General features: G+C 68.1%; 55 protein-coding genes and 1 pseudogene (2 of these 56 cut by a window edge). 23 read left to right on the top strand and 33 right to left on the bottom strand.

Features of this window, described 5'->3' with window-relative positions; translation table 11 throughout:
- The 3 genes from mreD to HWX09_RS10805 form a co-directional block, all read right to left on the bottom strand.
- A protein-coding gene (gene mreD / locus HWX09_RS10815) for a rod shape-determining protein MreD (RefSeq protein WP_027785749.1) crosses the window boundary here: on the bottom strand, positions 1-165 show its 5' portion. It extends 348 nt beyond the left edge of the window; 165 of the gene's 513 nt are visible here — the first part of the coding sequence; it begins with the start codon at positions 163-165; the stop codon falls past the left edge of the window.
- Positions 162-1,202, bottom strand: a complete 1,041-nt coding sequence (gene mreC / locus HWX09_RS10810; RefSeq protein ID WP_027785748.1) for a rod shape-determining protein MreC — start codon at positions 1,200-1,202, stop codon at positions 162-164. Before mreC ends, mreD begins: the two co-directional genes overlap by 4 nt.
- 127 nt (positions 1,203-1,329) lie before the next feature.
- Positions 1,330-2,373: a rod shape-determining protein gene (locus HWX09_RS10805; RefSeq protein WP_004189550.1), complete on the bottom strand. Its 1,044-nt coding sequence runs from the start codon at positions 2,371-2,373 to the stop codon at positions 1,330-1,332.
- Positions 2,374-2,742: 369 nt separating this feature from the next.
- Here HWX09_RS10805 and gatC point away from each other — a divergent pair, with 369 nt between their 5' ends.
- From gatC to HWX09_RS10780, 5 genes are all read left to right on the top strand, one after another.
- Positions 2,743-3,042 (top strand): Asp-tRNA(Asn)/Glu-tRNA(Gln) amidotransferase subunit GatC, encoded by a 300-nt coding sequence (gatC, locus tag HWX09_RS10800; protein WP_027785747.1) that lies wholly within the window; start codon positions 2,743-2,745, stop codon positions 3,040-3,042.
- 69 nt (positions 3,043-3,111) lie between these two features.
- Positions 3,112-4,602: an Asp-tRNA(Asn)/Glu-tRNA(Gln) amidotransferase subunit GatA gene (gene gatA / locus HWX09_RS10795; protein ID WP_027785746.1), complete on the top strand. Its 1,491-nt coding sequence runs from the start codon at positions 3,112-3,114 to the stop codon at positions 4,600-4,602.
- Positions 4,603-4,607: 5 nt separating this feature from the next.
- Positions 4,608-6,080 (top strand): Asp-tRNA(Asn)/Glu-tRNA(Gln) amidotransferase subunit GatB, encoded by a 1,473-nt coding sequence (gene gatB / locus HWX09_RS10790; RefSeq protein WP_027785745.1) that lies wholly within the window; start codon positions 4,608-4,610, stop codon positions 6,078-6,080.
- 117 nt (positions 6,081-6,197) lie between these two features.
- A complete protein-coding gene (locus tag HWX09_RS10785) occupies positions 6,198-7,037 on the top strand; it encodes a polyphosphate kinase 2 family protein (RefSeq protein ID WP_027785744.1) in 840 nt (279 codons plus the stop codon).
- 41 nt (positions 7,038-7,078) lie between these two features.
- On the top strand, positions 7,079-7,852 hold the full coding sequence (locus HWX09_RS10780; protein WP_027785743.1) for an exodeoxyribonuclease III: 774 nt from the start codon (positions 7,079-7,081) through the stop codon (positions 7,850-7,852).
- An 83-nt stretch (positions 7,853-7,935) separates the two neighbouring features.
- Here HWX09_RS10780 and HWX09_RS10775 read toward each other — a convergent pair whose 3' ends face one another.
- Positions 7,936-8,988, bottom strand: a complete 1,053-nt coding sequence (locus tag HWX09_RS10775) for an NAD(P)-dependent alcohol dehydrogenase (RefSeq protein ID WP_027785742.1) — start codon at positions 8,986-8,988, stop codon at positions 7,936-7,938.
- A gap of 226 nt (positions 8,989-9,214) precedes the next feature.
- On the opposite strand from HWX09_RS10775, the gene HWX09_RS10770 reads away from it, so the two are divergent.
- Entirely contained in the window at positions 9,215-10,183 is a 969-nt protein-coding gene (locus tag HWX09_RS10770; protein ID WP_027785741.1) for an AraC family transcriptional regulator, read from the top strand.
- A 22-nt stretch (positions 10,184-10,205) separates the two neighbouring features.
- Here the strand turns inward: HWX09_RS10770 and HWX09_RS10765 are convergent, their stop codons facing one another.
- The 7 genes from HWX09_RS10765 to argB all read right to left on the bottom strand — a co-directional run bounded on the left by HWX09_RS10765 (position 10,206) and on the right by argB (position 17,130).
- On the bottom strand, positions 10,206-11,267 hold the full coding sequence (locus HWX09_RS10765; protein ID WP_027785740.1) for a M48 family metallopeptidase: 1,062 nt from the start codon (positions 11,265-11,267) through the stop codon (positions 10,206-10,208).
- Positions 11,257-12,678, bottom strand: a complete 1,422-nt coding sequence (locus HWX09_RS10760) for an AmpG family muropeptide MFS transporter (protein ID WP_027785739.1) — start codon at positions 12,676-12,678, stop codon at positions 11,257-11,259. Before HWX09_RS10760 ends, HWX09_RS10765 begins: the two co-directional genes overlap by 11 nt.
- A 117-nt stretch (positions 12,679-12,795) precedes the next feature.
- The gene (gene metW / locus HWX09_RS10755; RefSeq protein ID WP_021156285.1) at positions 12,796-13,404 is read right to left on the bottom strand and encodes a methionine biosynthesis protein MetW; all 609 of its coding nucleotides are present in this window, start codon (positions 13,402-13,404) and stop codon (positions 12,796-12,798) included.
- Entirely contained in the window at positions 13,401-14,546 is a 1,146-nt protein-coding gene (locus HWX09_RS10750; RefSeq protein WP_027785738.1) for a homoserine O-acetyltransferase, read from the bottom strand. The genes metW and HWX09_RS10750 overlap by 4 nt, the downstream gene beginning before the upstream one ends.
- A 267-nt stretch (positions 14,547-14,813) precedes the next feature.
- Entirely contained in the window at positions 14,814-15,476 is a 663-nt protein-coding gene (gene slmA / locus HWX09_RS10745; protein WP_027785737.1) for a nucleoid occlusion factor SlmA, read from the bottom strand.
- Positions 15,443-16,234 carry an HAD-IA family hydrolase gene (locus HWX09_RS10740; RefSeq protein WP_027785736.1) on the bottom strand — a complete coding sequence of 264 codons (792 nt, stop codon included), beginning with the start codon at positions 16,232-16,234 and terminating at the stop codon, positions 15,443-15,445. Before HWX09_RS10740 ends, slmA begins: the two co-directional genes overlap by 34 nt.
- Positions 16,231-17,130 carry an acetylglutamate kinase gene (gene argB, locus HWX09_RS10735; protein ID WP_027785735.1) on the bottom strand — a complete coding sequence of 300 codons (900 nt, stop codon included), beginning with the start codon at positions 17,128-17,130 and terminating at the stop codon, positions 16,231-16,233. The genes HWX09_RS10740 and argB overlap by 4 nt, the downstream gene beginning before the upstream one ends.
- 293 nt (positions 17,131-17,423) lie before the next feature.
- Here argB and HWX09_RS10730 point away from each other — a divergent pair, with 293 nt between their 5' ends.
- From HWX09_RS10730 to HWX09_RS10720, 3 genes are all read left to right on the top strand, one after another.
- Entirely contained in the window at positions 17,424-17,648 is a 225-nt protein-coding gene (locus tag HWX09_RS10730; RefSeq protein WP_027785734.1) for a cysteine-rich CWC family protein, read from the top strand.
- 103 nt (positions 17,649-17,751) lie between these two features.
- Positions 17,752-19,173 (top strand): ATP-binding protein, encoded by a 1,422-nt coding sequence (locus HWX09_RS10725; protein WP_027785733.1) that lies wholly within the window; start codon positions 17,752-17,754, stop codon positions 19,171-19,173.
- A gap of 13 nt (positions 19,174-19,186) precedes the next feature.
- Positions 19,187-19,729, top strand: a complete 543-nt coding sequence (locus tag HWX09_RS10720; RefSeq protein WP_021156278.1) for a response regulator transcription factor — start codon at positions 19,187-19,189, stop codon at positions 19,727-19,729.
- Positions 19,730-19,799: 70 nt separating this feature from the next.
- On the opposite strand, the gene hslU is transcribed toward HWX09_RS10720, so the two are convergent.
- The 8 genes from hslU to dapF all read right to left on the bottom strand — a co-directional run bounded on the left by hslU (position 19,800) and on the right by dapF (position 27,994).
- On the bottom strand, positions 19,800-21,143 hold the full coding sequence (hslU, locus tag HWX09_RS10715; RefSeq protein ID WP_027785732.1) for an ATP-dependent protease ATPase subunit HslU: 1,344 nt from the start codon (positions 21,141-21,143) through the stop codon (positions 19,800-19,802).
- A 10-nt stretch (positions 21,144-21,153) separates the two neighbouring features.
- Positions 21,154-21,690 carry an ATP-dependent protease subunit HslV gene (gene hslV, locus HWX09_RS10710; protein WP_006483683.1) on the bottom strand — a complete coding sequence of 179 codons (537 nt, stop codon included), beginning with the start codon at positions 21,688-21,690 and terminating at the stop codon, positions 21,154-21,156.
- Positions 21,691-21,927: 237 nt separating this feature from the next.
- Positions 21,928-22,344, bottom strand: coding sequence for an RNA polymerase-binding protein DksA (dksA, locus tag HWX09_RS10705; RefSeq protein ID WP_006477498.1), 417 nt, complete (start codon positions 22,342-22,344; stop codon positions 21,928-21,930).
- A 497-nt stretch (positions 22,345-22,841) separates the two neighbouring features.
- Positions 22,842-23,945: a GTP-binding protein gene (locus tag HWX09_RS10700; RefSeq protein ID WP_027785731.1), complete on the bottom strand. Its 1,104-nt coding sequence runs from the start codon at positions 23,943-23,945 to the stop codon at positions 22,842-22,844.
- Between the two features lie 191 nt (positions 23,946-24,136).
- Entirely contained in the window at positions 24,137-25,351 is a 1,215-nt protein-coding gene (locus HWX09_RS10695; protein ID WP_027785730.1) for a class I SAM-dependent rRNA methyltransferase, read from the bottom strand.
- A gap of 76 nt (positions 25,352-25,427) precedes the next feature.
- Positions 25,428-26,348 (bottom strand): tyrosine recombinase XerC, encoded by a 921-nt coding sequence (gene xerC, locus HWX09_RS10690; protein WP_027785729.1) that lies wholly within the window; start codon positions 26,346-26,348, stop codon positions 25,428-25,430.
- Positions 26,349-26,361: 13 nt separating this feature from the next.
- Positions 26,362-27,087: a DUF484 family protein gene (locus HWX09_RS10685; RefSeq protein WP_027785728.1), complete on the bottom strand. Its 726-nt coding sequence runs from the start codon at positions 27,085-27,087 to the stop codon at positions 26,362-26,364.
- 37 nt (positions 27,088-27,124) lie between these two features.
- On the bottom strand, positions 27,125-27,994 hold the full coding sequence (gene dapF / locus HWX09_RS10680) for a diaminopimelate epimerase (protein WP_027785727.1): 870 nt from the start codon (positions 27,992-27,994) through the stop codon (positions 27,125-27,127).
- Between the two features lie 417 nt (positions 27,995-28,411).
- Here dapF and HWX09_RS10675 point away from each other — a divergent pair.
- A pseudogene (locus HWX09_RS10675) lies at positions 28,412-28,687 on the top strand (type II toxin-antitoxin system RelE/ParE family toxin); the annotation flags it as partial.
- A gap of 16 nt (positions 28,688-28,703) precedes the next feature.
- Complete coding sequence (locus tag HWX09_RS10670) at positions 28,704-29,012, top strand: HigA family addiction module antitoxin (RefSeq protein ID WP_027785726.1); 309 nt, start codon at positions 28,704-28,706, stop codon at positions 29,010-29,012.
- A gap of 28 nt (positions 29,013-29,040) precedes the next feature.
- On the opposite strand, the gene lpxL is transcribed toward HWX09_RS10670, so the two are convergent.
- Positions 29,041-29,925 carry a lauroyl acyltransferase LpxL gene (gene lpxL / locus HWX09_RS10665; protein WP_027785725.1) on the bottom strand — a complete coding sequence of 295 codons (885 nt, stop codon included), beginning with the start codon at positions 29,923-29,925 and terminating at the stop codon, positions 29,041-29,043.
- A gap of 265 nt (positions 29,926-30,190) precedes the next feature.
- Between lpxL and metK the strand changes: the two genes are divergently transcribed.
- Positions 30,191-31,378 carry a methionine adenosyltransferase gene (metK, locus tag HWX09_RS10660; RefSeq protein ID WP_006482984.1) on the top strand — a complete coding sequence of 396 codons (1,188 nt, stop codon included), beginning with the start codon at positions 30,191-30,193 and terminating at the stop codon, positions 31,376-31,378.
- A gap of 110 nt (positions 31,379-31,488) precedes the next feature.
- Here metK and HWX09_RS10655 read toward each other — a convergent pair whose 3' ends face one another.
- Positions 31,489-31,830, bottom strand: coding sequence for a hypothetical protein (locus tag HWX09_RS10655; protein ID WP_027785724.1), 342 nt, complete (start codon positions 31,828-31,830; stop codon positions 31,489-31,491).
- Between the two features lie 352 nt (positions 31,831-32,182).
- On the opposite strand from HWX09_RS10655, the gene HWX09_RS10650 reads away from it, so the two are divergent.
- On the top strand, positions 32,183-32,956 hold the full coding sequence (locus tag HWX09_RS10650) for a phytanoyl-CoA dioxygenase family protein (protein WP_027785723.1): 774 nt from the start codon (positions 32,183-32,185) through the stop codon (positions 32,954-32,956).
- A gap of 161 nt (positions 32,957-33,117) precedes the next feature.
- Here HWX09_RS10650 and HWX09_RS10645 read toward each other — a convergent pair whose 3' ends face one another.
- On the bottom strand, positions 33,118-33,324 hold the full coding sequence (locus HWX09_RS10645; protein ID WP_027785722.1) for a DUF3185 family protein: 207 nt from the start codon (positions 33,322-33,324) through the stop codon (positions 33,118-33,120).
- A 193-nt stretch (positions 33,325-33,517) separates the two neighbouring features.
- On the opposite strand from HWX09_RS10645, the gene mgrA reads away from it, so the two are divergent.
- A complete protein-coding gene (gene mgrA, locus HWX09_RS10640) occupies positions 33,518-34,561 on the top strand; it encodes an L-glyceraldehyde 3-phosphate reductase (protein ID WP_027785721.1) in 1,044 nt (347 codons plus the stop codon).
- Positions 34,562-34,668: 107 nt separating this feature from the next.
- On the opposite strand, the gene HWX09_RS10635 is transcribed toward mgrA, so the two are convergent.
- Both HWX09_RS10635 and HWX09_RS10630 read right to left on the bottom strand, forming a co-directional pair.
- Positions 34,669-34,854 carry a hypothetical protein gene (locus HWX09_RS10635; protein WP_006482800.1) on the bottom strand — a complete coding sequence of 62 codons (186 nt, stop codon included), beginning with the start codon at positions 34,852-34,854 and terminating at the stop codon, positions 34,669-34,671.
- Positions 34,855-35,207: 353 nt separating this feature from the next.
- Complete coding sequence (locus tag HWX09_RS10630) at positions 35,208-36,098, bottom strand: DMT family transporter (RefSeq protein WP_027785720.1); 891 nt, start codon at positions 36,096-36,098, stop codon at positions 35,208-35,210.
- A gap of 819 nt (positions 36,099-36,917) precedes the next feature.
- Here HWX09_RS10630 and HWX09_RS10625 point away from each other — a divergent pair.
- Both HWX09_RS10625 and HWX09_RS10620 read left to right on the top strand, forming a co-directional pair.
- A complete protein-coding gene (locus HWX09_RS10625) occupies positions 36,918-37,130 on the top strand; it encodes a hypothetical protein (RefSeq protein ID WP_027785719.1) in 213 nt (70 codons plus the stop codon).
- A 56-nt stretch (positions 37,131-37,186) separates the two neighbouring features.
- Positions 37,187-38,209, top strand: a complete 1,023-nt coding sequence (locus tag HWX09_RS10620; RefSeq protein WP_027785718.1) for a serine/threonine protein kinase — start codon at positions 37,187-37,189, stop codon at positions 38,207-38,209.
- A 75-nt stretch (positions 38,210-38,284) separates the two neighbouring features.
- Here the strand turns inward: HWX09_RS10620 and HWX09_RS10615 are convergent, their stop codons facing one another.
- Positions 38,285-39,727 (bottom strand): coniferyl aldehyde dehydrogenase, encoded by a 1,443-nt coding sequence (locus HWX09_RS10615; RefSeq protein WP_027785717.1) that lies wholly within the window; start codon positions 39,725-39,727, stop codon positions 38,285-38,287.
- A 725-nt stretch (positions 39,728-40,452) separates the two neighbouring features.
- Between HWX09_RS10615 and HWX09_RS10610 the strand changes: the two genes are divergently transcribed.
- Positions 40,453-42,093, top strand: coding sequence for a GMC family oxidoreductase N-terminal domain-containing protein (locus HWX09_RS10610; RefSeq protein ID WP_027785715.1), 1,641 nt, complete (start codon positions 40,453-40,455; stop codon positions 42,091-42,093).
- A gap of 27 nt (positions 42,094-42,120) precedes the next feature.
- Here the strand turns inward: HWX09_RS10610 and HWX09_RS10605 are convergent, their stop codons facing one another.
- Genes HWX09_RS10605 through fliF form a run of 6 tightly spaced genes read right to left on the bottom strand, consistent with a single transcriptional unit; the run spans position 42,121 to position 48,943 of the window.
- The gene (locus HWX09_RS10605; RefSeq protein WP_027785714.1) at positions 42,121-43,491 is read right to left on the bottom strand and encodes a flagellar hook-length control protein FliK; all 1,371 of its coding nucleotides are present in this window, start codon (positions 43,489-43,491) and stop codon (positions 42,121-42,123) included.
- 31 nt (positions 43,492-43,522) lie between these two features.
- Positions 43,523-43,981, bottom strand: coding sequence for a flagellar export protein FliJ (fliJ, locus tag HWX09_RS10600; RefSeq protein ID WP_011546447.1), 459 nt, complete (start codon positions 43,979-43,981; stop codon positions 43,523-43,525).
- A gap of 5 nt (positions 43,982-43,986) precedes the next feature.
- The gene (fliI, locus tag HWX09_RS10595) at positions 43,987-45,525 is read right to left on the bottom strand and encodes a flagellar protein export ATPase FliI (protein ID WP_027785713.1); all 1,539 of its coding nucleotides are present in this window, start codon (positions 45,523-45,525) and stop codon (positions 43,987-43,989) included.
- A complete protein-coding gene (gene fliH, locus HWX09_RS10590) occupies positions 45,519-46,202 on the bottom strand; it encodes a flagellar assembly protein FliH (protein ID WP_027785712.1) in 684 nt (227 codons plus the stop codon). Before fliH ends, fliI begins: the two co-directional genes overlap by 7 nt.
- A complete protein-coding gene (fliG, locus tag HWX09_RS10585) occupies positions 46,195-47,190 on the bottom strand; it encodes a flagellar motor switch protein FliG (protein ID WP_027785711.1) in 996 nt (331 codons plus the stop codon). Before fliG ends, fliH begins: the two co-directional genes overlap by 8 nt.
- Complete coding sequence (gene fliF / locus HWX09_RS10580) at positions 47,180-48,943, bottom strand: flagellar basal-body MS-ring/collar protein FliF (RefSeq protein WP_027785710.1); 1,764 nt, start codon at positions 48,941-48,943, stop codon at positions 47,180-47,182. Before fliF ends, fliG begins: the two co-directional genes overlap by 11 nt.
- Before the next feature lie 248 nt (positions 48,944-49,191).
- Between fliF and fliE the strand changes: the two genes are divergently transcribed.
- From fliE to HWX09_RS10550, 6 genes are all read left to right on the top strand, one after another.
- On the top strand, positions 49,192-49,536 hold the full coding sequence (gene fliE / locus HWX09_RS10575) for a flagellar hook-basal body complex protein FliE (protein WP_006486991.1): 345 nt from the start codon (positions 49,192-49,194) through the stop codon (positions 49,534-49,536).
- Positions 49,537-49,808: 272 nt separating this feature from the next.
- A complete protein-coding gene (gene fliS / locus HWX09_RS10570) occupies positions 49,809-50,243 on the top strand; it encodes a flagellar export chaperone FliS (protein ID WP_006486995.1) in 435 nt (144 codons plus the stop codon).
- On the top strand, positions 50,240-50,572 hold the full coding sequence (locus tag HWX09_RS10565) for a flagellar protein FliT (RefSeq protein WP_027785709.1): 333 nt from the start codon (positions 50,240-50,242) through the stop codon (positions 50,570-50,572). Before fliS ends, HWX09_RS10565 begins: the two co-directional genes overlap by 4 nt.
- Positions 50,573-50,734: 162 nt before the next feature.
- Positions 50,735-52,087 (top strand): flagellar hook-length control protein FliK, encoded by a 1,353-nt coding sequence (locus tag HWX09_RS10560; protein WP_027785708.1) that lies wholly within the window; start codon positions 50,735-50,737, stop codon positions 52,085-52,087.
- A complete protein-coding gene (locus HWX09_RS10555; protein ID WP_027785707.1) occupies positions 52,084-52,401 on the top strand; it encodes an EscU/YscU/HrcU family type III secretion system export apparatus switch protein in 318 nt (105 codons plus the stop codon). The genes HWX09_RS10560 and HWX09_RS10555 overlap by 4 nt, the downstream gene beginning before the upstream one ends.
- Before the next feature lie 270 nt (positions 52,402-52,671).
- Entirely contained in the window at positions 52,672-53,406 is a 735-nt protein-coding gene (locus tag HWX09_RS10550) for a PepSY-associated TM helix domain-containing protein (protein WP_027785706.1), read from the top strand.
- 69 nt (positions 53,407-53,475) lie between these two features.
- Here the strand turns inward: HWX09_RS10550 and HWX09_RS10545 are convergent, their stop codons facing one another.
- Together HWX09_RS10545 and HWX09_RS10540 are read right to left on the bottom strand one after the other, a co-directional pair.
- Positions 53,476-54,501 (bottom strand): XdhC family protein, encoded by a 1,026-nt coding sequence (locus HWX09_RS10545; RefSeq protein ID WP_027785705.1) that lies wholly within the window; start codon positions 54,499-54,501, stop codon positions 53,476-53,478.
- Positions 54,502-54,755: 254 nt separating this feature from the next.
- A protein-coding gene (locus HWX09_RS10540) for an amino acid permease (RefSeq protein WP_027785704.1) crosses the window boundary here: on the bottom strand, positions 54,756-54,784 show its 3' end. Its footprint extends 1,378 nt past the window's final position; only the last 29 of its 1,407 coding nucleotides appear in the window; its start codon lies beyond the right edge, outside the window; it ends in the stop codon at positions 54,756-54,758.

Below are 54,784 nucleotides of genomic sequence, written 5' to 3'. Positions count from 1 at the left end.
CTTGCGCGGCTGGTGGATGTTCCAGAACAGCAGCACGAGCGCGACGAAGTCGGGCACGCCGGGCAGGCGGCCCCACGGCATCAGGTTCAGCAGGAATGCGGCGGCGAGGCTGAAGACGATGAAGTACGGATTGACCGGCTGCAGGATGTATTGCGGGCGGTTCATCGCTGGGCTCCTGATTGCCCGGCGACGGGCTTGGCCGGCGCGGCGGGGGCAGCCGGCGCCGGCTTCGCAGCGGCGGGCTGGGTCGCGGCGGCCGGTTTCGCGTTCGCGTCGGCTTTCTCGGCCTTCGCGGCGGCTTTCGCGCCCTTCTTGCCCTTCGCGTTCTTGTCGGCGGCGGGATCGGGCTCGGCCGGGCGCGGCGGGATGTCGTTCCGGTAATGCAGCACGAGCATCTGGCGCGCGCCGCGCACGGCCGCGACCGGTGCGCAGGTCACGCGGGCGAATGCGGTATCGGCGAGCTTGTCGACGCGCACGACCTTCGCGACCGGCAGGCCGGGCGGATAGACGCCGTCGAGGCCGCTCGTGATGAGCTCGTCGCCGGCGACGAGATCCGCGCTCGTCGGCACGAAGCGCAGGTCGAGCGAATCGCCCTTCGGCGTGCCGTAGATCACGCTGCGCAGGCCGGTGCGCAGCACCTGCACGGGAATCGCGAGATCGCGGTCGGTGACCAGCGTGACTTCGGATTGCAGCGGGAACACGCGCGTGACCTGGCCGATCACGCCGTCCTCGCTGACGACGGGCGAGCCGTCCTGGATGCCTTGCTGCGAGCCTTGCCCGACCACGATCTTCTGCGTGAACGGATCGCTCGTGTCGTACTGGATCTCGACCGGCGTCGATTGCGTTGCGATGTGCTGGCGCAGCTCGAGCACCGCGCGCAGGTGCGCGTTTTCCTGTGTGAGCACGGCGGCCTGGTTGGCCTGCGTGGACAGCTGCAGGTTGCGCTTGCGCAGGTCGTCGTTCTCGTGGCGCAGCGACGCGCCGGTGACGGCGATGTCGGCCGCGCCCATGAACAGGTCGCGCGGGACGAGCGCCGCGCGTTGCAGCGGGTAGAGCACGGTGCCGAGCACGCCGCGCACGATTTCGAGCGTGCTGAAGCGCGCGTCCGACACGAGGAGCGCGATGGCGAGGGCGACGAAGAAGATGAGCCGCGCGAGCGCGGGCGGACCTTGCTTGAAGAGGGGCGGCGGACTGTATTCCATGGTCGGCGCCGGGCGCGTGTGATCGGTTAAATAATGCTCAGACGCGCAAACGGCGCGGCGGTTCGTTCTGAACGAGCGATCCGGCCACGCCGCGGGTGCGTCATATCAAACGGGACTGCTTAGGCGATCACTCGTACGAGAAGATGCTGCCCAGCTTGTCCATGCGCTCGAGCGCCATGCCCGAACCGCGCACGACACAGGTCAGCGGATCTTCCGCGACGAGCACCGGCAGGCCGGTTTCTTCCGCGAGCAGGCGGTCGAGGTCGCGCAGCAGCGCGCCGCCGCCCGTCAGCATCATCCCGCGTTCGGCGATGTCGGCGCCGAGTTCCGGCGGCGTCTGTTCGAGCGCGATCTTCACCGACGACACGATCTGGTTCAGCGGATCGGTCAGCGCTTCGAGAATTTCGTTGCTGGAGATCGTGAAGCTGCGCGGGATGCCTTCCGACAGGTTGCGGCCCTTGACTTCCATTTCCTTGACTTCGGAGCCCGGGAACGCGGAGCCGATTTCCTTCTTGATCGCCTCGGCGGTTTGCTCGCCGATCAGCATCCCGTAGTTGCGGCGGATGTAGTTGACGATCGCCTCGTCGAACTTGTCGCCGCCGACGCGCACCGAGCCTTTGTAGACGATGCCGCCGAGCGAGATCACGCCGACTTCGGTCGTGCCGCCGCCGATGTCGACGACCATCGAGCCGGTGGCTTCCGACACCGGCAGCCCCGCGCCGATCGCGGCCGCCATCGGCTCCTCGATCAGGTAGACCTGCGACGCGCCGGCGCCATGCGCCGCTTCCTTGATCGCGCGGCGCTCGACCTGGGTCGAGCCGCACGGCACGCAGATGATGATGCGCGGCGACGGCGAGAACATGCGCGACTCGTGGGCCGTCTTGATGAACTGCTTGATCATCTGCTCGGTGACGGTGAAGTCGGCGATCACGCCGTCCTTCATCGGGCGGATCGCCTCGATGTTGCCCGGCACCTTGCCGAGCATCTGCTTGGCTTCCTTGCCGACCGCCTGGATCGTCTTCTTGCCGTTGGGGCCGCCTTCCTGGCGGATCGACACGACGGACGGCTCATCGAGCACGATGCCCTTGCCGCGCATGTAGATCAGGGTGTTTGCGGTGCCGAGGTCGATCGCGAGATCGTTGGAGAAGTAGCTGCGCAAAAAACCGAACATTCAGAATCCTGTTTCGCTCTGAGCCGGCCCTGTGTAGCGAGGAGCGCTGAGGGCGGCAGCGGAAAAAATAACAGCCTCGGGAAGCGTGGCGGAAGCGGCCGCCGCGGCGCACGAAGCTGCGAGTGATGTCTACCGGGGATCGCACGAAGCACGCACGGCTTGCCGAAGTGGGCGAAACGGTGCGGGAAAAGGCTGCCGGGTTTGGGTCGAACGCGTAATGATACCTTATAATTTCACGGTATTTGAATCGAAACGGGCGGTATTTTTGCCGCTTCGGCCCCGATTTTTGAGGGTGGGATCGCACCCTCCAACCCCCCGCCGCAGTGCTGCTTTCGATGCACTGCGCAGCCTTGTTTTTCCGGTGATCGCATGGCCCTGACCCTGACCGATGTGAAACGCATCGCGCACCTCGCGCGACTCGAAATGGCCGACGCCGACGCCGAGCACATGCTCGGCCAGCTCAATGAATTCTTCGGCCTCGTCGAACGGATGCAGGCGGTCGACACCGCCGGCATCGCGCCGCTTGCCCACCCGATCGAACAGATCCAGGAAGTCGCGCAGCGCCTGCGCGACGACGCCGTGACGGAAGTCGTCGATCGCGACGACAACCAGCGTCCGGCGCCGGCCGTCCAGGACGGCCTCTATCTCGTGCCGAAGGTGATCGAGTAAGCGTTCGATGAAAAGCGCGCCGGCCGGCCAGCGCCGCGCGCCACCCAGAATTCCCAGGAAAACCACTCAATGCACGCAAAAAGCCTGACCGAACTGCGCGCCGCGCTCGCCGCCAAGGAATGCTCGGCCGTCGAGCTCGCGCAGCTCTATCTGAAACGGATCGACGCCGCGCGCGACCTGAACGCGTTCGTCCATGTCGACGCCGACCTCACCCTCGCGCAGGCGAAAGCCGCCGACGCCGATCTCGCGCGCGGCGCGGGCGGCGCGTTGACCGGCCTGCCGATCGCGCACAAGGATGTGTTCGTCACGCGCGGCTGGCGCTCGACCGCCGGCTCGAAGATGCTCGCGAATTACGAGAGCCCGTTCGACGCGACCGTGGTCGCCCGCCTGCAGGCGGCCGGCATGGTCACGCTCGGCAAGACCAACATGGACGAGTTCGCGATGGGCTCGTCGAACGAGAATTCCGCGTTCGGCGCGGTGAAGAACCCGTGGGACACGAACGCGGTGCCGGGCGGCAGCTCGGGCGGCAGCTCGGCCGCCGTCGCCGCGCGCCTCGCGCCGGCCGCGACCGGCACCGACACCGGCGGCTCGATCCGCCAGCCCGCGTCGTTCGCGGGCGTGACCGGCATCAAGCCGACCTACGGCCGCGTGTCGCGCTACGGGATGATCGCGTTCGCGTCGTCGCTCGACCAGGGCGGCCCGATGGCGCAGAGCGCGTCCGACTGCGCGCTGCTGCTGAACGCGATGGCCGGTTTCGACGAGCGCGACTCGACGAGCCTCGAGCGCGACGACGAGGATTTCACGCGCCACCTCGGCCAGCCGTGGGCGGCCGGCAACGATGCGGCCAAGCCGCTCGCCGGCCTGCGCATCGGCTTGCCGAACGAGTATTTCGGCGAGGGCCTCGCAGACGACGTGCGCGCGACGATCGACGCGGCGCTCAAGCAATACGAAGCGCTCGGCGCGACCCTCGTGCCCGTGTCGCTGCCGAAGACGGAACTGTCGATCCCCGTGTACTACGTGATCGCGCCGGCCGAGGCATCGTCGAACCTGTCGCGTTTCGACGGCGTGCGCTTCGGCCACCGCGCCGCGCAGTACGGCGATCTGCTCGACATGTACAAGAAGTCGCGCGCCGAAGGCTTCGGCCCCGAGGTGAAGCGCCGGATTCTGGTCGGCGCGTACGTGCTGTCGCACGGCTACTACGACGCGTATTACCTGCAGGCGCAGAAGATCCGCCGCATCATCGCCAACGATTTCCAGGAAGCGTTCAAGTCCTGCGACGTGATCATGGGCCCGGCATCGCCGACGGTCGCATGGGATCTCGGCGCGAAGGGCGACGATCCGGTGCAGATGTATCTCGCGGATATCTACACGCTGTCGGTGAGCCTCGCCGGTCTGCCCGGCATGAGCGTGCCGTGCGGCTTCGGCGCGGGCGCGAACGCGAAGCGCCCGGTCGGTCTGCAGATCATCGGCAACTATTTCAACGAAGCCCGGATGCTGCAGGTCGCCGACGCGTTCCAGCGCGCGACCGACTGGCACAAGCAAGTACCGGCAGGAGTGTAAGCACCATGACTCAATGGGAAGTCGTTATCGGTCTCGAAACGCACGCGCAACTGTCGACCGTCTCGAAGATTTTCTCGGGCGCATCGACGCAGTTCGGCGCCGACCCGAACACGCAGGCGTGCCCGGTCGACCTGGCGCTGCCGGGCGTGCTGCCGGTGCTGAACCGCGGCGCGGTCGAGCGGGCGATCCGCTTCGGCCTCGCGATCGGCTCGACCATCGCGCCGCGCAGCATCTTCGCGCGCAAGAATTATTTCTACCCCGATCTGCCGAAGGGCTATCAGATCAGCCAGTACGAGATTCCGGTCGTGCAGGGCGGCCGGATCACGATCCAGGTGCCCGCCAACGAGAAGGCCGGCAAGGCCGCGTACGAGAAGACGGTCAACCTCACCCGTGCGCACCTCGAGGAAGACGCGGGCAAGTCGCTGCATGAAGACTTCGCCGGGATGACCGGGATCGACCTGAACCGCGCGGGCACGCCGCTGCTCGAGATCGTCACCGAGCCGGAAATGCGCAGCGCGGCCGAGGCCGTCGCATACGCGAAGGCGCTGCACGGGCTCGTCGTGTGGCTCGGCATCTGCGACGGCAACATGCAGGAAGGCTCGTTCCGCTGCGATGCGAACGTGTCGGTGCGCCCGGTCGGCCAGGAGAAGTTCGGCACGCGCGCGGAAATCAAGAACCTGAACTCGTTCAGGTTCCTCGAGGAAGCGATCAACTACGAAGTGCGCCGCCAGATCGAACTGATCGAGGACGGCGGCGAAGTCGTGCAGGAAACGCGCCTGTACGATCCGGACAAGCGCGAGACGCGTTCGATGCGCAGCAAGGAAGACGCGCACGATTACCGCTACTTCCCCGATCCCGACCTGATGCCGCTCGTGATCGGCCGGGACTGGGTCGAGCGCGTGCAGTCCGGCATGCCGGAGCTGCCGGCGGCGATGCAGCAGCGCTTCGTCGACGAGTACGGCGTGTCCGCGTACGACGCGGGCGTGCTGACGTCGAGTAAGGCGATGGCCGCGTACTTCGAAGCGGTGGTCGCGAAGGCCGGCGCGGCGAACGCGAAGATCGTCGCGAACTGGCTGATGGGCGACGTGTCGTCGCAACTGAACCGCGACGGCATCGAGATCGATGCGATTCCGGTGTCGGCCGCGCAGCTCGCGCTGTTGCTGCAGCGCATCGCCGACGGCACGATCTCGAACAAGATCGCGAAGGAAATCTTCGCCACGATCTGGGACGAGAAGGCGGACGACGAAGCCGCGGCCGACCGCATCATCGACGCGAAGGGGCTCAAGCAGATCTCCGACACCGGCGCGCTGGAAGCGATCATCGACGAGGTGCTCGCGGCGAACGCGAAGTCGGTCGAGGAGTTCCGCGCGGGCAAGGAAAAGGCGTTCAACGCGCTGATCGGCCAGGCGATGAAGGCGACGAAGGGCAAGGCCAATCCGCAGCAGGTCAACGAACTGCTGAAGAAGAAGCTCGGCTGAGCATGCGCGCGCGCCTGAACCGCGCTTGACGACGGGCCGCTCCGAACCAGTTCGGGGCGGCCCGTTGCGTTTGGTGGATGCGGTATCGTATGCACCACACCGCCCAAGGAGGAACGAATGGCGAAACAACCGTCGCTCGACGATTTCCGCGTGCCCTACAGCACGCGCGAGAAGGAAGCCGCCGCATTCAAGCTCGATGCGTTCGACCCGGCCGCGAAGCCGTTTTCGTCCGGCTCGAAGGAGGCCGACCGCGAACGGCTGTCGGTCGTCTCGACCGAGCTCGACGTGCAGCAGGAGCGCCTGCACACGCAGCAGAAGAAGCGCGTGCTGCTCGTGCTGCAGGGGATGGACACGAGCGGCAAGGACGGCACCGTGCGCGCGGTGTTTCGCGAGGTCGATCCGCTCGGCCTGCGCATCGTGCCGTTCAAGGCGCCGACGCCGATCGAGGCCGCGCACGACTTTCTGTGGCGCGTGCATGCGCAGGTGCCGGCGGCGGGCGAACTCGCGATCTTTAACCGCAGCCACTACGAAGACGTCCTCGTGCCGCGCGTGCTCGGCGCGATCGGCGACAAGGAGTGCGAGCGCCGCTACCGGCAGATCCGCGATTTCGAGACGATGCTGTTCGAGAACGGCACGACCATCGTCAAGTGCTTCCTGCACATCTCGAAGGACGAGCAGCGCGCGCGGCTGCAGGCGCGCATCGACGACCCGACCAAGCACTGGAAATTCGACATCTCCGATCTCGACGCGCGCAAGCACTGGGATGCCTACCAGTCCGCGTACCGCGAAGCGCTCGCCGCGACGTCGGCCGAGCACGCGCCGTGGTACGTGATCCCGGCGAATTCGAAGACGCACCGCAACGTGATGATCGCCGAGCTGCTGCTGCGCACGATGACCGACATGAAGCTGGAATTCCCGCCGCCGAAGCCCGAGCTCGAAGGCGTGAAGATCCGCTAAGCTGCCACCCTGTAAAAACATCGAACTGAACGGAACCCGACATGATGCGAGTGATCACCGCCAACCTGAACGGCATCCGCTCCGCCGCGAAGAAGGGCTTCTTCGACTGGCTCGGCGAGCAGAACGCCGATTGCGTGTGCGTGCAGGAAATCAAGGTATCGGCCGACGACCTGCCGGCCGAATTCGTCGAGCCGCACGGCTTCAAGAGCTATTTCCACCACGCCGAGAAGAAGGGTTACAGCGGCGCGGGCGTGTACAGCCGCCGCGAGCCCGATGACGTGATTATCGGCTTCGGCAGCAGCGAATTCGATGCCGAAGGGCGCTACGTCGAGGCGCGCTACGGCAAGCTGTCGGTCGTGTCGGTGTACGTGCCGTCCGGATCGAGCGGCGAAGAGCGCCAGCAGGCGAAGTACCGCTTCATGGCCGAATTCATGCCGCACCTCGCCGCGCTGAAGAAGAAGCGAGAGGTGATCCTGTGCGGCGACGTGAACATCGTCCACAAGGAAATCGACATCAAGAACTGGAAGAGCAACCAGAAGAACTCGGGCTGCCTGCCGGAAGAGCGCGAGTGGCTCACGAAGCTGTTCGACGACGTCGGCTACGTCGACGTGTTCCGCACGCTCGACCCGCGCCCCGAGCAGTACACGTGGTGGAGCAACCGCGGCCAGGCGTACGCGAAGAACGTCGGGTGGCGGATCGATTACCAGATCGCGACCCCGGGTGTGGCCGGCACCGCGAAAAGCACGTCGATCTTCAAGGACATCAAGTTCAGCGATCACGCGCCGCTGACGATCGACTACGACTACCAGAAGTGATTCCTGGGCTACGCGGTGCGCGTAGCCGCCGAATGCAGAACGGGCCGCATGTCGAACATGCGGCCCGTTGCGTTTGACGCGGCTTACTGCTTGATCGACGCCATGTCGATCACGAACCGGTACTTAACGTCGCTCTTCAGCATCCGCTCGTAGGCCGTGTTGATCTGCTGCATCGGAATCGTCTCGATATCGGAGGTGATCCCGTGCTCCGCGCAGAAGTCGAGCATTTCCTGCGTTTCCGCGATCCCGCCGATCAGCGAACCCGCGAGGCGGCGGCGCTTGAAGATCAGGTTGAACACCTGCGGCGACGGATGATCGTGCTCCGGCGCACCGACGAGCGTCATCGTCCCGTCGCGCTTCAGCAGGTTCAGGAACGGATTCAGGTCGTGCTGCGCGGCGACCGTGTTCAGGATGAAGTCGAAGCTGTTCAGGTGCGCGTTCATCTGCGCTTCGTCCTTCGAGATCACCACTTCGTGCGCGCCGAGCCGCTTGCCGTCCTCGATCTTCGACGGCGACGTCGTGAACAGCACGACGTGCGCGCCCATCGCGCGCGCGAGCTTCACGCCCATGTGGCCGAGGCCGCCGAGGCCGACGATCCCGACCTTCTTGCCCGGGCCGACGTTCCACTGGCGCAGCGGCGAATAGGTCGTGATCCCCGCGCACAGCAGAGGCGCGGCGCCGGCCGGGTCGAGCGTGTCCGGCACGCGCAGCACGAACGCCTCGTCGACGACGAGCTGCGTCGAATAGCCGCCGTACGTGATGTCGCCGGTCACGCGATCCTGACCGTTGTAGGTGCCGACGAAGCCGTTCTCGCAATACTGTTCGAGACCTTCCGCGCAGCTCGCGCAGGTGCGGCACGAATCGACGAGGCAGCCGACGCCGACCAGCTCGCCGACCTTGAAGCGCGACACTTGCGGGCCGGTCGCGGTCACGCGGCCGACGATTTCATGGCCGGGCACGACCGGATAGATCGTGTTGCGCCATTCGTTGCGCGCCTGGTGAAGATCCGAGTGGCAGACGCCGCAGTAGAGGACGTCGATCTGGACGTCGAGGTCGCGCAGCGCGCGACGCTGGAATTCGAACGGGGCGAGCGGCGACTGCGAATCGGTCGCTGCGTAGGCATAGGTTGTGCTCATGCAATGGCTCCTTGTCCGGAAAACATCCGGCGAAACAGACTGCCGCCGCACCATGTGGCGATGCGGCGAGACAGGTGCCTATCGTAAGGAGCGCACCGCCGCGGCGAAATACCCGAAGGTCTGGAAGATTTGCCTATTCCTCTCGAATTGCCCGCGAACAGCCGTCAAAATACGTTCACGGTGCTACATTGCGAGCCAGATTCTCTTGCCGGACAGGACCATGCCGATGAGCTTCCAGCCCCTTTTGGCCGACGCGGCCGAGCGCGTGCGGCGCCGCATGATCGAACTGCATACGCGCCTCGCGCCGAACGAGGGCGACACGCTCGCGGCGCTCGACGGCGTGCGCTTCATCCGCGTGACTCATCCCGCGCCGCGCATGCCCGTTCTGTACGAGCCGAGCATCATCGTCGTGTGCCAGGGGCGCAAGCTCGGCTATCTGGGCGATCGTTCGTTCGTGTACGACGCGCAGCAATACCTGGTGCTGTCGGTGCCGCTGCCGTTCGAGTGCGAGACGTTCGCGAGCATGGAGGAGCCGTTTCTCGCGATCTCGATCCGCGTCGATCTCGCGGTGATCGCCGAACTCGCGATCCTGCTCGACGAGACGCTCGGCGCGGCCGTCAGCGAGCCGCTCGGCATCTATTCGACCCCGCTCGACGCGCCGCTGGCCGACGCGGTCGTGCGGCTGCTCGAGGCGCTCGCCTCGCCGCACGACACGCGCGTGCTGGGGCCGGCGATCATGCGCGAGATCGCGTATCGCGTGCTGACCGGCGAGCAGGGCGACGCGATGCGCGCGGCGCTCGTGCAGCAGCATCATTTCGGTCGCATCGCGAAGGCGTTGCGGCGCATTCATGCGGAGCTGAAGGCCGATCTCGACGTCGAGACGCTCGCGCGCGAAGCCGGGATGAGCCTCGCGGTGTTCCACGCGCAGTTCAAGCACGTGACGGCGACGTCGCCGATGCAGTACGTGAAGACCGCGCGGCTGCATCAGGCGCGGCTGATGATGGTGCGCGACGGAGTGGGTGCCGGCACGGCGGCCGCGCGGGTCGGCTATGCGAGCGCGTCGCAGTTCAGCCGCGAATTCAAGCGGCTGTTCGGCCGCAGCCCGGGTGACGAACTGCGCTGGATGCGCGAGAGCGGCAGCCGTGCGGCGGGCGCGGCGTCGGCCAAGCCGGCCGCGGCCAACGCCGGCGCATGAAACGATCGGCTTCGCGGGCCGCTCAGCGCCGCACGATCTTGCGTCGCTGCGCGCTGATGCCCGCGTAGTCGGGCAGCGATTCGACGCGTTTGCCCGTCGCCTTCGCGTACAGCGGCATCAGGTCCGGCAGCCGGTTCAGCAGATCCTGGCGCCGCGCCGTGCTGTACGGGTGCGTGTAGATGAAGCCCGTCGTCTTGTTCGCGCGTGTCGCGACCGCGAGCTTGTCCCACAGCGTGATCGCCGCGCGCGGATCGAAGCCCGCGCGTGCGGCGATGTCGCCGCCGATCACGTCGGCTTCGGTCTCGTCGGTCGGATCGTAGTGGAGCGTCTGCAGGCGCTCGCCGAGGTTCAGTGCCTGCGGCAGCGGATCGCCGACGCCGAACAGCGGCGGCAGCGTGGCCGCGCGCAGCGACGTCTGCGAGGCTGCGCCGAAGTTGCTGCGCGCGTGTTCGCGCAGCGCGTGCGCGATGCCGTGCGCGAGCAGCACGCCGAGCTCGTCGTCGTTCAGGCGGATGTGGTCGAGCAGGCCGCCGTACACGAGCACCTTGCCGCCCGGCAGGCAGGTCAGGCGGATGTCGCGCGAGCGGATCGCGTTGACGTCCCATGCCCAGTTCTTTACGCGATCGTTCCACTTCACCGAATACGGCGCGAGCTTCGCGACGATCGCGCGCAGGCGCTTCACGCGCGGCTGGTTCGCGGCCAGCAGGCGGTTGCCGTCGGCGGCCGCCTGCACGATCTGCGCGTACTCGCTCGCGGTGAGCTGCTCGAGCAGCGGCGACGGAAGCAGCGTGCGGAACGCGATCTCGTTGCCGTAGCGGACCTGCTGCGGCGTCGGCGTATACGTCTTCGTCGACACGGCGCCGCCGGTCGGCTGCGCGGCTTCGGCGGCGGACGGCGCGGCGGGCGCGGCGGGCGCGGCGGAAGTCGCCGGTGTGGATGGCGTTGCCTGCGCCGCGGCCGGCGCGGAGCCCGCCGCGGCCGAGCCGGTGTCGGCCGCGTGCGCGAACCCCGCGGCGAGTGCCGCGGCGCCGACGCTCAGCGAAGCCGCAACGCGCGCGACGCGATGCAGGCGCTTACTGAGCACGGCTGGCCTCGCCGTTGCGGGCGGCACCGTTCCACGGCGCGATCCTGAACAGCAGCAGCATGCCGGGAATCGCGAGCGCGGTGCACACGATGAAGTAGTCGTACCAGCCGATCTTCGCGACGACGAAGCCGCTCGCGGCCGACGCGAGCGTGCGCGGCACCGACGCGAGGCTCGTGAACAGCGCGAACTGCGTGGCCGTGTAGCGCGGGTCGGTCGTGCTCGCGATATACGCGACGAACGCGGCCATCGTCAGGCCGGTCGTGAAGGTTTCGAAGCCGTAGACGATTGCGAGCGCGACCGTCATCGGGCTGAATTGCGGCGCGACGGCAATGCCGAACACCGACAGCGCCGAAGCGATCGCATGGCTCGTCGAAACGGTGAAGTCGTAGAGCACCGCGAGCACGGGCGAGCCGGGGCCGAGCTGCGCGAGCCACGCGAAGCCGAGCGTCGACACCATCTGCAGCGCGCCGAAGATCCACAGCCCGCGGCCGATGCCGATCTTCACGAGCCAGATGCCGCCGATGATGCCGCCGGCGACGCTCGCGACGAGCGCGGTGGTCTTCGCGACGATGCCGATCTCGGTGCGCGTGAAGCCGATGTCGAGGAAGAACGACGTCGACAGCGTGGTGGCCATCGTGTCGCCGATCTTGAACAGGAAGATGAACGCGATGACGAGCAGCGCGCCGGCCCAGCCGTCGCGCTGGATGAATTCACGGAACGGCAGCACGATCGCGTCGCGCAGGTTGCGCGGCGGCGTGCCGACCACTTCCGGCTCGCGCACGACGAGCGTCATCAGGATGCCCGGCAGCATGAACGCGCCGGTGATCGCGAATACCGCGTCCCACGGCAGGTGGTCGGACAGGATCAGCGCCAGCGAGCCGGGGATCAGCGCGGCGAGCTTGTACGCGTTCACGTGCACCGCGTTGCCGAGCCCCTGCTCGGTGTCGCGCAGCAGCTCGCGGCGATACGCGTCGATCACGATGTCGGCGCTCGCGCCGAAGAACGCGACGAGCGTCGTGAGCGCGGCGACCGTCCAGATCGAGTCGCGCGGCGACACGAAGCCGAGCGCGGCGATCGCGCCCGCGACCAGCAACTGCGTGAGCAGCAGCCAGCCGCGCCGGCGGCCCGGCCGCCAGCCGGGCAGGCGCGGGATGTAGCGGTCCATCAGCGGCGCCCACAGGAACTTCCACGTATACGGGAACTGGATCAGCGCGAACAGGCCGATTTCCTTCAGGTTCACGCCTTCGGAGCGCAGCCATGCCTGCACGAGGTAGACGAGCGTGAAGAGGGGCAGCCCGGACGTGAAGCCCAGAAACACGCAGATCAGCATGTGCGTGTTCAGATAGGCGCGCCAGCCGGGGTGATCCTCGTGAGCGGTGAGTGCGGGCGCCTCGTGTGGCGTTTTCGACATGGAGTGGAACTGGGTAGCGTTGACTGACGGCGGCGGTAGCGCAGGCGGCGCGGACGGGCGCAGGAGGGGCGGCCGCGCGCGTGGGCGGGCCGGATCTTCCGTCAACGGCTCCCCGGCTCAGCTGCGCTTGACGCGATAGACAGCAAGACTACCACGCCAGTTCGCTCCCCATCGAATCGGCTGGCCTTCGTGCAGCACGACGCGGTCGAGGATCGTGACACCGACCTCCGGCGCGAGCGCCTCGAAATCCTTGATCGTCAGCACCCGCACGTTCGGCGTGTTGTGCCACTGGTACGGCAGCGATTTCGATACCGGCATGCGGCCGTGCAGCACCGACAGCCGGTGCGACCAGTAGCCGAAGTTCGGGAACGACACGATGCACTCGCGCCCGACGCGCGCCGTTTCGCGCAGGATCGCGGCCGTCTGGTGGATCGTCTGCAAAGTTTGCGACAGGATCGCGATGTCGAAGCTGTGATCCTCGAACAGGCGCAGGCCGTCCTCGAGGTTCTGCTGGATCACGTTGATGCCGTTTTTCGCGCTCGCGAGCACGCCCGCGTCGTTCAGCTCGATCCCGTAGCCGGTGACGTCCAGCTCCTCCATCAGCAGCGCGAGCAGCGAGCCGTCGCCGCAGCCGAGGTCGAGCACGGTCGAGCGCGGCTCGACCCAGCGGGCGATCGTGCGGAAGTCCGCGCGCGCGGACAGGGAATTCAGCGCTTGCTGGTTCATGCTCCCACCTCGATGGCGATTCGTTCGTAATACGCGCGGATCAGGTTGTGATAGCGCGCGTCGTCGAGCAGGAACGCGTCGTGGCCGTGCGGCGCATCGATTTCCGCGTAGCTGACCGTGCGCTTGTTGTCGAGCAGCGCCTTCACGATCTCGCGCGAGCGCGCCGGCGCGAAGCGCCAGTCGGTCGAGAAGCTCGCGATCAGGTATTTCGCTTGCGTCTGTGCGAGCGCGGCCGTCAGGTTGCCGTCGAACGCCTTCGCCGGGTCGAAATAGTCGAGCGCGCGCGTGATCAGCAGGTAGGTGTTCGCGTCGAAGTAGTCGGCGAACTTGTCGCCCTGGTAGCGCAGGTACGACTCGACCTCGAATTCGACGTCGAAGCTGAAGTTGTACGCATCGAGTGCGCCGTCCGCGCGGCGCAGCGCCCGGCCGAATTTCTCGGCCATGTCGTCGTCGGACAGATACGTGATGTGGCCGATCATCCGCGCGACGCGCAGGCCGCGCTTCGGTTTCACGCCGTGCGCGTAATAGTCGCCGCCGTGGAAGTCGGGGTCGGACAGGATCGCCGAGCGCGCGACCTCGTTGAACGCGATGTTCTGCGCGGACAGCTTCGGCGTCGACGCGATGTCGATGCAGTGCGCGACGCGCTCCGGATACATCAGGCTCCACGCGAGCGCCTGCATCCCGCCGAGGCTGCCGCCCATCACGGCGGCAAAGCGCTCGATGCCGAACGCGTCGGCGACGCGCGCCTGCGCATGCACCCAGTCCTCGACGGTCACCACCGGGAACTTCGCGCCGTACGGCTTGCCGGTCGACGGATCGATGCTCATCGGGCCGGTCGAGCCGAAGCACGAACCGAGGTTGTTTACGCCGATCACGAAGAAGCGGTTGGTGTCGAGCGGCTTGGCCGGCCCGACCATGTTGTCCCACCAGCCGGTGCTGCGCGGATCGTCCGCGTAGACGCCGGCGACGTGATGCGACGCGTTGAGTGCGTGGCAGACGAGCACCGCGTTCGAGCGCGCGGCGTTGAGCTCGCCGTACGTCTCGACGACGAGCTGATAGTTGCCGAGCGCGCTGCCGTTTTGCAAACGCAGCGGTTCGGCGAAGTGCATGGTCTGTGGAGCGACGATGCCGATCGATTCCATTCGTTCCGCCTTATGACTGGGCGGCTAAATGGTGTCGGCGAGGCGCGGAGTCGGAGATGCGCGGCTGACGACCTCTTTAGCCGCATTTGTAGTGAACCGCCGGGACAAAGAGAAACCAAGGCCCCGGCCGGTTCGCGCGCCCGCAATCGAGTCAGCAAATCGGCGCGCTTCCGACCTGCCGCCAAGGGGGCGGCAGGTCGGCAAAGTATAGCGGAAATTGCGAAGCGCGGATTTCGGCGCGTGGCCGAGCGCGCCGTCAGACGCCGCTCACTGCAGGATCAGCCGCAACTGCGCATCGGCCTGCTCGCCGGGCGGCTTCTGGAATCCGCCCTTCGCGAAGCGATGCCACCTGCCGATCACATAGCTGACGAGCAGGCTCGCCCGCACAGCCGGATCGTAATCGGCCGGCAGCACGAACGGCGCCGCGCCGTCGGGCGCGCCCGCTTCCGTGCGCGCGACGCGCAGGCATTGCTTGACGGTCGCCTCGATACGGTCGAGCAACTGGTTCACGCGCTCGGTGAGCCGCTCGTCCTCGCCGACGAGCGCCTCGCCCGTCAGCACGCGCGTCATCCCGGGATTCTTCGCGGCGAAATTGAGCATCGTCAGCGCGATCGTGCGTGCCTGCAGCACGCCGTTCGGCTCCTTCGCGACGATCTGGTTGACGAGGCCGAACAGCGACTGCTCGATGAACTCGATCAGCCCTTCGTACATCTTCGCCTTGCTCGCGAAGTGCCGGTACAGCGCGGCTTCCGACACGTCGAGCCGGGCCGCGAGCGCGGCGGTCGTGATCTTCTCGGATTTCGGCGCCTCGAGCATCGCGGCGAGCGTCTGCAGGATCATCACGCGCCGCTCGCCCGGCTTCGGGCGCGGGCGCGAGGGTGTGGCCTGGCCTTCCGTTACGGCTTGGTCCTGCGGGTGAGTCGGCTGCATTTTTGTCGCCCCGATCGAGTGCCCAGTCGCAGCGATTTTAACGAACGAATCCGCTGGTCGACATAAAGCGGGCGCCCGGTGCCCGGCAGATGGCCCGGCAGGTGCCCCGTGATCCATACCGTGCCGATGCCGAGGCGCTTGTAGTGCTTCAGGTGGCTGCGGGTATCCTCGACGAGGATCGCGTCGGCCGCACGCGCATGCGCGGCGCGCAGTATCCGGCGCAGCATCGCGTGGTCGGGCTTGGCGCGCCACGCACGGCGGTCGCGCATGTGTTCGATCGCGATCACGCGCTCGAACAGCCGCTCGATGCGCAGCTCGTGCAGCACCGCGCGCGCGTAGTGCTCCGGCGCGTTGGTCAGCACCAGCTTGCGACCCGGCAGCGCGGCGACGATGCGCGCGAGGCCGCGCTCGGCGCGCACCATCGCGGGCAGGTCGGAAAACGTGTGGACCACGCGCAGGAAGTCGTGCGGGTCGATCGGGTGATGGCGCGTGAGGCCGAGCAGCGCGGCGCCGTAGCGCTCGGTGTAGCCGTTGCGCAGGCGGTCGGCTTCGGCTCGCCCGACCTGCAGCGCGTCGATGATGTATTGCGTCATCGCACGGTTGATCTCCGGAAAGATCGCGTGCGACGCGTGGTGCAGCGTGTTGTCGAGATCGAACAGCCAGACGGGCGCGCCGGCGCGCGGCCGGCTGCGCGAGATGCGTCGGCGCCGCAACGGGGCCGGCAGAGCCGAGCCGGCAGGCGGGCGGCGCGCGCTCAATGCGAGCGGATCATCGTGCCGAACGGCTGCTCGGTCAGGATTTCCAGCAGCACCGAGTGCTCGATCCGGCCATCGACGATGTGCACCGACTTCACGCCGCTCTTCGCCGCGTCGAGCGCCGACGAAATCTTCGGCAGCATGCCGCCCGAAATCGTGCCGTCCTCGAACAGTGCGTCGATCTCGCGTGCGGACAGGTCGGTCAGCAGGTTGCCGTCCTTGTCCATCACGCCCGGGATGTTGGTCATCATCAGCAGCTTCTCGGCGTTCAGCACGGTCGCGAGCTTGCCCGCGACGAGGTCTGCGTTGATGTTGTACGAGAGGCCGTCCTGACCGAGGCCGATCGGCGAGATCACCGGGATGAACGCATCGTCCTGCAGCGCCTTCACGACGGCCGGGTTGATCGCCTCGACTTCGCCGACCTGGCCGATGTCGATGTACTGGCCCGGGTTGTCGCGGTCCGGCATCAGCAGCTTGCGCGCGTGGATCAGGCCGCCGTCCTTGCCCGTCAGGCCCACCGCGTGGCCGCCGAAGTGGTTGATTAGCATCACGATGTCCTGCTGCACTTCGCCGCCGAGCACCCATTCGACGACTTCCATCGTCTCTTCGTCGGTGACGCGCATGCCCTGGATGAAGGTGCCGGCCTTGCCGATCTTCTTCAGCGCGTGATCGATCTGCGGACCGCCGCCGTGGACGATCACCGGGTTGATGCCGACCAGTTTCAGCAGGATCACGTCGCGCGCGAAGCCTTGCTTGAGCCGCTCTTCCGTCATCGCGTTGCCGCCGTATTTGATGACCACGGTCTTGCCGTGGTAGCGACGGATATACGGCAGCGCCTCCGCGAGGATTTCTGCTTTCAGCGTGGGGGCGATCTGCGAGAGGTCGATGGGCTCGGACATGGCGGCGGCTCTGGCTGGGAACGGTTGAAACAGGGCGAATTGTACAGGAGTGGCGCAGCGCAGCATCGGGTTTTTGGGCCGGCCGGAACACCGGCGGCGCGACGCGGCATCGCACGCGGCGGCCCGCCGGCTATGGCGCGGCACGATTCGAGCGTGGTCGCGCTGAGGGCGCCGACGGGCGGGTGCGCGTGCGTTTGCGGCCGACTTCGGCCGGGCGGCCGGCGTGCAAAATTCAGCCGCCGCGCTATGCTTGTCGCGTAGGGCGATGTCCCGCCCGCTTCCGCGAATGCGCCATGACCGATTCCGCCGCCGACGCCCGTTCCGCCCCGCGCCGTGCGCGCTGCCCGCACTGCGGGCGCGGCTTCGACTGCGGCGCGCACACGCAGCCGTTCGACTGCTGGTGCGCGTCGATGCCGGTGCTGCCCGACGGCACGCCGCCGGCGGCCGGTGCGCGATGCCGATGCCCCGAGTGCCTGGCTGACGAGATTGCGCAGCGCATGGCCGGCGCGGCCGGTTGACGAGGCGCCGCCGGAGGCCCCGCCGCGCACGCGCGTCGCCCGTTCGTGCGCGCGGATCCGGCCCCGCTAGAGGCGCGGGGCGCTAAACGGGTAAACTGCCCGGATGCAACGAATCACCACCACCGGGCGCGTCAACCTCAGTCACCTGTTCTGGCTCCGCAATCTCGCGATCATCGGCCAGCTCGTGACGATCGGCGTCGTGCAGACCTATTTCGGCGTACATCTGCCGCTGCCGGCGATGCTGATGGTCATCGCGCTCGAAATCGTTTTCAACGCGCTGACCTGGGTGCGCGTGCTGCGCGCGCGGCCCGAGACCAATTTCGAGCTGCTCGGCCAGCTGTGGGTCGACCTCGGTGCGCTGTCCGCACTGCTGTTCCTGTCGGGCGGCACGACCAACCCGTTCGTGTCGCTGTACCTGCCGTCGCTCGCGATCGCGGCGGCCGTGCTGCCGTGGCACCTGATGATCTGGCTCGCGGCGTTCGCGGTCGCGTGCTACGCGGCGCTCGGCTTCGATTCGGTGCCGCTCAACATGGACAATCCGGCGAACCTGTTCGACTACTACCGCACCGGCATGTGGGCGAACTTCATGGTCAGCGTCGGGCTGATCGCGTGGTTCGTCGCGCGCATGTCGAATGCGCTGCGCCAGCGCGACGCGGCGCTTGGCGAAGCGCAGCAGCACCTGCTGCGCGACGAGCGGGCGGTCGCGCTCGGCGTGCAGGCCGCCACCGTCGCGCACGAAATGGGCACGCCGCTGTCGACGATCGCGATGCTCGCCGAGGAGTTGCGCGACGCGGCGCGCGCCGATCCGGGGCTGGCGCGCTACGAGGCCGACCTGAAGGTGCTCGAGGAGCAGATGACGCTCTGCACGTCGGCGCTCGCGCGCCTGCGCAGCCGCGCGAGCACGCCGGCGAGCCGCCAGCCGGTGGACGACTGGCTCGACACGTTCGTCGAGCACTGGCGCCTGCGGCATCCGCACGTGCAGTTCGAGTTGCTCGGCGCGCGCCCGTCGGGCGTCGCGCTCGACGATACGGTCGCGGCCGGCCAGATCCTGACGATCCTGCTCGACAACGCCGCGCGCGCGAGCCCGCAGCGCGTGACGCTCGCCGCGAAGGTCGCGCACGACCGCGCGGCCGACGAAATCGAATTCGAGGTATGCGACGACGGGCCCGGCATTCCGGCCGCGCTGCGCGAATCGCTCGGCGCGATGCCGGTCGACAGCACGCAGGGCGGGCACGGCGTCGGCCTGTATCTCGCGTTCAGTGCGGCCGCGCGGCTGGGCGGCGAGATCGAACTGTCCGATGTCACGCCGCGTGCGGCGGGCGGCAACGGGCGGGCCGGCGGTGCGGCGAACGGCCACGCGGCGGCCACATCGGGACAACGCACGGGTGCACGTGCAGCCGAACGGCCAACCGGCACGCCGGACAGCCGCCCGCCGGCCGGCGCAGCGGCCGTGCGCGGCACGCGGGCCGTGCTGCGCCTGCCGGTCGTGCGTGTCGCGATGCCGGCTGCCTCAACCAACACGTAGACGGAGAAACCACATGAGCGAGAACAACTTCCTGGTGATCGACGACAACGAGGTGTTCGCGGGCACGCTCGCGCGCGGCCTCGAGCGCCGCGGTTACGCGGTTCAGCAGGCGCACGACAAGGAGGCGGCGCTCCGGCTCGCCGCGGGCGGCAAGTTCCAGTTCATCACCGTCGACCTGCATCTCGGCGAGGATTCGGGGCTGAGCCTGATCGCGCCGTTGTGCGATCTGCAGCCCGATGCGCGGATTCTAGTGCTGACCGGCTACGCGAGCATCGCGACCGCCGTGCAGGCCGTGAAGGAAGGCGCCGACAACTACCTCGCGAAGCCGGCGAACGTCGAGTCGATCCTGGCCGCGCTGCAGACCAACGCGACCGAAGTGCAGGCCGACGAGGCGCTCGAGAATCCGGTCGTGCTGTCGGTCGACCGGCTCGAATGGGAGCACATCCAGCGCGTGCTGGCCGAGAACAACAACAACATTTCGGCGACCGCGCGCGCGCTGAACATGCACCGCCGCACACTGCAGCGCAAGCTCGCGAAGAAGCCGGTTCGGCAATAAGCGGCACACCAACGAAAACGGGCGGCCCCCGACGAAGGGGCCGCCCGTTTTTCATCCGGCGCCGCGCGCGTTACAGCACGTAGCGCGACAGGTCTTCGTCCTGCGACACTTCGCCGAGCGCGCGGTCGACGTACTTCGCGTCGATCGTCACGCGCTCGCCGGCGTGGTTGCCCGCCGAGAACGACACTTCCTCGAGCAGCTTCTCGATCACCGTGTACAGCCGGCGAGCACCGATGTTCTCGGTTTTCTCGTTAACCGCGAATGCGATCTCGGCGAGGCGCCGGATACCGTCGTCGGCGAATTCGAGCTGCACGTCTTCGGTCGCGAGCAGTGCCTGGTACTGCTTGACGAGGCTCGCGTCGGTCGCATCGAGGATCGCCTCGAAGTCTTCGACCGACAGCGAATCGAGCTCGACGCGGATCGGGAAGCGCCCCTGCAGTTCGGGAATCAGGTCGCTCGGCTTCGCGAGGTGGAATGCGCCGCTCGCGATGAACAGGATGTGATCGGTCTTCACCATCCCGTACTTCGTGTTGACCGTCGTGCCCTCGACGAGCGGCAGCAGGTCGCGTTGCACGCCCTGGCGCGACACTTCACCGCCGGTGCCTTCGTTGTTGCGCGACGTGATCTTGTCGATCTCGTCGAGGAACACGATGCCGTTCTGCTCGACGTTCTGCACGGCCTTCGTCTTCACTTCCTCTTCGTTCAGCATCTTCGCCGCTTCCTCGTCGGTCAGCAGCTTCAGCGCTTCCTTGATCTTCACCTTGCGGCGCTGCTTCTTGCCGCTGCCGAGGTTCGAGAACATCGAGCGGATCTGCTCGGTCATCTCTTCCATCCCGGGCGGCGCCATGATGTCCATGCCGACCGACGGCTGCTCGAGGTCGAGCTCGACTTCCTTGTCGTCGAGCTGGCCTTCGCGTAGGCGCTTGCGGAACGTCTGGCGCGTCGCGTTGTTGTCGTCGTTCGCGTGGTCGGCATTGCCGCCGAAGCCCACCGCGCGCGGTTGCGGCAGCAGGATGTCGAGGATGCGGTCTTCCGCCTGATCGGTCGCCTTGCTGCGCACCTTGCGCATCTCGGTTTCGCGCGTCTGCTTGACCGACGTTTCCATCAGGTCGCGCACGATGCTGTCGACGTCGCGGCCGACGTAGCCGACTTCGGTGAACTTGGTCGCTTCGATCTTGATGAACGGCGCATCGGCGAGCTTCGCGAGGCGGCGCGCGATTTCGGTCTTGCCGACGCCCGTCGGCCCGATCATCAGGATGTTCTTCGGGGTGATTTCCTGGCGCAGCGGGTCGGCGACCTGCTGGCGGCGCCAGCGGTTGCGCAGCGCGACGGCGACGGCCTTCTTCGCCTTCGCCTGGCCGATGATGTGCTTGTCGAGTTCCGAGACGATCTCGGCAGGGGTCATGGTGCTCATGGGGCTGTCCTTACTCGATCGTTTCGATGATGCGGTTGTGGTTCGTGTAGATGCACATGTCGCCGGCGATCCCCAGCGACTTCTCGACGATCTCGCGCGGCGACAGGTCGGTATTCTCGACGAGCGCGCGGGCCGCGGCCTGCGCGTACGCGCCGCCCGAGCCGATTGCGCAGATGCCGCCTTCCGGATCGAGCACGTCGCCGTTGCCGGTGATCACGAGCGTGGTGGTCGCATCTGCCGTGATCAGCATCGCCTCGAGGCGGCGCAGCATCCGGTCGGTGCGCCAGTCCTTCGCGAGCTCGACGGCCGCGCGGGTGAGGTTGCCCTGGTGCTTCTCTAGCTTCGCCTCGAAGCGATCGAGGAGCGAGAACGCATCGGCGGTGCCGCCCGCGAATCCGACCAGAACCTGGTTGTTGTAGATCCGCCGCACTTTCCGCGCGCCACCCTTCATGACGATGTTGCCGAGGGTTACCTGGCCGTCGCCGCCGAGCGCGACCTTGTCGCCGCGCCGGACCGAAACGATGGTCGTGCCGTGAAATTGCTCCATCTGCGTTCCTTGAGAAAAACGGGGAAGAGTCGGGCGGCGCGAGGCGCCGCCGCGTGAATCCGCAGTGCGCCGGGAAGCGGCCCGGCGCGCGTCCGTTTCATTTTAGGGCGGGCGCCGGGATATCAAGAGGGGGAGACAAATCGGCCGGCGGCCGGGAGCCGGCGCCGGAAAAACAAAAAGCGCGCGGCAGGCCGCGCGCTTCCGGGAAGCAGCGTGTCTGAGCGGAATGCCGCTCGATCAGTCGCCGAACAGCTTCTGGCGCAGCTCGCGGCGCTCCTGCGCCTCGAGCGACAGCGTGGCGGTCGGACGCGCGAGCAGGCGCGGAATGCCGATCGGTTCGCCGGTTTCCTCACACCAGCCGTAGTCGCCGGAATCGATGCGGGCGAGCGACTGCTGAACCTTCTTGAGGAGCTTGCGTTCGCGATCGCGCGTGCGCAACTCGAGCGCGTGCTCTTCCTCGATGGTCGCGCGGTCGGCGGGATCGGGAACGATCACCGTCTCGCGCAGGTTCTCGGTCGTCTGGCCTGCATTCTTGAGGATGTCCGCCTGCAACTGTTCGAGCCGATTTTTGAAGAAGGCGAGCTGATCCTCATTCATGTAATCCTTGTCGCTCATCTTCAGGATTTCGGCTTCGGTCAAGAGTTTCTTCGTCATCTGCTTGCTTCTTCAATGTGCGGCAAATCGAGAGATAGTGCCTGCACTTTGGGATTACCCGCAACCGCCCTTGCAATCATTTGCGATTTGCCGCCGCGGGGCCGAAAGCCTCTGGAAAACCGGTTCTCAAATACCAGGATAGGCCTGGCGCGGATTTGCGCGCGCTGCGAACCGGTATGCTGCGCGGCAGATCGCATCGGCCGCGGCCGGGAGGCGGATGGGCGATCCGGCGCGGTTGCGATGCCCGGATAAAACTGGTTCAGCAAGAACCGGGCCTGTTTGTTGCCGTACTCCAGCGGGCACGTATTGTAACTGAATCGCAAGCGGCCGCCGTATCGGGTCGATCCCCGTCGGTCGCGCCGATATCTAGAAAATATAACGCGCAAATCGCGAAAAAGCGATGACGGCGAAACCCTGCCCGGAAAAGGCGTCGCGCGGCTGCCGCGGCTGCCTGCGAAGGCGGCCGGGCAGCGCGGGACGGCAGGCGCCCGCGCGGGTCAGGCGAGGCAGGCGTCGAGGCCGTCGGTGATCAGGTCCTGCGGCAGGTCGACGCCGATGAACACCATCTTGTTGGTCTTCTTCTCGGCCGGCAGCCACTTGGCGGCGAGGTCGCTGCCCATCATCTGGTGCACGCCCTGGAACACGACCTTGCGGTCGACGCCCTTCATGTACAGCACGCCCTTGTAGCGCAGCATCCGCTCGCCGTAGATCTGCAGGATGCCGCCGAGGAAGTCTTCCAGCTTGTTCGGATCGAACGGGCGGTCGTTGCGGTACACGAACGACTTGATCTTGTCGTCGTGGTGCGCGTGGTGATGATTGTGGTGGCCGTGATCGTGGCCGTGATCGTGGCCGTGATCGTGATCGTGCGCGCATTGACCGTGATCGTGGTCGCAACCGGCGTGATCGTGATCATGGTCGTGATCGTGGTGGTCGTGCGCGTGATCGTCCTCGGCGAGGAAATCGGGATCGATCTCGAGCTTCGCGTTCAGATTGAAGCCGCGCAGGTCGAAGATTTCCTTGATGTCCGCTTCGCCGAAATTCACGACCTTGATCGCGGCCTTCGGGTTCATGTGCATCAGGCGGTGCTTGAGGCCGGCGACGGTCTGGTCGTCGACCAGGTCCGACTTCGTGATGAACAGGCGGTCGGCGAAACCGACCTGGCGCTGCACCACTTCGTGTTCGTCGAGTTGCGCGTTCGCGTGCTTCGCGTCGACCAGCGTGATGACCGCGTCGAGCAGGAAATCGTCGGCGATTTCGCTGTCGATGAAAAACGTCTGCGCGACGGGGCCCGGGTTCGCGAGGCCGGTCGTCTCGATCACGATGCGGTCGAAGTCGAGTTTGCCTTCGCGCTTTTTCGCGGCCAGATCGCCGAGCGCGCGGGCGAGGTCGCCGCGGATCGTGCAGCAGATGCAGCCGTTGCTCATCTGGATGATCTGCTCGTTCGAATCCTGCACGAGGATTTCGTTGTCGATGTTCTCTTCGCCGAACTCGTTCTCGATCACGGCGATCTTCATGCCGTGCTGTTCGTTCAGGATGCGCTTGAGCAGCGTCGTCTTGCCGCTGCCGAGGAAGCCGGTGAGGATGGTGACGGGAGTGGCCATGTCGGTCGCCTGTGGTTCGTGAATCGGGGTCAAAACCAGGATGTGCGTCGCGCCCTCGCGCTGCGAGCCGGGGCGCACAACTATCCATTGAAACATACCTGTCAAGCCCCCGCCCGTCGTCCGGACGACAGGCGAAAGCGCTGGCCCGCCAGCGGGCGGCAGGCGCGGTCGTGCGCGCTAGATCGGGGCGATCAGACGATTTGCAACAGCAGGCCCTTCAGATATTCGCCTTCCGGGAAAGCGGCGAGCAGCGGGTGATCGACGCCCGCGCCGAGCCGCTTCAGGATGCGCGCGTCGACCTTCGCGTCGGCGGCCGCGCCCGCGACGATCTTCTGGAACAGGTCCATGTCGATCGCACCCGAACACGAGTACGTGAACAGCAGGCCGCCCGGGCGCAGCAGCTTGAAGCCGCTCAGGTTGATGTCCTTGTACGCGCGCGCCGCGCGATCGACGCTGTCGCGGGTCGGCGCGAACTTCGGCGGGTCGAGCACGATCAGGTCGAAACGCTCGCCTTCGTCGACGAGGCGGCGCAGCGTCTTGAATGCATCCGCGTCGAGCCAGGTCGCGCGCTCCGCGTCGAAGCCGTTGGCGACGACGTTCTGCTGCGCGAGCGCGAGCGCATCGCCCGACGAGTCGATCGACACGACGCGTTTCGCGCCGCCCTTGAGCGCCGCGAGCGAGAAGCCGCCGGTGTAGCAGAAGCAGTTGAGCACATCGCGGTCGGCCGCGTACTGCGCGACGAGCGCGCGGTTGTCGCGCTGGTCGACGTAGAAGCCCGTCTTGTGGCCGTTCGGCACGTCGACGTGATAGCGCACGCCGTTTTCGCTCGCGATCAGCGTCGCGGGCGGCGCGTCGCCGGCCAGCACGCCGGTCGTCTGTTCGAGCCCTTCCTTGTCGCGGATCGACACGTCCGAGCGCTCGTACACGTTCGGGCAGCCGGTCGCGCCGACGAGCGCCGCGACGATCGCTTCCTTCCACGCTTCGACGCCGGCCGCCATGAACTGGCACACGAGCTGCCCGCGCGGCGGCGCGCCGGCTTCGGCGGTATCGGCGACGTAGTAGTCGACGATCAGCCCCGGCAGCCCGTCGGCTTCGCCGAACACGAGCCGCACCGCGCCCGTGCCCGACACCATCGTCGTACGGTGCGCGACCGCGCGCTGCACGCGGCGCTTGAAGAACGCGTGATCGATCGGCTCGCTCTCGTCGAAGCTCCACACCCGCACGCGGATTTGCGACTGCGGGCTGTACGCGCCGCGCGCGAGAAAGCGGCCGTCGTGCGCGCGCACGAGCACGGTCGCGCCGGGCGCGGGCTTGCCGTCGACGCGGTCGATCGCATTGGCGTAGATCCACGGATGGCGGCGCAGCAGCGATTTTTCCTTGGACGGCTTGAGGGTGACGGTTTGCATGATGGGATCGAAATGGGCTTGGCGCGACGCCGGCCGATGCCGGCCGCCGCGCGCGGCGGGTAACACGGGACGTGCGTCAGTCGCGCTTCTTCGCGCGCGGATGCGCGCTGTCGTAAATCTTCGCGAGATGCTGGAAGTCGAGCGACGTATAGACCTGCGTCGCGGCGACGCTCGCGTGGCCCAGCAGTTCCTGCACCGCGCGCAGGTCGCCGCTCGATTGCAGCACGTGCGTCGCGAACGAGTGGCGCAGCACGTGCGGGTGGACGTTGGCGGGGATGCCGGCGGCGAGCGCCGCGCGCTTCACGCGTTCGCGCACGACGCCCGGCGACATCCGGTTGCCGCGCACCGACACGAACAGCGGATGCGGATCGTGCTTCACGAATTCGCCGCGCACCGCGAGCCACGCGTTCAACGCGTCGATCGCCTTGCGGCCGACCGGCACCTTGCGTTCCTTGTTGCCCTTGCCGCGCACGGTGACTTCGGCTTCGGCGAGATCGAGCCAGCCGGCCGAGCGGTAGCCGTCGGCCTGCGTGTACCTGACGTCGAGCCCCACCAGTTCGGCGAGGCGCAGCCCCGACGAATAGAACAGCTCGAGGATCGCGTGGTCGCGGATGCCTTCGGTCGTTTCGGGCAGCGGTGTATCCATGAGTGCGACCGCATCGTCGACCGACAGCGCTTTGGGCAGCGATTTCTCGCGTTTGGGCGCGCGTACGCCGGCGACGGGATTCGCGGGCATCTCGATGCGTTGTGCGAACCAGCGATAGAACGCGCGCCATGCGGAAAGCCGGTGCGAGATCGAGCGTGCGGACAGCCCGGCCGCGTGTGCGCGCACGACCGCGCCGCGCATGTCGACGGCGGTCAATGCTTCGAGCGGCCGGCCGGCCGCGAGCTTTTTCAGTTCGTCGAGTTCGTGTGCGTACCCGCGCAGCGTGTGCTCCGACAGCTGCCTGACGTGCTTCAGGTTCGACAGGTAGGCGGCGATCGGATCGTCGGTCATCGCGTGCGGCGGATCAGTGCGGCAGCAGGCGCGTGAGCGCGGCGCTCGCGAGCGTCGCGATCTGCGCGAGGAAGTCGGTGGCCATCCCGTCGTGGAAGCGGCGCGCGTCCGGCGAGCCGAGCACCAGCAGGCCGAACGCGGGCGCGTCGGTGCCGGCGAGCGGTGCACGCAGCGCGAGCAGCGCGATCGACGCGGCCGAGCCGTCGCCGGCCGGGGCGGCTTCGGCGCCTTCCGCCGCGCTCGCGGCCGGGGCGGCGAGGGCGGGCGCGAGCCACTGGGCGGCCTCGAAGCCCGTGTTCGCGCCGCAGTACGGCGTCGACAGGCCGTTCGTGAACAGGCGCACTTCCTCGCCGACCTGGCGTGCGAAGTCGGCTTGCGCGTAGGTGTCGGCCACATCCCACACGCGCAGCGCGGTTTGCGGGACGTCGAACACCTCGGCGATGCCGTCGGCGATCGTGCGCGGCAGCGCGTACGGATCGCGTTCCGCGATCACGCGCGCGGTCCAGCGGCTGAATTTCGCGGACAGGCTGTCGTTCTCGTGGCCGTAGCGCACGAGCTCGGCAAGGCGGCGTTCGAGGTGCTTGTTCTTGTCGCGCAGCATCTCCATCTGCCGTTCCTGCAGCGAGATCGCGGCCTTGCCGTGCGGGTTCGCGAGACGGATCGTCGCGAGCAGCTCGGCGTGCTGCGCGAAGAATTCGGGATTGGCGAGCAGGTAGTCGGCGACTTCGCGATCGTTCATGTGGCTGGAGCGTTCAGTTATCAAGGACGTTGCAGGGTCAGGCGTTCAGGTCGATCTCGCCTTCGAACACGGTCGTGGCGGGGCCGGCCATCGTCAGCGCGGCGGCTTCGTCGCGCGCGCCGTCCCAGCCGATCGTCAGCGTGCCGCCTTGCGTGTGCACGGTCACGGGCGAATCGAGCAGGCCGCGCCGGATGCCGGCCGCGACCGCCGCGCACGCACCGGTGCCGCACGCGAGCGTCTCGCCCGCGCCGCGTTCGTACACGCGCAGCTTCACTTCGCGGCGCGACACGATCTGCATGAAGCCGGCGTTCACGCGCTGCGGGAAGCGCGCATGGCGCTCGATCAGCGGGCCTTCTTCCAGCACCGGATACGCTTCGGCGTCGTCGACGACCTGCACCGCGTGCGGGTTGCCCATCGACACCGTCGAGACCCAGCGCGTCGCGCCGCCGACATCGAGCGGCCACAGCGTGTCGTTGCCGTCGGTCCGGCCATCGAGGCCCGATGCATCGAACGGCACCTGCGCCGGCGCGAACACGGGCGCGCCCATGTCGACGACGACTTCGCCGTTGTCCTGCAGCGTCAGCGTGATCAGGCCCTTCATGACCTGCACGCGCACGCTGCGCTTGTCGGTCAGGCCGCGATCACTGACGAATTTCACGAAACAGCGCGCGCCGTTGCCGCAGTGCTCGACCTCGCCACCATCGCAATTGAATATCCGGTACTTGAAATCCGCGCCGTCGACGGTCGGTTTCTCGACCAGCAGCAACTGGTCGGCGCCGATGCCGAAGTGGCGGTTGGCGAGCGCACGCACCTGCGCATCGGTGAGCGGCGGCAGCGCGCGCGAATAGCCGTCGAGCACGACGAAGTCGTTGCCCGCGCCGTGCATCTTGGTGAACGAGAGTTTCACTGGGTCCGGAATTCCATGGCGAACGAGGCGGTCGGCACGACATGAACGGCCGGCGGCCATGCCGGGGCGGCCTCGTTCGTCGTGCTGATCTCAGCCGTAAATGATACATGCAGCCGACAGGGGCGTCCTGCGCGGGCCGGTGTTTCGCGTCGCCAGTGCAGACGGGATGGGCGGTATCTGTCGATCGGTCGACTGGTCGCGTCAGTGGCGAGGGACAAATTGATGCGGTGTGGCGGGCGTTGTCGCAGCGCAGGCGAGGCTTGGCGATGCGTGTCCGATGCACGGTGAGAGCACGGGACGACCCGGATGAGCGTTTTCGTACGGGTCAAATTGACAAGATGATCAAGCGATTCGTATAGTCTGGCTATACGCCAGTGGGCCATGCCGACGACATCGCGACTTGAGTATGGGAGGTCCATGATCAAGTCATGGCAGCACAAGAGGCTGGAAGCGTTTTTCATGAACGGGAGCAAGGCGGGCATCCTGCCGGGCCATGCTCCGAGACTGCGGCGCCAGCGTGCCCGTCTCGATGTGGCGAGCCGGCCGTTCGACATGAACGTGCCGGGCTGGCGCTTCCACGGTCTTGCCGGCGGGCTGGACGGTTACTACGCGGTGAGCGTGAGCGGTAACTGGCGCCTGACGTTCAGGTTCGACGGCTCCGACGTCGTCCTGGTGAATTACCAGGATTACCACCGAGGTGATTCAAGCCATGACACGCATCTTCAATCCGCCCCATCCGGGCGAAGCGCTGCGCGATGACGTGCTGCCGGCGCTCGGCCTGACCGTCACCGAGGCCGCCGCGCAGCTCGGCGTGACGCGCGCGGCGCTGTCGCGGATCCTGCACGGCCATGCCGGCATCTCGCCGGAAATGGCGCTGCGTCTCGAAGCGTGGCTGGGCGAGGACCGCGGCGGCCGTGCGGATCTATGGCTCGCGCAGCAGATGGCATTCGATCTCTGGCAGGCGCGCGCGAAAGGCGCGCCGAAGGTGGCGAGAGCGAGAGCGCAGGCGCGCGCATGACGCGCCGGCGGGGTTTCGTCCGGCAGGGTCAGTACAGGCTCGGCTCGCCGGGCGGGCGCGTCTTGAAGCGCTTGTGCACCCAGTAATACTGCTCGGGCATCAGCGGAATCTGTTCCTCGAGGAATTCGTTCATCCGCCGCGCGTCGAGATCGTCGTCGCCGGTCGGGTAGTGATCCCACGGCTTGAATACCTTCAGACGGTAGCCCTTGTAGTTCGGCAGCACTTCGCCGATGAACGGCACGACCTGCGCGCGGCCCGTCTTCGCGAGCCGGCCGACGGCCGTCAGCGTGCAGGCCGGCACGCCGAAGAACGGGACGAACGTCGAGTTGCGCAGCCCGTAGTCCATGTCGGCGCCGAGCATCACCGGCTTGCGGTCGCGCAGCCAGCGCAGCACGACGCGCGCGCTGTCCGCGCGGCCGACCATCTCGGCGTCGAAGCGCCCGCGCGCCTTCTTCGCCTCTTCCTCGAGCACCGCGTTCGAGAACGGCTGGTACAGCGATCCGCAACGGCGCTGCAGCGACCGGTTGAGCCAGATCGAACCGGCTTCGATGCCGACGAAGTGCAGGCCGAGGAACAGCGTCGGCGGCAGGTCGGGATCGGTGAGATCGACCGCGCTGTCGACCTGGATCAGTTTCGCGAGCTTTTCCTCCGAGCCGAACCACTGCACGCTGCGCTCGACGTAGCTGCGGATCGCATGGCGGAAGTGCTGCCCCGCCACTTCCTCGCGCCGCTCGTCGCTCCAGTCGGGGAAGCAGAGTTTCAGATTCGTATGTACGATGCGCTTTCGCCGGCTGGGGATCTGATACAGCAGCCAGCCGAGGCCATCGCCGAACCGTGCGGTCAGACCGTACGGCAGCAGGGCGAGCAGCTTCAGCAAGCCGATGGCGAGGTGCGTGCCGAGGCGGCCTAGCATGCGGAAGCTCCGTAGGGCCGGCTGGCCGGCACGTTGCGAACAGGGTGGTGAGACAGCGGAAGATGCAGCACGGGCGGCGCTCTGTGACAATTCAGGAAAGCCGCTATAATACGGGCTTCGCCGAGTTAACTGACAACTTGCGGGGCGAAGCCGGCTGGCGCAACACACGCTGCCCGGTCCTGGTAATCCGCTAAAGCGTCGCCGCTTCAGGCCCAACGAAGCTGGCTACGTGAAACCAACCGTAACCACACAGGAGCCTGAAAAAGTGGCAAACGATTATCTCTTCACGTCCGAATCCGTCTCCGAAGGCCATCCGGACAAAGTCGCGGACCAAATCTCGGACGCGATTCTCGACGCCATCCTCGAGCAGGACAAATACTCGCGCGTTGCGGCGGAAACGCTGTGCAACACGGGTCTCGTCGTGCTGGCCGGTGAAATCACCACGACGGCCAACATCGATTACATCCAGATCGCGCGCGATACGATCAAGCGCATCGGCTACGACAACACCGACTACGGCATCGACTACAAGGGTTGCGCGGTGCTCGTCGCGTACGACAAGCAGTCGCCGGACATCGCGCAGGGCGTCGATCGTGCACACGACGACAACCTCGATCAAGGCGCGGGCGACCAGGGCCTGATGTTCGGCTATGCGTGCGACGAAACGCCGGAACTGATGCCGCTGCCGATCTACCTGTCGCACCGCCTCGTCGAGCGCCAGGCCAGCCTGCGCCGCGACGGCCGCCTGCAATGGCTGCGTCCGGACGCGAAGTCGCAGGTGACGGTCCGCTATGTCGACGGCAAGCCCGATTCGATCGACACCGTCGTGCTGTCGACGCAGCACGCACCGGACATCGAACTGCCCGCGCTGCGCGAAGCGGTGATCGAGGAAATCATCAAGCCGACGCTGCCGGCCGACCTGATCAAGGGCGACATCAAGTTCCTCGTGAACCCGACCGGCCGGTTCGTGATCGGCGGCCCGCAGGGCGATTGCGGCCTGACCGGCCGCAAGATCATCGTCGATACCTACGGCGGTGCCGCACCGCACGGCGGCGGCGCGTTCTCGGGCAAGGATCCGTCGAAGGTCGACCGTTCGGCTGCCTATGCCGGCCGCTACGTCGCGAAGAACATCGTCGCCGCCGGCCTCGCGTCGCGCGCGCTGATCCAGGTGTCGTACGCGATCGGCGTCGCCGAGCCGACCTCGGTGATGGTCAACACGTTCGGCACGGGCCGCGTGTCGGATGCGGTGATCACGAAGCTCGTGCGCGAGCATTTCGACCTGCGTCCGAAGGGCATCATCAAGATGCTCGACCTGCTGCGCCCGATCTACGAGAAGACCGCGGCTTACGGCCACTTCGGCCGCGAAGAGCCGGAGTTCTCGTGGGAAGCGACCGACAAGGCGCTCGCGCTGGCCGAAGCGGCCGGCGTGGAGCCGACGGCACGCGTCGCGTAAGCGTCGTTCGCCCGAAATGAAAAACCCCGGCAAGGCCGGGGTTTTTTTATGGGTTTCGATCGCCGAAGCAATGGCGACAATTGAGCGGGCAATGCCCGCCGGGCACTCGGTCAGCGCGCGCTGAACCCGAACCAGCCGGCGCTCGCCGCGAGGCGGCGCGGGCGGTTGATGCGGCGCTGCGGGCCGAGCGTGCGACGCAGTGCGAGCGCGCGCAGCGACGACGGCTTCTGCAGCAGCGAGCGCAGGCCGGCGCGGCGCGCGAACGCCTGCGCGCTCATCATCGAGAAAAATGCGTGGAACCACGCACGGATGCCGTCCAGCCGGCTGTGCGTGTGCGTACGCTCGGCCAGTGCCTGCGTGCGTGCGCGGTGATGGCGCAGCGAGCGGGCGGGAGCGGACGGCACGACGCGCTTCGCAGCGCGGTTGAAACGGGAAGTCAGACGGAATGGCATGTGAACGATGCTTCGCTTGTATGGGTGGCGCCCTGGAGAGCGCACTGGTATGAACGGCCTCGGATGGCGCAACGGATCTTACCGAAACCCGCTGCGCGCCGCGCCCGCCAGAATTGACAGGCCGCGTCAGGCTACAGGGGATTCATGACGGGCAAAAGTCGCGATAAACCCTTGTGCCGCAAGGCGTGTGCCGCATACCGCCTGTCGCTGAGGCAGGTGCCGCGTCGCACAGTTCCCTTGCGCTGGATCAAATCCGCGATTGGCATGCCCCTGCGCACGACAATGGCGCTGTTCGCGGTATCCGGCGCCGATTTACAATCGTCACATTCACACAATAAACGTCTGGCATCCCATGTCGTCTCCATTGCAGTCGGAATCGATCCGCGCGCAAGTCGCGGAATTGCGCGAGCGCGGCTTCGTCGTCGCGCGTGGCCTCGTCGGCGAGGAGCAGTGCGCAACGCTCAGGCAGATCGCGGAGCGCCAGTTGCGGGAGGCCGCCGAGCCGATCGAGTTCGAGGCCGACCTGCGCTACCCGGGCGCGCCCGAGTCGAAGCATGCGCCGGGCGGGCATACGGTGCGGCGGCTGCTCGATGCGTATTCGCGCGATCCGGCGTTTGCCGAGCGCGCGATCGCGCCTGAAATCGGCGCGTGGATGCGCGAGTATTTCGGCGAGAAGCCCGTGCTGTCGCGCGCGCATCACAACTGCATGATGACGAAGCACCCGGCGTACGGCAGCCTGACCGGCTGGCATCGCGATTTCCGCTACTGGGCGTTCGAGCGCCCGGACATGGTGTCGGTATGGCTCGCCCTCGGGCCGGAAACCAACGAGAACGGCGCGCTGTGGCTCGTGCCGGGTTCGCATACGGCCGAATTCGGGCCGGAAGCGTTCGACGATGCGAAGTTCTTCCGCGGCGATCTGCCGGAAAACCGCAGGATGATCGACGCGGCCACGTGCCCGTCGCTGCAGACGGGCGACGTCGTGTTCTTCCATAGCAACACGCTGCATTCGGCGGGGCAGAACCGTTCCGATCAGGTGAAGTTCTCGCTCGTGTACACGTATCACGGCGCAAGCAACCGGCCGGTGCCCGGCACACGCTCGGCGTCGAAGCCGGAAGTGCAGTTCTAGGCGTGGATCGGGGCGGCGGGCGTTGCCGCCGCCGCGATCACACGATCACGCGATGCGGCGCATCGCGGGCGAATGAAGCAACGGGCGGCGCGGCCGCCCGTTTCGTCTGGTGCGGCCCGCGCGCACGAGGCGGCCCGTGCGCGCGTCGCGATGCGCGGCGATCAGCGCTTGCTGCCCGGCATCGCGAGGCCGATCAGGCCGACGAACGACGCGACGGCGCCGCCGACGATCAGCAGGATCGTCTTCGTCGCGGGCGAGCCGGTGAAGAAGCGCGACACGTCGTCGTTGATCGAATGGAACGACTGGCCGCCGAAATACAGCAGCACGATGCCGCCGACGAGCAGTGCAACCGAGATGACCCGGGACATACCAACCTCGCTGAAACGGTGATTCGAGACGCCGCAGTGTAGGCGACGGCCGCGGTCGCGTCCATCGCCGTGCCGCCGTGCGTGATCCGGCCGCTTTCGCTACCATAGTCGTCGTATGACTCCTTCGCCGCCGTCGCGTCATGTGCGCGGCCGGCGCGCGTCCCTTTCCCCGATGTCCTGACGGAACAGACTCATGGCCTACGAAGCAGCTTCCGAACGTTATGCCGGCATGCAATACCGCACCTGCGGCAAATCCGGGCTCAAACTGCCCGCCCTGTCGCTGGGTCTGTGGCACAACTTCGGCGACTCGACGCCGATCTCGACGCAGCGCGAGATCCTGCGCACCGCGTTCGACCTCGGCATCAACCACTTCGACCTCGCGAACAACTACGGGCCGCCGTACGGCAGCGCCGAAATCAATTTCGGCCGGCTGCTGAAGGAGGATTTCCGGCCGTATCGCGACGAGCTGCTGATCTCGACGAAGGCCGGCTGGGACATGTGGCCGGGGCCGTACGGCAGCGGCGGCGGATCGCGCAAGTACGTGCTCGCGAGTCTCGACCAGAGCCTGCAGCGCATGGGGCTCGACTACGTCGACATCTTCTATTCGCACCGTTTCGACGCGCACACGCCGCTCGAGGAAACGGCGGGCGCACTGGCGTCGGCCGTGCAGCAGGGCAAGGCGCTCTACATCGGCATCTCGTCGTATTCGGCCGCGAAGACGCGTGAGATGGCCGAGCTGCTCGCGCAATACAAGGTGCCGCTGCTGATTCACCAGCCTTCGTACAACATGCTGAACCGCTGGATCGAGAGCGACCTGCTCGGCACGCTCGACGACGTCGGCGCGGGCAGCATCGCGTTCACGCCGCTCGCGCAGGGCTTGCTGACGTCGAAGTACCTGAATGGCGTGCCGGCCGACGCGCGCGTGAACAAGCCGGGCGGTGGCTCGCTGAAGCAGGATCATCTGAGCGCGGACAACCTCGAGCATGTGCGCAAGCTCAACGCGATCGCCGAACGGCGCGGGCAGAGCCTGGCGCAGATGGCGCTGGCGTGGGTGCTGCGTAACGGTCGCGTGACGTCCGCGCTGATCGGCGCGAGCCGCGCGGAGCAGGTGCGCGAGAACGTCGGTGCGTTGAAGAACCTCGAATTCTCGGCGGAGGAACTCGCGGAGATCGATCGTTACGCGACGGAAGGCGGCATCAATCTGTGGGAAAAGCCGTCCACCGATCAGGCGATCTGACCGGAAGTCGATACGGCATGCGACACATCGCGTGCCGTATCGCAGCTCGCGGGCAATCAGTCGCTTCGCCGCGGTGCAGCGAAGCGCGTCAAGCACGGGTGAGCGCGCTAGATCAGCGCAGGCAAGCCTTCAACGAGCAACACCGCGACACCGACGCCGAGAATGACGCCGAGCACGCGCAGCAGGTTGTGACGGAATTGGGTCGCGCACGGCACCGCGCCGAGAAATAGCGCTCCGGCCAGCGCCATCGGAATCAACAGGATGAAGTCGCCGATCGTGAAATAGGTGGTCATGCGTGTCTCCAGTGTCGGCCGAGGTGCGCGCTTCAACGCTTGCCTGGGCTTCATCCCTCGCGGGAGGTCGGCCGAAGTCGGCACGCGTGCGCTCACCCCGGTCCCATGCCGGGTGTTTGTAGTGTGGTCCGGCCCGTTGCGTGCAGGCCGGTCCATTCGAGTATAGGCAACCGGTGGCGTTTTTCGCTATCCGAACCATTAAAAATCAGTGGAAAGCCTCGAGAAGCGCGCGGTTTTCGTACAAGCAAGACGAACGCCTTGCATGAATCTTTCCCGTTCCTTTCGATTGCCGCGGAATCGTCGTATATGTCCGATACGGGCCGCCGCATCCGCGGGCGCGGCGGCCCGCGCGCTTACGCACGGTCGGGTTGCGGGCGTGCGGCCGGCGCGCGGAACACGAGCGCGAGCCCGGCGATGATCGCGCCCATGCCGGCGAGCGCGAGCGGCTCGGGCCGGTTGCCGAGCCACACGGCATCCATCAGCGTGGTGACGACGGGCACGAGATAGAACAGGCTCGTCACGTTGACGAGATCGCCGCGCTGCATCAACCGGTAGAACAGCAGTTGCGCGATCACCGAAATCACGATGCCGAGCCACAGCAGCGGCACGACGAACGCCCAGCTCGTGTCGAACGACACTGGCCGGAACGGCACGATCGCGACGCACAGCGCGAGGCCGATCGCATTCTGCAGCGGCAGCACGTCGGCGGGCGCCGCGCGTACGCGCTTTTGCAGCAGCGAGCCGACGGTCAGCGCGACGAGCGCCGTGAGCGCGCACGCGATGCCGGCAGCCGACAGGCCGCCCGTCCCGCCGCTCACGCCACGGCCGACAACGAGCGCGAGGCCGGTGAGCGACAGCGCGAGCCCCGCGATGCGCACCGGCTGCCAGTGACGACGCTCGACGATCGCGAGCGTGAGGATCGGCTGCACGCCGAGGATCGTCGCGAGCACGCCGGGTGCGATGCCGCGCTCGAGCGCGAGCAGGTAGAAGATCGAATAGCCGCCCATCATCAGCAAGCCGGTCAGCGCGGCCATGCGCCGCTCGCCGCGCGGCGGCAGCCAGCGTTTGCGCACGAACGCCAGCGCGAGCAGCACGAGCGATGCGAGCGCGAAACGGGCAGTGAGAAAGGCGAACGCGGATGCGTGACGCAGACCGAGTTCAGCGAAGATCGCGCCGCTGCTCCACAGCAGAACGAAGAGCGACGTCGCGCCATGCGCGGCAAGCGCGCGTTTGAACGAAACCATGTGAATCCACCTGTCGAACGGATCGAAACGTTCCATTCGCGCGCGGCAACGTGCCGTGCGTCATGACGCACGCATCGATAGCCGACGGCGCGAATGGAAGACGAAAACGGAAGCCGGCCAGTCAGCCGGCGCGTGCCGCCGGCGGGGGCGGCGCAGCGCAGACGAGCGGCGGTGCGACAGGAGGAGGAAGGACCGACGGATGCACGCACGCCTGCGGCCGCGAGTCGAACTGCGGCCGGGATCTGGCGAGGGCGGACGTGAGCGGATACATCGTGTCGGAATGCGATTGAACGCGAATGAAAGCCTAAGGTACAGCAAGGCAACCGTCGAGTGCAACTCCTGTCGGCGGCTGCCTGTCGCGAGCGATGGGCTGCGTCGATGCAGGCCGACACCGATGCGTCGGCCGCTGCGCACGCAAGCATTCGACGAACGGTGAAAAGCGATCGGCATGCGATGCGCGCGACGTGATGTGGGCGCCGATCGCGGCGCGTGTGCCGACGATCCCGCACGGAAGAAGCGAAGCGGTACGCGCGTTGCGTCGATCACGTGCGCGCGGCGGCGCCGGGCGGTTTCGGCGGGCAGTCACATTCGACAGGGTATGATGGGGGAAGCCGGGCGGGCAAGTGCGTGCCCGGCGCAGTGGTTGATTGGAGACATTCGACGAATTCGCGGCGCTTCGCCTGCTTCTTCTTCTTTTCGCGCTTCGATAAACCGTGAACAATGGGATCACGCGCAACGCTCCGCCGAGAGCGGCGCGGATCGCGCATTTGCCGGCTCGCCAGCGGGCCGGGTTTCAAGATTCAAGAGTGGGGAACCATCATGCATATCGGGTCGATCGTCTGCACTACCCATATCGCGGTGCCGAAGGGCGCGCGCGGCATCGTCCAGCGCATCCTGGGCGACATGGCCATGGTGACCTGGTACGAGGGCGTGCCGGGTGAGTCGAAAGAACTCAACACCGAGCCGTTCTTTCTGGAGGATCTGATCGACACCGGCGAATCCGTCCTGCCGGCCGGCGCGGCGCTTCACTAAGCACACATCGCATCGGACGCTCGTCTTTCGGTCCGGCTGGCGGCACAATGCGGGGCATGACAGACGCCACTTCCGCTCCCGCTTCTCCCGCCAGCCCGCCGTTCGCCGGCCTCACGCCCGAATGCGTGCTCGACGCGCTCGACAGCGTGCTGATGCCGGTCGGCCTGCGCACCGACGGGCGACTGCTCGCCCTCAACAGCTACGAAAACCGCGTCTACCAGGTCGGTATCGAAGACTGCCCGCCGGTCGTCGCGAAGTTCTATCGGCCCGCGCGCTGGTCGGACGACGCGATTCTCGAAGAACATGCGTTCGTCGCCGAACTCGCCGCGCGCGAGATTCCGGCGGTGCCCGCGCGATCGTTCGACGGCCGCACGCTGCACGCGTTCGACGGTTTCCGCTTCTCGATCTTCGAGCGGCGTGGCGGCCGCGCCCCCGATCTCGACCGCAGCGACACGCTCGAATGGCTCGGCCGCTTCATCGGCCGCATTCATGCGGTCGGCGCGACGCAGCCGTATGTCGCACGTCCCGTGCTCGACATCCATACGTTCGGCTACGAGCCGCGCGACTATCTGCTCGCGCACGATTTCATTCCGGATGACGTAAGACCGGCATACGCGACCGCGGTCGCGCTCGCCCTCGAAGGCGTCGAGGCCGCGTTCGAGCGCGCGGGAGAGATTCGTCTGCTGCGCACGCACGGCGACTGTCATCCGAGCAACGTGCTGTGGACCGATGCCGGCCCGCATTTCGTCGACTTCGACGACAGCCGGATGGCGCCGGCCGTCCAGGATCTGTGGCTCCTGCTGCCGGGCGATCGCGAAGGCGCGTCGCGCGCGCTGGCGGACCTGCTTGCCGGCTACGAGGATTTCTGCGAATTCGAGCCGCGCGAGCTGCATCTGGTCGAGGCGCTGCGCACGCTGCGGCTGATCCATTACGCGGCGTGGCTCGCGCGGCGCTGGGACGACCCCGCGTTTCCGGCCGCCTTCCCGTGGTTCAACACGCATCGTTACTGGGAAGCGCGCGTGCTCGAATTGCGCGAGCAGATCGGCGCGATGCAGGAAGGGCCGCTCTGGCCGGTGTGACGGCCGCGTGCGCGGCATCGACGCCGCGCGGCAGGCGCGCAAGGGCCGCGACGCGACGCGCGCGGCCCGGCCGGCTCAGAACTTCAGCATCAGCTTGATCAGCGCGGCGAAGCGCTTGCCGTACGGCGGCGCGAGCAGGTTGCGTGCGTTCAGCCGTGCCTGCGTGAGCACCGGCTTCATCTTCGAGAACGTCACGAAGCCGTCGTAGCCGTGATACGCGCCCATGCCGCTCGCACCGACGCCGCCGAACGGCAAACTGCCGCACGCGATGTGCATCAGCGTTTCGTTGATCGATACGCCGCCCGAGACCGTTTCGCGCATCACGCGGTCGATCGTGCCGCGATCCTCGTCGAACAGGTACAACGCGAGCGGACGCGGGCGCGCATTGACGTACGCGATCGCCTCGTCGATCCGCTCGTACGGCACGAGCGGCAGCAGCGGCCCGAAGATCTCTTCCTGCATCAGCGGCGACGCGGCCGGCGCGTGCGTGACCGCGCACGGCACGAAGCGGCGCGACGCGGGATCGGACTGCGCGTCGGACAGCGGATGCAGCTGCGCGCCGGCCGCCTGCGCGTCGCTCGCGAGTTGCTGCAGGCGTGCGTAGTGACGCGGCGACACGATCGTCGTGTAGTCGCCGTTGGCCGACAGGTCCGGATACAGCTTCGCGAAGCGGGTCCGCGCGCGCTCGATGAACGCGCCTTCCATTCCGCGCGGCAGCAGCACGTAGTCGGGCGCGATGCAGGTCTGGCCGGCGTTCAGCGTCTTGCCGGCGACGATCGCGTCGACGGCCGCGTCGAAGCGCGCATTCGGGCCGACGATCGCCGGCGACTTGCCGCCGAGTTCGAGCGTGACGGGCGTGAGGTGGTCGGCGGCCGCGCGCATCACGTGGCGGCCGACGTGCGTCGAGCCGGTGAACAGCAGATGATCGAACGGCAGCGCGCTGAACGCGGCGCCGACCTCTGCGTCGCCGTTCACGACCGCGACGTGGTCGCGCGCGAAGGTCTTGCCGATGAGCTGCTCGAACAGCGCCGACGTGCGCGGCGTCAGTTCGGACATCTTGACGATCGCACGGTTGCCGGCGGCGAGCGCGCAGATCAGCGGGCCCGCCGCGAGCAGCACCGGGTAGTTCCACGGCACGACGATGCCGACCACGCCGAGCGGCTGCGGAATCACCTTCGCGCGCGCCGGACGCAGCCACTTGTTCATCGGCTTGCGGATCGGCTTCATCCAGCGCTTGCCGTGCTTCAGCGCATCGTCGATCTCTTCCTTCGCCATCCAGATTTCCGACAGCAGCACTTCCTGTTTCGCGCGATGGCCGAAATCGGCGCTGATCGCGTCGGCGAGCGCATCCGCGTGATCGATCAGCATCGTGCGCAGCGCGCGCAGGTGCTGCGCACGCGTGTCCCATGCGGGGTACGGCGCGCGCAGGTACGCCGCGCGCTGGTCGTGCAGCAGCGACGTCAGCGTGTCGACCGACGGCAGTGCTTGAGGGGCCAGTTCGGGCAGGTCGTTCTTCATGTCGTCTCCTCCAGTTGGGCCTGGCTGATCGGCCGGCCGTCACGCCGCACGCGCACGCTCGGCGAGCGCGGCGACGCGGATCGGGTGATGCGTGTCGCACGGCACGGGGCCGGATGCGACGGGTATTCGAAAACCGGTTGCGGCACGCGGCAGGCGTCGTATCCGCGCGACGGTGCCCGCGTCCGAAAATCGTGCCGCACGGCCTGCGCACACGACTCGATACGGTGACGAGCGGGCACGCGATGCCGCCTTGCGATCGTCTGCCGATACGCCGCGGCAGGGCAGTGCGATGCGTATGCGACGGCGGGTCGCCGCGCATCGTGCGTCGGCGCCGACACACCGTCCAAACGGTCGGCGACGACACGCGTCGTTCGATTTCGACCGACCGCGCGCATGACGCCGTGCATCGTCGCGCGGGCCGCCGTTTGAAATGAAATGCGGGCCGCGCGCGTGGCCTGCGGATCACCCGGTCGGCACGCGGCCTGCAGAATCCGGCGCTGCATCGTCGTTCCTCCCGTTTCGCGACGAATCGGCTTCTCGTGGCCGGTGCATCGCGCGAAGCGCATCGGTACATCTTAAATTTAGTTCACGCGGGCGTTTAGAGGAATCGCTCTTGAATCCGCGCGCCGCGCACGCGACGGCCATTCCTACAATGCCCGAACACAAGAGGAGACGCGGTCGCGCGGCGGTGCCGGGCGCCTTCCATGACACGACGGAGACGTGACATGCAATACGACTACATCATCGTCGGCGGCGGTTCGGGCGGATCGAGCCTCGCCGGCCGTCTCGCCGATGCCTGCCCCGATGCGACGATCGCGCTGATCGAGGCCGGCTCGCATACGGAGCGCAACCTGCTCGTCAACATGCCGGTCGGCATCGCGGCGCTGGTGCCGTTCAAGCTCGGCACCAACTACGGCTACGAGACGGTGCCGCAGCCGGGCCTCGGCGGGCGGCGCGGTTACCAGCCGCGCGGGCGCGGGATGGGCGGTTCGAGCGCGATCAACGCGATGATCTACACGCGCGGCCACCCGGGCGACTACGACGAGTGGGCGCGGCTCGGCGCGACGGGCTGGGGCTGGCAGGACGTGCTGCCGTATTTCCGCCGCGCGGAAGGCAACGCACGCGGCGCCGACGCGTGGCACGGCGCGGACGGCCCGCTGTCGGTGTCGGATCTGCGCTTTCGCAATCCGTTCTCCGAACGATTCATCCAGGCCGCGCACGCGGCCGGCTATCCGCTGAACGACGACTTCAACGGCGCGACGCAGGAAGGCGTCGGCTTCTATCAGGTCACGCATCGCGACGGCTCGCGCTGCAGCGTGGCGCGCGCGTACATCTACGGCCGCGACCGGCCGAACCTGCACGTGATCACCGATGCGACGGTGCTGCGCGTCGGGTTCGACGGCAAGCGCGCGGTCGGCGTCGTCGTATCGCGCAACGGGCGGGTCGAGACTTTCGGCGCGCGTGCGGAAGTGATTCTGTCGGCCGGCGCGTTCAATTCGCCGCAACTGCTGATGTGCTCGGGGATCGGCCCGGCAGAGCAATTGCGCCGGCACGGGATCGCGGTCGTGCAGGATGCGCCGGACGTCGGCACGAACCTGATCGACCACATCGACTTCATCATCAACACGCGCGTGAATTCGTCCGAGCTGGTCGGCGTGTGCCTGCGCGGCATCGCGAAAATGACGCCGGCGCTCGCGCGCTATTTCTCGAGCCGCACGGGGATGATGACGAGCAACGTCGCGGAGGCCGGCGGCTTCATCAAGAGCGATCCGTCGCTCGAGCGGCCCGACCTGCAACTGCATTTCTGCACGGCGCTCGTCGACGATCACAACCGCAAGATGCACTGGGGCTTCGGCTATTCGCTGCACGTGTGCGCATTGCGGCCGTTCAGTCGCGGCACGGTGGCGCTCGCGAGCGGCGATGCGCGCGACGCGCCGCTGATCGATCCGCGCTTCTTCAGCGATTCACGCGACCTCGACCTGCTGGTGCGCGGCACGCAGGCGATGCGGCGCATCCTGTCGCAGGCGCCGCTCGCGTCGCAGGGCGGGCGCGAGCTGTACACGCGGCCGGACCAGAGCGAAGCGGAGCTGCGCGCGACGATCGTCGCGCATGCGGACACGATCTATCACCCGGTCGGCACCTGCCGGATGGGCAGCGATGCGCGCGCGGTCGTCGATCCGCAACTGCGCGTGCGCGGCGTCGACGGGCTGCGCGTGGTGGATGCGTCGGTGATGCCGACGCTGATCGGCGGGAACACGAATGCGCCGTCGGTGATGATCGGCGAACGCGCGGCCGACTTCATCGTCGCGGCGCGCCGGGGCAGCGTGCCGCGCGGCGAGGCGGCTGCCGTGGTGCACGGCCGCTAGGCGGCGCGCGCACGGCGGCGGCCATGCTCAGGCAAACGTATCGACGAGGCCGGCGCGGCTCGCGCGCACGGCGACCGGTGCGGATTGCGCGGCGTCGGCCGGTGCATCGACGGCTGACGGTCCGCCGTTCCCGCGTCGCGACGACTGGCCGCCGGCGAAGGTCTGCTGCGGGTTGGGCTGCTGTTGCGAGGCGAGGCCGCCGTCGCTGACGGTCGCGCTGCCGAGCCCGAGCCCGCCCGCTTCCATCGCCTCGCGCAGCTTCGGCAGCGCGGCTTCGACCGCGTCGCGCACCTGGGCGTGCTGCGACACGAACAGCGCGTGCGCGTGATTGTCCGCGACGCGCAGCACGACCTGCAGCGGCCCGAGATCGGGCGGGTTGAGCGTCAGCTCGGCGCTCTGCTGGTGCGCATTCGACAGGAACACCACTTTCTGGCTCAGTGCATCCGTCCAGTCGGCCGTGCCGACGTGCGGCGCGAGCACGTGCGCGTTGGCGGCGGCGATCGCGCCGGCGGCCGGCGACAGTTGCAGGTTCGCCTGCGCGGCGGCGGCGGCCGTTGCGCCGGCCGCGAGCGTCGCGCTGGCGGCCGGGTCCGTCGCGTTGCTGGCCGCCGTGAGCGCGTGCTGGGTGCCGGACTGCGCGTTCGCGTCGGCCTGCAGCGCTTGCGGGGTGACCTGAGCCGGCGTCTGCTGGGTGGCGAGCGCGCCTTTCGCGTCGGCGAGCGTGCGGTCGAACGTCGGCACTTTCGGCGTCAGCGGCGCGGCGGCATTCGAGGCGGTCGCCGTCGCCGTCGTGGCTGCGGCCGCGGGTGTGGCCGCGGCCGTGCCGCTCGCCGGCATCGCGATCGCGCCCGCGCCGCCCGTCAGCTTGGCGAGCGCGGCTTGCAGCGCGTCGCGGCTCGATGCCGGGTCGCTCGGTTGGGCGGCCGCGTCCTGGGTTGCATGGGTGGCGAGCATGGCCGTGGCGTCCGGCTGGCCGGATACGGCCGTCTTTTGCGTCGTGGCGGCAGCGGCAGCGGCGGTCGCTGCGTCAGCGGGCGGCGTTTGGTCCACGCGCGCCTGCAGTTGCGCCTGCACGGCGGCGGCGGCCGCGAGCGCGGCGGCATCGGGGTTGGCGGTGGCGGTCGCGGCCGTATCGTCGGTCGCGTCGTCGTCGTTCGTGCCGGACGCCTTTGCACCGGCTGCCGGCTTCGACGAAACCTGTTTGGCCGGCACGTCCGGTGTACCGGCGTTGGCCGTATCGCCGCGCGTGGCGACGCTTTGCTTCAGCGTCTGCGCGAACGGCACGGCGCTCGCGGCGGCCGACGCATCGTTGGCGGCGGACGCACCCGAGCCGCGGGCGGCCTTGAGTGCGGCGCCGGCGGTGTCGAGCAGCGCACCGAGCAGGGGGAGGGGAGGCATGACGGTTCTCTCGTTCGAATGCGGTGGTCGGTTACGACGAGCGGGCCGCGTCGGCCCGCATGCGCAGGATCTTCGCGGCGTGTTCGTCGGCGTCGCGCTGTTCGCGCCGGGCGTCGCGCTGCGCTTCCTGCGCGACGCCGCGCGCCTGCAGGATTTCATACGAGCCGACGGTACGTTTCTTCTGCTGCCAGTTCGGGCGCGCCTCGTCGATGCGGACTTCGGCCGCGGCGAGCACGGTGCGCTGCTGCGCGATCGCCGCATCGAGCGTGTCGATGAACGCCTGGAAATTGCGCCAGTTGCCGGCCGGCATCCCGCTCTGCGCGGATTGCGCGAAGCGCGCGTGATATTCGTCGCGATAGCGCAGCAGGGCGTCGAGCTGTTCGGCCGCCGCGGTGCGGTCGCGCTGCGCGGTGCCGAGCTGCTTCGCGGCCGAATCGAGGTCTTCCTGCGCGCGGTCGAGCAGCAACTGAAGGGGAAAGCCGTGGGCCATCGGGATCAGCCTCCGTAAGCGTCGAACAGCGCATCGAGCGCGGTGAGGCTCGATGCGAACGGCGCGCATTCGCGAAAGCCCTGCTGCAGGAACGCCTCGATGCGCGGGTAGAGCGCGATCGCGCGGTCGAGCTGGGCGTCGCGGCCGGGTGCGTAGGCGCCCACCGCGATCAGGTCGCGATTGCGCTGGTAGCGCGACAGCATCTGCTTGAACTGCCGCACGTGATCGAGATGCGTTTCGTCGATCAGCGCGGTCATCGCGCGGCTGATCGACGCCTCGATGTCGATCGCGGGATAGTGGCCGGCCTCGGCGAGCGCACGCGACAGCACGATGTGGCCGTCGAGGATCGCGCGCGCCGAATCGGCGATCGGGTCCTGCTGATCGTCGCCTTCGGTCAGCACCGTGTAGAACGCGGTGATCGAGCCGCCGCCTTCGGGCCCGTTGCCGGTGCGCTCGACGAGCGCGGGCAGCTTCGCGAACACCGACGGCGGATAGCCTTTCGTCGCGGGCGGCTCGCCGATCGCCAGCGCGATCTCGCGCTGCGCCATCGCGTAGCGCGTCAGCGAATCCATCAGCAGCAGCACGTGCTTGCCCTGGTCGCGGAAATACTCGGCGAGCGACGTCGCGTACGCGGCGCCCTGCATCCGCAACAGCGGCGACACGTCGGCCGGCGCCGCGACGACGACCGAGCGCGCGAGCCCGTCCTCGCCGAGGATCTGTTCGATGAATTCCTTCACTTCGCGGCCGCGTTCGCCGATCAGGCCGATCACGATCACTTCCGCGCTCGTGTAGCGCGCCATCGTGCCGAGCAGCACCGACTTGCCGACGCCGGAGCCGGCGAACAGGCCCATCCGCTGGCCGCGGCCGACGGTGAGCAGCGCGTTGATCGCGCGCACGCCGACGTCGAGCACGTGGTGGATCGGCTCGCGATCGAGCGGGTTGATCGACGGCGCCGACAGCGGCGCGTCGACTTTCGACGCGAGCGGGCCGAGGCCGTCGAGCGGGCGGCCCGACGCGTCGACGACGCGCCCGAGCATTTCCCAGCCGACCGGCAGCCGCTTCGCGCCCGCGAGCGGATCGGTGACGGGCGCGCTTTCGCGCGGCCACACGCGTGCGCCGGGCAGGACGCCGGCGACGTCGGTGGTCGGCATCAGGAACAGGCGGTCGCCGCCGAAACCGACGACTTCGGCTACCGCGTGCGGCAGCGTGCTGCCGGGCGGCAGTTCGATCGTGCATTCGGCGCCGACCGACAGGCGCAGCCCGATCGCTTCGAGCACGAGGCCGGCCGCGCGCGTGAGGCGTCCGCACGGCCGCAGCGGCAGCGCGTGGTGGCTGCGTGCGGCGAGCCCGTTCAGGTGCGTGCGCCAGTGCGCGAGATGCGGATTGTGCGGCGCGCGCGGGGCGGCGGCCGAGGCCGCTGCATGCGGCGCGGTGTCGTGGGCGGGATCGTGCGCGGCCGCCGGCCCGAACGACGCGAGCGCGAGTTCGCGTTCGAGCGGCGTCATGCCGTCGTGCGCGAGCGCGTCGGGCAAGCGCGTCACCACGTGCTCACCTTGCCGATCGCGGCGGCCACGCGCTGCCAGCGCGTGGGCAGCGTCGCGTCGACCTCGCCGGTCGCGGCATGCGCGCGGCAGCCGCCGCGCTCGATCGACGCGTCGGTGCGCACGTTCCAGCCGAGCGTGTCGAGGTCATCCTGCAGATACGCTTCGACGACGGGCAGGTCGGCCGGATTCACCGCGAGATGCGGCGCGCCGGACAGCGCGGGTTCGGCCGCGAGCACGTCGCGCACGGCGGCGACCAGCGCGGCCGGGTCGTGCTTCACGTGCTGGCGCACGACCTGCTGCGCGATGTCGAGCGCGAGTTGCGCGAGGTCGGACGCGAGATCGTGTTCGACCGCCGATACGGCTTCGCGGAACGACGCGGCGAGCGCCGCGAGCTGCGCGGCCTGTTCGCGGGCGTCGGCCTGGCCGGCCTCGAAACCCTGCTCGCGGCCCTGCTCGAAACCGGCCTGATAGCCGAGCGCCTGGCCTTCGACGTGGCCGGCCGCATGGCCTTCGGCGTGCGCGGCGTCGCGCACGCGCTGCAGTTCCTCGGCGAGCGCGGCGGCAGCGGCCGCCGCGTCGTCGGGCGGCGGCGGGGGCGGCGGCGGGTCGAACGACGCCATCTCCCACCGCTGGTATGCGGTGAGGGTGCCCACGCGATCGCTCGCCGAATCAGACATACGCGTCTTCCGCCTTGCCGCCGATCGCGATCTGGCCGCTCTCGGCGAGGTTGCGCACGATCTGCAGGATGCGGCGCTGCTGCGTCTCGACTTCGGACACGCGCACCGGGCCGCGCGCGTCGAGATCCTCGGCGAGCAGTTCGGCCGCGCGCTGCGACATGTTCGCCAGGAACTTCTGGCGCAGCGCCGGCGGCGCACCCTTCAGCGCGACGATCAGCGTTTCCGACTCGACTTCCTTGAGCACCATCTGGATCGCGCGATCCTCGAGCTCGAGCAGGTTCTCGAACACGAACATCTGGTCGATGATCTTCTGCGCGAGATCGGCGTCGTACTGGCGCACGCTTTCGAGGACGCCTTCCTCGTGCACGCTCGTCATGAAGTTCAGGATCTCGGCCGCCGTGCGGATGCCGCCCATCGGGCTGCGCTTCAGGTTGTCGCTGCCGGACAGCAGGCCCGTCAGCACGTCGTCGAGCTCGCGCAGCGCGGCCGGCTGGATGCCGTCGAGCGTCGCGATCCGCAGCAGCACGTCGTTACGCAGCCGTTCGGTGAAGCACGACGCGATTTCGGACGCCTGGTCGCGGTCGAGGTGCACGAGGATCGTCGCGATGATCTGCGGATGCTCGTTCTTGATCAGTTCGGCCACCGCGCCCGAATCCATCCATTTCAGGCCCTCGATGCCGCTCGTGTCGCTGCCCTGCAGGATGCGGTCGATCAGCACGCCGGCCTTGTCCTCGCCGAGCGCCTTCGTCAGCACCGAGCGGATGTACTCGCTCGAATCGAGCGACAGCGCGGTGTGCTGCTCGGCTTCCTTGACGAACTCCTGCAGCACGTCCTCGACCTGCTCGCGCGTGACGTTCTTCAGCGCGGCCATCGCGGCGCCGATCTTCTGGACCTCGCGCGGCGCGAGGAACTTGAATACCTGCGCGGCCTCTTCCTCGCCGATCGACATCAGCAGCAGCGCGCTCTTGGTCAAGCCTTCAGCGTTCATCGGACACCCAGTTCTTCACGACGGTGGCGACGATCTTCGGATCCTGGCGGGCGATCGTGCGCGCGTAGTCGAGGTTGCGTTCGTAGCGGTTCTTCTCGTTTTCGAAGCCCAGCAGCAGCGGATCGACTTCCTCCGCCGCCTTTTCCGGCGCGGGCAGGCCGTCGAGCGCGAGCGCGTCGTCCGGCGCCGCGAGCGCCGGCGCGGCCGGCTCGGGCGCAGGAAACGCGCGGCGCATCGCCGGGCGCACGAACATGAAGTAGAGCGCCGCCGCGGCCGCCGCGATGCCGAGCCACTTCGCGGCTTCCTTCGCCATCGCGATCATGTCGGGCTGGCGCCACCACGGCAGGTCGGTGTACGGGTCGCTCACGGTCGAGAACGCGCTGTTCACGACGTTCACCGAGTCGCCGCGCTTCTCGTCGTAGCCCATCGCGTCCTTCACGAGCTGTTCGACCTGCGCGAGCTTCGCGGGCGGCAGCGGCTGCATCGTCACGTGGCCCTTCGCGTCGGCGATCGGCTGGTAGTTGACGACGACCGCGACCGACAGCCGCTTCACGCTGCCCATCGGCTGTTCGAGATGGCGGATCGTCTTGTCGAGCTCGTAGTTGGTCGTCTGGTCCTTGCGGTCGCTGACCGGCGTCGTCTGCGGCCCGTTCTGGCCGTTGCCGGCGACGATCGGCGCGGAAGCCGGCTGCGGCGGCGTGTTCGACAGCGCGCCCGGCACGCCCGACGCGCCGCCCTGCGCGAGTTCGGTCGCGCTGCTGGTCTGCTGGCTGCGGATCGCAGCCTGCTGCGGCGTGCCGTTCGGGCCGTAGCTTTCCGACGTCTGCTCGATCTTCGAGAAATCGAGATCCGCGCTGACCTGCGAGCGCGCGTTGCCGGCGCCGAAGATCGGCGCGAGGATCGCGTCGATGCGCTTCTGCGTGTTGTGTTCGACCTGCTGCACGTACTTGAGCTGGCTCGCGTCGAGGCCGGAGGCGGATGCGGTCTGGGTCAGCAGGTTGCCGTCCTGGTCGACGATCGTCACGTTCTTCGCCGGCATGTCGGGCACGCCGGACGACACCATCCGCGTGATCGCCTGCACCTGACCCTCGTCGAGCACGCGGCCCGGGTAGAGGTCGACGAACACCGACGCGCTCGGCGCTTCCTTGTCGCGCACGAACACCGACGGCTTCGGGATCGCGAGATGCACGCGCGCGCCGCGCACGGCATTGATCGATTCGATGGTGCGCTGCAGCTCGCCTTCGAGCGCGCGTTGGTAATTGATCTGCTCGGCGAACTGGCTGATGCCGAATTTCTGGTTGTCCATCAGCTCGAAGCCGACCGAGCCGCCCTTCGGCAGCCCCATCGCGGCGAGCTTCAGGCGCGTTTCGTGCACCTGGCTCGACGGCACGAGGATCGCGCCGCCGGCATCGGCGAACTTGTAGGGAACGTTTGCCTGCTGGAGTGCGGCAATGATCGCGCCGCCGTCGCGGTCCGACAGGTTGCTGTACAGCACGCGGTAGTCGGGCGCCCGGCTCCACAGCACGAGCGCGGTGATCGCGGCGATCGCGAACGCGACGGCGATCACGAACGGCAGCTTCGGGTTGCCCTTCATCCGCGAGATGCCGGGAATGCGTTCCGCGAAGCCGCCAAGCCCGAAGTCCGCGCCCGCGCCGCCCGCGCCCGGCAACGCGGCGGCCGCGGCGGTGGCGGGCGCCGGGCTGAGGCCCGCGCGGGCGTCTGGGTTGATCAGCGAGTTGGCCTGCGAATCCATGCGTCGAGTTTCTCCGGAGCGGGACGACTGAGCTCGCTCGGACGAGCGGGCGGACAATGACACGATGCGATTATCGTGACCCGCGGCGCACTCCGATCGACCGAAAAGAGCGGGGTTTCCCCCGTACTTTCTCGGCTTTGACGCGCGCCGCGCTGCTATCCTTTTTCGCGATCCGGCATGGTGCGCGTGGTGCGGCGCCGGCGGATCACCCGGTGCGTCCGGGTTTCTTCTCTATGTCTGGGGACAGCATGACTGCGAACGTCAGCGGAATCGGTTCGGTGTTGCAACAGATGCAGTCGATGGCCGCGCAGGCGTCCGGCGGCGTCGCGAGCCCGACGGCGGCGCTGGCCGGCTCGGGCGCGGCGACGGCCGGCACGTTCGCGAGCGCGATGAAGGCGTCGCTCGACAAGATCAGCGGCGACCAGCAGCACGCGCTCGGCGAGGCGAAGGCGTTCGAGGTCGGCGCGCCGAACATCTCGCTGAACGACGTGATGGTCGACATGCAGAAAGCCAATATCGGCTTCCAGTTCGGGCTCCAGGTCCGCAACAAGCTAGTGAGCGCTTACAACGACATCATGCAGATGTCGGTGTGAGGCGACGGGCATCCGGGGGCGCGCATCCGGCGACGGGCATCCGGGGGCGGACATCCGACGACGGGCATCCGGGGCCGGTCGGCCGACGACGGGCATCCCGGGACGGTTCGGCGCTTGCGGAACGGGGCCGGCGGGCCGACATCGCTTGCCCGACGGCAGCCCCGGCGCACCTAAAGCTTTTCAAATCCCTTCCGATAACTCGGTGAAGGCCGCGCCGTGCGACGCACGACGGCGGCTCCCGTACAGCCCAAGGCAAGTAAAAGGAGAAGCGCATGTTTTCCCCAGGACACGCTGGAGCCAGTGCGTACGCGCGTGTCGGCGTCGAGACCGGGGTGATGGGCGCCTCCCCGCACCGGCTGATCGCGATGCTGTACCAGGGCGCGCGGCAGGCGATCGCGCTGGCGCGCATGCATTTGCAGCAGGACAACGTAGCCGGGCGCGGCGAAGCGATCGGCAAGGCGATCCGGATCGTCGAGAGCGGCCTGCAGGCGTCGCTGAACCGCGACGCGGGCGGCGAGATCGCCGACCGGCTCAATGCGCTGTATGCGTATATCGGCCGGCGTTTGCTGGAAGCGAACGCGCAGGCGAGCGACGCGATGCTGGTCGAGGTCGACGGCTTGCTCGCGACGCTCGAGGAAGCATGGACGGGCATCGCCCCGGAAGTCGCGCGGATGGCCGCGCAACAGGTAGCGGAAGCATCACGATGAGTCACAAGGCCGAATACTTCGCGCGTTACGAGGCGCTCGCCGCCGTGTCGGGCCGGATGCTGTGCGCCGCGCGCGATGCCGACTGGAGCGCGTTGCCGGGGTTGCAGGCCGAATTCATGCAGCTCGTCGACGGGTTGAAGGAGGCCGATCCGGGCGTCGCGCTCGACGAATCGGATCTCGGCCGCAAGCTCGACCTGATCCGTCGCATCCTGGCCGACGACGCCGCGATCCGCGATCTCGCGAGCCCGGACGTCGCGCGGCTGTCCGCGCTGTTCGAGGCGCGGCGCTCGACCCAGGTATTGACCGATCTCTATCGCGCGCGCGGGTAGGGCCGTGTTCCGGGAGACGGGCGAGGCGCCCGGGCCCGGTGCCGCACGCGGCGCGCGCTGTTCCCGCGGGCGGCACCGGCGTGCGTGCCGCGCCCGCATTCGCAACGACGTGCAGGGTCCGCTTGCATACGGAACGGACCCGAAGGTGAGCAGGCTCCGATCATGACCGGTATCGACTCCGTTGCGGCCGCACTGCTGGCGAGCCGTCTCGACAGCCTGCTGACCGGCACCGTATCGGCGCCCGCCGGCGGCGGCGCGACCTCGCAGGTCGGCACGCCGGGCGCCGGCGCGTCGTCCCCGCCGCCGGCCGGCAGCCCGCCCGCCGCGCCGCCTGCTTCCACGCAGACCGCGCTGTCCGAGGTCGGGCGCGCGCTCGACGCGATCTCGCGCTCGGGCGGCGATGCGACGCCGGCGATCGTCGGGCGGCTGCCGCTGCTGGCCGATCCCGCCGTGCTGCTCGCCGATACGCCCGTGCCCGCGCCCGTGCCGGCTGCGTCCGGTTCCGCTGCATCTTCCACGCCGGCTTCCGCTGAAGCGTCGCCCGCCGCGGCGGTGCGCGATGCGGCCGCGCCGCCGCAGGCCGTGGCGTTGCGCGCGGCGCTCGCGCAGGCCGTGAGTGAAAGCGGCCTCTTCTACGAATCCCATCTGGCGCAGTGGCTGGCCGGCCAGCGTCCGCTCGCGGCGCTGCTGCGCGAGCCGCAGGCACGCCTCGCGACCGCGCTCGCGCCGGCCGAGCCGGAAGCCGTTCCGCACGAGCCGACCGACGTGCTCGACGAACTGCTCGCGCAGCGCCCGTCGCTGCCGGCCGCCGCACGGGCCAGCGCGCCACCGCCGGCCCAAGGCGGCGCGCCTGCGCACGATCTTGCGCAGGCCGCGCCGACGGCGGCCCGGCAGGGCGCATCGTTGCCGGCCGACCTCGCCGATCCGCTGGCGGCGCACGCCGATACGCGCTGGACGCCCGCGCGTGCCGAGCTGGCCGCCGCATCGTCCGATTCGCAGGCGTCGCCGCTCGCGACCGTGCACCCGGCCGCCGTGCCGCTCGTTCGGCAGCAGCTCGATGCGCTCGCGACCGACCAGTTTCGCTGGACCGGCGAGGCGTGGCCCGGCGCGCGGCTCGACTGGACGATCGAACCCGACGAGCCGGGCCATCGCGCACCGCGCGGCGGCGACGACGACACGGGCGACGGTATCGCGTGGCGAACGCGCCTGACGCTGACGCTGCCGTCGCTCGGTACGGTCGATGCCGAGCTGGTGCTGAACGGCGCGCAGCTCGTCGCGCGGTTGCGCGCGAACCAGACGGGCGCCGACCGTCTCGCGCGCAACGAAGCCGCGCTACGGCAGCGGCTCGAGGGATCCGGGCTCAGGGTGGGCGGGCTGTCGATCCGTGCGGTCGACGACGGGCCCGACGGCTTCGACCTGTTCGCCGCGCAGGCAGCCGCCGCCGCATACGCGCGCGGCGCGGCCGGCGGCCCCGGCGCACGGGTGCCGGGCGACGATGACGAGGCGCTGCGATGAGCATGACGTCCCGCAAGCGCGCGGCCGCGCTCGTCTACGATCCGAAAGGCGGCGATGCGGCGCCGCGCGTGGTGGCGAAGGGTTACGGGGTGCTCGCCGAGATGATCGTCGCGCGCGCGCACGACGCGGGGCTGTACGTGCATACGGCGCCGGAGATGGTGTCGCTGCTGATGCAGGTCGATCTCGACGACCGGATTCCGCCGCAGCTCTATCAGGCGGTCGCGGACCTGCTCGCGTGGCTGTACGCGCTCGATCGCACCGAGCCCGCGCCGGACGAGGCCGCGCCGCGGTTTCCGTTGCCGCCGTTGCGCTGAACGGGCTGACGTCGGGCGGCTTCTTACGAACGGCTGTCCGCGGCTTGCGGGCACCGTTTTGCCGGCATTTTCGGTCTATCGATCGTCATCGCGCTGCAAAAAGTGCATTTCGTCCGCGTTCTCGCGCACGCCGGACCTGCCGCTTCGTGCGCGGACGGATTGAGTCGGCTTTCAATTTGTGTAATGATATCCATTCTCATTTTCATGCTGCCCGGGCGGCGCGCACTTCCTGCGCGCCGCCCGTCGTTTTGAACGAATGGATACTTTCGCGTGAACGCGCCCGAAACGATCGACCCGCCCAAGACGGGCATGCCGCGCGCCGGCATCACCGTACTGCACCCGGCGGGCCGCCCGCTGAACGACGACGAGCTGGCCGCGCGCCGTCAGCGCTCGCGGCGCGCGACTTTCATCAAGTGGCTGCGCAAGGTGCACGGCTGGGTCGGGCTGTGGGGCGCGGTGCTCGGGCTGCTGTTCGGCGTGACCGGTGTGCTGCTGAACCACCGCGCACCGCCGCTGAAGATCTCGACCGGCGAGCCGCAGGTCGAGGAGATGCAGATCGCGCTGCCGGATCCGGTGCCGAAGACGCCCGCCGCGATGACGAAATGGCTGCAGCGGGAGCTGCATTTCGACGGCAAGCCAGGCCGCATGCGCAAGGAACCCGCGCAGGCCGTCGCGTGGGGCGACAAGCGCGTGATGCAGCCCGAGCACTGGCAATTCGGCGTGTTCGGGCCGCACCAGAACCTGCAGGCCGAGTACTGGGTCGGCAACGGCTACGTGTCGGTGAAACGCACGGGCAACACGTTCCTGACGACGCTGAACAACCTGCATCGCGGCGTCGGGATGAATCTCGGCTGGGTGCTGCTGATGGATACGATCGCAGGCTCGCTGATCCTGCTGTCGCTGACGGGCGTGCTGCTGTGGACCGAGCTGAACAAGCGCCGCACGGTCGGCGTCGTGCTGGTGGTCGGTTCGGTTGCCGCCGCGCTGGCGGCCGGCCTGACCTGAGCGACGTCCGCGCCGGGGCAGCGGCATGCGGCCGAGCCCGACGCGAGCGTTACCGCCCGCCGCCGCGGGTCAGAGCCCGCAGGCCGCGCCGCTGTTCGCCGCGATTTCGCGCGCGGCCTTCGCGCCTTCGACCTGCAGGATCGTCGGCAGCGACACGTTGTTCTTCGCGGCGGTGATCTCGGCGAGGATCGAGATCGCGATTTCCGGCGGCGTCCGGCTGCCGATGTAGATGCCGGCCGGCCCGTGCAGCCGGGCCAGTTCCACTTCGTTCAGATCGAATTCGCGCAGCCGCTCGCGCCGCGCTGCGTTGTTGCGCCGCGAGCCGAGCGCGCCCACGTAGAACGCGGGCGTCTTCAGCGCCTCCATCAGCGCGAGATCGTCGAGCTTCGGGTCGTGCGTGAGCGCGATCACGGCCGAACGCGCATCGAGCTTCATGTCGAGCACCGTATCGTCGGGCATCGTGTGGACGACGCGCGTGCCCGGCACGTCCCACGCATCCGTGTATTCCTCGCGCGGATCGCAGACCGTCACCTGGTAGTCGAGCCCGACCGCGATCTGGCACAGATAGCGCGACAACTGGCCGGCGCCGATCACGAGCATCCGGTAGCGCGGCCCGTGGATCGTCACGAGCCGCTCGCCGTCGAAGGCGAGCCCGTCGGTCGCCTGCGCGGGCGACAGCGATGCGCGGCCGGTCGCGAGCGTCATCGTGCGCGTGACGAGGCGGCCGCCCTCGACCTCGGCGCACAGCGCGGCGATCCCGCTGTCGCGCGTGAGCGGTTCGAGCACGAGCTGGATTGTGCCGCCGCAAGGCAGCCCGAAGCGGTGCGCCTCCTCGGCCGTCACGCCGTACTTGAGCGCTTCCGGGCGCGCATCGGCCGCGATGCCGCTCGCATGTACGCGGGCGATCAGGTCGTCCTCGATGCACCCGCCGGACACGGAGCCGACCACGAGGCCGTCCTCGCGCACCGCGAGCATCGCGCCTTCGGGGCGCGGCGACGAGCCCCACGTCTTCACGACCGTCACGAGCAGCACGCGGCGCCCTTCTTCGAGCCAGCGCGCGCTGGATTTCAGTACATCGAGATCGACGCTTTCCATCGTTTTTTCCTGTTGCCGGACGGCCCGCCGCGCGGCGCCGTCGTTCGATGGCGGAATTATGAACCGCGCGGCGCGCGCGTGCAGGCGGCGCGCCGGCGGGCGCAGGCAAATCCGGAGGATCGGGCAAGACATCGCGACGATCGGACAGTGATCGCGCGGTGGCCGAGAGTGCGGGAGAGAGGGGCGTGCGGGGCCGGAGCCGGCCCCGCGTGGGTTCGTCATGGCGCACCGCGGAAGGCGCGCCATGGCGGCGCTCAGTGCGCGTCGGGGTGGCCGTGCGCGA

This window comes from Burkholderia sp. BCC1208 (genome assembly GCF_902833095.1).
Classification (GTDB): domain Bacteria; phylum Pseudomonadota; class Gammaproteobacteria; order Burkholderiales; family Burkholderiaceae; genus Burkholderia.
The sequence above is the reverse complement of the archived record's forward strand: the minus strand, read 5'-3'. Positions and strand labels throughout refer to the sequence as shown.

Excerpts from the sequence above, each read along its gene's own strand:
- mreC (WP_027785748.1), bottom strand. The coding sequence starts at position 1,202 with ATGGAATACAGTCCGCCGCCCCTCTTCAAGCAAGGTCCGCCCGCGCTC.
- HWX09_RS10805 (WP_004189550.1), bottom strand. The coding sequence starts at position 2,373 with ATGTTCGGTTTTTTGCGCAGCTACTTCTCCAACGATCTCGCGATCGAC.
- gatC (WP_027785747.1), top strand. The coding sequence starts at position 2,743 with ATGGCCCTGACCCTGACCGATGTGAAACGCATCGCGCACCTCGCGCGA.
- gatA (WP_027785746.1), top strand. The coding sequence starts at position 3,112 with ATGCACGCAAAAAGCCTGACCGAACTGCGCGCCGCGCTCGCCGCCAAG.
- gatB (WP_027785745.1), top strand. The coding sequence starts at position 4,608 with ATGACTCAATGGGAAGTCGTTATCGGTCTCGAAACGCACGCGCAACTG.
- HWX09_RS10785 (WP_027785744.1), top strand. The coding sequence starts at position 6,198 with ATGGCGAAACAACCGTCGCTCGACGATTTCCGCGTGCCCTACAGCACG.
- HWX09_RS10780 (WP_027785743.1), top strand. The coding sequence starts at position 7,079 with ATGATGCGAGTGATCACCGCCAACCTGAACGGCATCCGCTCCGCCGCG.
- HWX09_RS10775 (WP_027785742.1), bottom strand. The coding sequence starts at position 8,988 with ATGAGCACAACCTATGCCTACGCAGCGACCGATTCGCAGTCGCCGCTC.
- HWX09_RS10770 (WP_027785741.1), top strand. The coding sequence starts at position 9,215 with ATGAGCTTCCAGCCCCTTTTGGCCGACGCGGCCGAGCGCGTGCGGCGC.
- HWX09_RS10760 (WP_027785739.1), bottom strand. The coding sequence starts at position 12,678 with ATGTCGAAAACGCCACACGAGGCGCCCGCACTCACCGCTCACGAGGAT.
- metW (WP_021156285.1), bottom strand. The coding sequence starts at position 13,404 with ATGAACCAGCAAGCGCTGAATTCCCTGTCCGCGCGCGCGGACTTCCGC.
- HWX09_RS10750 (WP_027785738.1), bottom strand. The coding sequence starts at position 14,546 with ATGGAATCGATCGGCATCGTCGCTCCACAGACCATGCACTTCGCCGAA.
- slmA (WP_027785737.1), bottom strand. The coding sequence starts at position 15,476 with ATGCAGCCGACTCACCCGCAGGACCAAGCCGTAACGGAAGGCCAGGCC.
- argB (WP_027785735.1), bottom strand. The coding sequence starts at position 17,130 with ATGTCCGAGCCCATCGACCTCTCGCAGATCGCCCCCACGCTGAAAGCA.
- HWX09_RS10730 (WP_027785734.1), top strand. The coding sequence starts at position 17,424 with ATGACCGATTCCGCCGCCGACGCCCGTTCCGCCCCGCGCCGTGCGCGC.
- HWX09_RS10725 (WP_027785733.1), top strand. The coding sequence starts at position 17,752 with ATGCAACGAATCACCACCACCGGGCGCGTCAACCTCAGTCACCTGTTC.
- HWX09_RS10720 (WP_021156278.1), top strand. The coding sequence starts at position 19,187 with ATGAGCGAGAACAACTTCCTGGTGATCGACGACAACGAGGTGTTCGCG.
- hslU (WP_027785732.1), bottom strand. The coding sequence starts at position 21,143 with ATGAGCACCATGACCCCTGCCGAGATCGTCTCGGAACTCGACAAGCAC.
- hslV (WP_006483683.1), bottom strand. The coding sequence starts at position 21,690 with ATGGAGCAATTTCACGGCACGACCATCGTTTCGGTCCGGCGCGGCGAC.
- dksA (WP_006477498.1), bottom strand. The coding sequence starts at position 22,344 with ATGACGAAGAAACTCTTGACCGAAGCCGAAATCCTGAAGATGAGCGAC.
- HWX09_RS10700 (WP_027785731.1), bottom strand. The coding sequence starts at position 23,945 with ATGGCCACTCCCGTCACCATCCTCACCGGCTTCCTCGGCAGCGGCAAG.
- HWX09_RS10695 (WP_027785730.1), bottom strand. The coding sequence starts at position 25,351 with ATGCAAACCGTCACCCTCAAGCCGTCCAAGGAAAAATCGCTGCTGCGC.
- xerC (WP_027785729.1), bottom strand. The coding sequence starts at position 26,348 with ATGACCGACGATCCGATCGCCGCCTACCTGTCGAACCTGAAGCACGTC.
- HWX09_RS10685 (WP_027785728.1), bottom strand. The coding sequence starts at position 27,087 with ATGAACGATCGCGAAGTCGCCGACTACCTGCTCGCCAATCCCGAATTC.
- HWX09_RS10670 (WP_027785726.1), top strand. The coding sequence starts at position 28,704 with ATGACACGCATCTTCAATCCGCCCCATCCGGGCGAAGCGCTGCGCGAT.
- lpxL (WP_027785725.1), bottom strand. The coding sequence starts at position 29,925 with ATGCTAGGCCGCCTCGGCACGCACCTCGCCATCGGCTTGCTGAAGCTG.
- HWX09_RS10655 (WP_027785724.1), bottom strand. The coding sequence starts at position 31,830 with ATGCCATTCCGTCTGACTTCCCGTTTCAACCGCGCTGCGAAGCGCGTC.
- HWX09_RS10650 (WP_027785723.1), top strand. The coding sequence starts at position 32,183 with ATGTCGTCTCCATTGCAGTCGGAATCGATCCGCGCGCAAGTCGCGGAA.
- HWX09_RS10645 (WP_027785722.1), bottom strand. The coding sequence starts at position 33,324 with ATGTCCCGGGTCATCTCGGTTGCACTGCTCGTCGGCGGCATCGTGCTG.
- mgrA (WP_027785721.1), top strand. The coding sequence starts at position 33,518 with ATGGCCTACGAAGCAGCTTCCGAACGTTATGCCGGCATGCAATACCGC.
- HWX09_RS10635 (WP_006482800.1), bottom strand. The coding sequence starts at position 34,854 with ATGACCACCTATTTCACGATCGGCGACTTCATCCTGTTGATTCCGATG.
- HWX09_RS10630 (WP_027785720.1), bottom strand. The coding sequence starts at position 36,098 with ATGGTTTCGTTCAAACGCGCGCTTGCCGCGCATGGCGCGACGTCGCTC.
- HWX09_RS10625 (WP_027785719.1), top strand. The coding sequence starts at position 36,918 with ATGCATATCGGGTCGATCGTCTGCACTACCCATATCGCGGTGCCGAAG.
- HWX09_RS10620 (WP_027785718.1), top strand. The coding sequence starts at position 37,187 with ATGACAGACGCCACTTCCGCTCCCGCTTCTCCCGCCAGCCCGCCGTTC.
- HWX09_RS10615 (WP_027785717.1), bottom strand. The coding sequence starts at position 39,727 with ATGAAGAACGACCTGCCCGAACTGGCCCCTCAAGCACTGCCGTCGGTC.
- HWX09_RS10610 (WP_027785715.1), top strand. The coding sequence starts at position 40,453 with ATGCAATACGACTACATCATCGTCGGCGGCGGTTCGGGCGGATCGAGC.
- HWX09_RS10605 (WP_027785714.1), bottom strand. The coding sequence starts at position 43,491 with ATGCCTCCCCTCCCCCTGCTCGGTGCGCTGCTCGACACCGCCGGCGCC.
- fliJ (WP_011546447.1), bottom strand. The coding sequence starts at position 43,981 with ATGGCCCACGGCTTTCCCCTTCAGTTGCTGCTCGACCGCGCGCAGGAA.
- fliH (WP_027785712.1), bottom strand. The coding sequence starts at position 46,202 with ATGTCTGATTCGGCGAGCGATCGCGTGGGCACCCTCACCGCATACCAG.
- fliG (WP_027785711.1), bottom strand. The coding sequence starts at position 47,190 with ATGAACGCTGAAGGCTTGACCAAGAGCGCGCTGCTGCTGATGTCGATC.
- fliF (WP_027785710.1), bottom strand. The coding sequence starts at position 48,943 with ATGGATTCGCAGGCCAACTCGCTGATCAACCCAGACGCCCGCGCGGGC.
- fliE (WP_006486991.1), top strand. The coding sequence starts at position 49,192 with ATGACTGCGAACGTCAGCGGAATCGGTTCGGTGTTGCAACAGATGCAG.
- fliS (WP_006486995.1), top strand. The coding sequence starts at position 49,809 with ATGTTTTCCCCAGGACACGCTGGAGCCAGTGCGTACGCGCGTGTCGGC.
- HWX09_RS10565 (WP_027785709.1), top strand. The coding sequence starts at position 50,240 with ATGAGTCACAAGGCCGAATACTTCGCGCGTTACGAGGCGCTCGCCGCC.
- HWX09_RS10560 (WP_027785708.1), top strand. The coding sequence starts at position 50,735 with ATGACCGGTATCGACTCCGTTGCGGCCGCACTGCTGGCGAGCCGTCTC.
- HWX09_RS10555 (WP_027785707.1), top strand. The coding sequence starts at position 52,084 with ATGAGCATGACGTCCCGCAAGCGCGCGGCCGCGCTCGTCTACGATCCG.
- HWX09_RS10545 (WP_027785705.1), bottom strand. The coding sequence starts at position 54,501 with ATGGAAAGCGTCGATCTCGATGTACTGAAATCCAGCGCGCGCTGGCTC.